This is a genomic window from Exiguobacterium sp. K1, from assembly GCF_033721435.1.
In the GTDB taxonomy this organism is placed as follows: domain Bacteria; phylum Bacillota; class Bacilli; order Exiguobacteriales; family Exiguobacteriaceae; genus Exiguobacterium_A; species Exiguobacterium_A artemiae.
Window position 1 is genome coordinate 114,652 of record NZ_JAOTIT010000007.1, and the last position, 55,955, is coordinate 170,606.

Genomic DNA, 55,955 nt, shown 5'->3' on the forward strand with positions numbered 1-55,955 from the left:
GTTCACGCTCGAGTCGGGACAATAAAGCGCGCTCGGCTTGTTCCGTCAGGACATAATCGTTGACCGTCGCAATCGAACGACCGATTTCAAGCAGTTCCGTATCGGTATAATCCGCGAGCAGATAATGATTCGATTCCGGGAATCGGCTCCGCAGACCGGGGTTCGCTTTCAGGAAATCGCGCATTTCTTCCGGATATCCGGCGAGGACAACGGCAAACCGGCCGGCGTATTCCCCGCTCGTCATCGCGGCAACCAGCGTATCAATGGCTGCCTGTCCGTAATCGTTTCCGCTTTGTCCGGCGCGTTTTAAGGCATAGGCCTCGTCAATGAAGAGAACACCGCCGACCGCTTCCCGGACTTTACTCATGACCTGTTCTTCCGTCTGACCGACAAATGCACCGACGAGCGACGACCGGTCCGTCTCGACGACTTCCGGACGTTCGAGCAGACCGAGTTCATGATAGATTTTTGCCATCAGCCGGGCAAGCGTCGTCTTACCGGTTCCCGGATTTCCCATGAAAATCATGTGGAGTGACGGCTGATCACTCGAGCGGTAGCCGTCTGATGTCCGTTTTTGCTGATATTTCAAGAAGCGGTACATCTGATGCACACGCAGTTTGATATCATCGAGACCAATCATCGCGTCGAGTTCCTCAAGCGCCGACCGTTCAACCTGTTTGATTTCTGCCGGCAACAAGGCGACGACCCGGCGCAGATCCTGCAATGCCGTTGCTTTCAGTTCCGTCATCTCCCGAAAAGCGTCACGGGAATAAAACCGTTCCTGCAGACTGTCGAGAAATTCCGTCGCAATCTGTTCGAGCGACGCGCTCGACAACAGCAATGCTTTACCGGCTTCAAACAGTTCCGACCAACGCGCCGTATCCATCCGGCGCAAGCGTTCCGTCTGTTCGACGACCTGTTCCGTCTCATGCAGGATTTGACCCGCTTGTTGGATCAATTCCTTTGTCGCGGACCGTTTGGCATTGGCATTGTCCGTCTCGCGGATTGTCGGGAAGGTATTCGCGACCAGTAACTGATAACTGCTCTGGAGCTGCTGTTCGATCAACAACTGTTCGAGCCGCTCCGGCAGCCGGTCGTGTTGACGGATTTCCTGCATCCAGCTTTCCGCGAGCGCATCGATTCGTCCGGTCATGATGTAACGGTGTTCGACGAGTAAAGCTAAAATCCGGACTAACGCTTCCGTTTCCTGTAATAGTCGGCTGCTCTGGGCATAACGTAAGGCGAGGACCTCTTCGACTTTCGCCCCCTCTTCCCAAGCTGCAATTTGTTTGAACATCTCCTCTTTTGAGAATGTCTCCATGTCTTGATTCCTCCTGCTTCTCGAAAAAACCGACTGTGGTCGTCACGGTGTGACGCTCCAGTCGGTCTGTCCTCATTTAGCTTTTAACCAGTCTGGATTGAATGTATCCAGTGTCTCGATCTTTTTCATTTTGACAGAGTAAAACAGTTTACCGTTATTGCGGGACTCGGCTCCGAGTACTTTCGACCGGTCCGATGCGACGTAATACGTCGCTTCTTCCGCATTGTCTTCTTTATCGAAGAACGACGGATACTCTTTGATCCATTCTTTCGGAACCGTGCTCGACGGCTCTTTTTTGACGTAAACGTCAGCTGCATTTCCGGCGATATCGGCTTCGCCTTCCACCTGACCAAAATCACCGTTCTCAATGAATTTAATGATTTGTTCGTTAAAGCCGCGTGATAAGAACGGGCGCGGTGCACTGACACTCTTGGATGCTTTCGTTTCGTTCAACAATTTTCCGTCAGCATCGTATTCGCTGAACATCTTCCCGTCCCAAATCGCCATCGTTCCCTTCGACGGTCCGTCGATGACTTCTGTCCGGAAATGGCCTTTATCATCAAAAACGACTTCATACGTCCGTGTCTCGAGTGCATCTTCCGTCGTCGACAGTTTCTTTTCGACGTACTGGATCCGCGACATCGTGTAAAACGGTTTGACCGGAGCAGCTTTATCTTCATTAGCGGTCTGTGTCTTATTCAAAAGGTAAAAATTATAGGCAAGGAGTATCGCCATTGCCACGATTGCGACTGCAATCCATGTGCTCGTTCGTTTCGTCATGCCATGTACACCATCCTAAATTTGTCTCGTTTCATGTTAATGGTATCGGTTTTAGGCTTAGAATACAAAGGGTTTGTCCAAGATTCCTGCATTTCTGAAGAAATACGTCAGACTTTTGAACAATTGATTCTGTTTTTTAGAAAAGCAGCCGGTTCATCAAAAAACCGGACTGCCCGTTCAGAGCAATCCGGCTGCGTTAATCGGTTTTCGGTTCGAGCGAGACGATCATCGATTCATCGACCAGGTAATAGAGATGTTTCGGCAACTCCCGTAAATACCCCTGTTCAAACAACTTTGCACAATCGACCTGGAATGTCTTCGAGTGCGGTTTGAGCGGTAATTTCCGTTCTTTTTCAAAATACCGGTCGACTGCAATCTGGACATGATCCATCTCATAGACCGTCAAATGGTCTTTCGCTTCCATGATCGTAAACGTTTCCCGTGACATATAGAAGACTTGCGTCGAACGGGCACCGAGATAGGGCGCCAGTTGCGTTAAATCGATTCGTTGTTCCTCATCGAGCAGAATCGTCCGGTTCGTTCCTTTCGGCAACGCCGATTCAAAGGCATGTGTCGCCCGTTTGACTTCATCGAGCGTGACGTCGCGAACCGGCAGCTCGGGTTCTTCTTTTGCTTGAAACCATTTCTTAAATCGGTTCACGGTCTCGCCCCTTTCTCCATCAAAAAAGGTGGGGTTGCCCCCACCTCAAACGTTAATGTAAACGGTTTAGTTTTGCAAGCGTTCGCGGAGAACCATCGGTAAGATTCCGCCGTGACGGTAGTAATCGATATCGACTTCTGAATCAAAACGAGCAATCGCTTCGAACTTCGTGACTTTTCCGTCTGCAGCTGTCGCTGTGACTTCAACAATATCACGCGGACGAACCGACTCGTCGATTGCGATGCTGATTGCTTCTTCACCTGTTAAGCCAAGTGATTCAGCCGATGTGCCGGCCGCGTATTGAAGCGGCAGAACACCCATCATGACGAGGTTAGAACGGTGAATCCGCTCAAAGCTCTCGGCGATGACGGCTTTGACGCCAAGAAGGTTTGTCCCTTTCGCTGCCCAGTCACGTGATGAACCCATTCCGTAATCTTTACCGGCAAGGATGACAAGACCTGTGCCATCTTCTTTGTACTTCATCGCAGCATCGTACATTGCCATCGTTTCGCCTGTCGGCCAGTACGTCGTGAAGCCGCCTTCAGTACCCGGAGCAACCTGGTTACGGATCCGGATGTTCGCGAATGTTCCGCGCATCATGATTTCGTGGTTACCACGGCGTGAACCGTATGAGTTGAAGTCTTTTGGTGCGACACCTTTGCTGACGAGGTATTGTCCGGCTGGTGTCGTTTTCGAGAATGAACCGGCTGGTGAGATGTGGTCTGTCGTGACAGAATCCGCAAACTTACCGAAGACACGGAGATCGTTTAATGCTTCGACATGACCGGCTTCTTTCGCCAAGTTCTCGAAGAACGGCGGGTTTTGGATGTATGTCGACTCTTCGTCGAAGTCATACTGATCGCCTGTCGGTACGTCAAGGTTGTTCCAGCGTTCGTTTCCTGTGAAGACCGAATCGTACTCGGCACGGAAGCTTTCTGGTGTGACGACCGTGTTGATGATCGTTTGAATCTCGTCACGTGACGGCCAGATGTCGGCGAAGAAGACTTCTTGTCCGTCTTTGCCTGTTCCGAGTGACGCGTTCATGATGTCGACGTCAACTGTTCCGGCAATCGCATAAGCAACGACGAGTGGCGGTGATGCCAAGTAGTTGGCTTTGACGAGCGGGTGAACCCGTCCTTCGAAGTTCCGGTTTCCTGAGAGGACAGACGAGACGAGCAGGTCTGATCCGAGAATCGCGTTTTCGACGGCAAGGTCAAGCGGACCCGAGTTTCCGATACATGTCGTACAGCCGTAACCGACAGTGTTGAAGCCGAGTTGATCGAGGTACGGTTGCAGACCTGATTTCTCCAGGTAGTCCGTAACAACTTTTGATCCCGGTGCAAGAGATGTCTTGACGTATTTCGGAACCGTCAATCCGAGGTCGATCGCTTTTTTCGCAACGAGTCCGGCACCGATCATAACGTACGGGTTCGACGTATTCGTACAGCTCGTGATCGCAGCGATGGCGAGGTCTCCCGTACGCATCTCAACTGCTTCGTCTTTGAATTGAACGACCGCGACTTTGTTTGCTTCGTCTTCCGCAAGACCAAAGCCGGCGTTTCCTTGTGGTGCCGTCAATGCTTTTTGGAACGACGTGTGGACGTCTGTCAAATCAATCCGGTCTTGTGGACGTTTTGGTCCGGCAAGAGCAGGAACGATTGTCGACAGATCAAGTTCAACCGTCTTCGTGAATGTTGGATCTTCGTTTTGCGGCGTGTAGAACAAGCCGTTTGCTTTTGAGTAGTTCTCAACTTTTTCGATCAAGTCTTCGTCACGGCCTGTCAGACGAAGGTACGTCAACGTTTCCGTATCCACCGGGAAGAATCCGCATGTCGCACCGTATTCAGGCGCCATGTTGGCGATTGTCGCGCGGTCAGACAATGACATCAAGTGAAGGGATGGTCCGAAGAACTCAACGAATTTACCGACGACGTTTTGCTGACGCAACATTTCTGTTACGCGAAGGGCAACGTCTGTCGCTGTTGTTCCAGGATGCATTTCACCTGTGATGCGGACACCGATGACTTCAGGAACCGGGAAGAATGACGGTTGTCCGAGCATTCCTGCTTCTGCTTCGATTCCACCGACACCCCAACCAAGGACACCAAGTCCATTGATCATCGTTGTGTGAGAATCCGTTCCGACGAGTGTATCCGGGTAGACATCAACCGAACCGTCTGCTGTTTCTTTTTCAAGAACGACAGATGCCAAGTACTCAAGGTTAACTTGGTGGACGATTCCTGTTGCAGGCGGTACAGCACGGTAGTTATCGAATGCTGTTGTTGCCCAGCGTAACAATTTGTAACGTTCTTCGTTCCGTTCGAACTCAAGATCCATGTTTTCAGCGAGTGCACCGGCAAATCCGTAAGAATCGACTTGAACCGAGTGGTCAACGACGAGATCAACCGGAACTTCCGGGTTGATGACTGATGGATCTCCACCGAGGTCCTGCATCGCTTTACGGAGTGACGCGAGATCGACGACCGTCGGAACGCCCGTGAAATCCTGTAAGATGACGCGTGACGGCTTGAACGGCACATCGATATCATTCGATACTTGGGCAGTTCCCCATTTCGCCAAGTTTTCGACATGCTCTTGTGTAATCGAACGACCGTCTTGTTGACGAAGGACGGATTCAAGCAGCACACGGATTGAATACGGAAGACGTTTGACTTCCGTCAGACCGAGTTCTTCCAATTTTTCAATGCTGTAATAGTTGTAATTTTTACCGTTTGCTTCAAACGAACGGCGTGCACCAAACACGTCTTGCGATGGTTGCGTTTGCTTCATGCTGATTCCCCCTTTAAGTGTTGACGACATCAAGCCCCTGATACCGCTTACTTGTACAGCTCTATCATAGTATAATATGAGCCCCGTTACAATTTGAAAGAACAAAAGACCTTCAATAAGTTTTACTTATCATCTAATTGAGAAGCTATATCAATCATATGCTTATGACGACACGCGCTTTCTAGTTTTTAATGGTTCTGTTACGGGTACAGATAAATTGTAGAACGACATCAGAACTTTCTGGAGGCGGAAATTATGGCACAATATAAAAATAATGAGGCAACGCACGTCGTCACGACGATTATTTTCAACGATTTGGAAAAAGCCAAAACCGGTTTTGAGATGATCAAGGATCTCGAAGCGATCAAAGAGATTGAAATGGAACAGATGGTGCTTGCTGAACGCAATGAGACGGACGGCTTCTCGTTCATCGATGCAATCGACTTCACGCAACAGGATCAATCGTTTAAAGGTTCGTTGATCGGAATGGCGGTCGGCGTTGTCGGCGGACCATTCGGCATGCTCGTCGGCTCCGTCGCCGGATACCTGATCGGGGCAAACCGGGACGAAAAAAACGAACGCGATTCGTTTGATCTGTTTAACCGGACGCTCAACCAGATCAATCCCGACCACTACGGTGTCATCATCATCAGCGAAGTCAACGAGGACTCGGAAGCAATCAATGCGCTGGCAGCTGAACTCGGGGCGACCGTGCGCCGGACCGGTGAAACGTTTACGGATGAGACGGTTTAATTGAAAAAAGATTGTTGCTTCGTCCCCGTTGTTTCGGGGACTTTTTTAATGTCGATAGTTGCAGATACTTATTCGTGTTGAGACTAGGACATAACTCAGCTTTATTGACGACGTCACCCATGTAAATCGAGTCATTTACACCTGTTCCACTATGTCCGGCTTTAATGACAAACGCTCGTCCTAAAGCGACACCAATCCCCGACGATGTTGACTTCCTTACAGGTTTTAAGGCTGTTGATGATAGCAACCATTTCACTGATATATGCACGGGATAGACGGACTAATATCCTCGGATGTCGTTTTTGTGTTTTAATTAAGTCGGAAGACCCACGTAAATCAATGAACAGTGATGCACATTGGACGTACTTCCCATTTTTAAATTTTAAGTTTTTTAGTTGCATGATATCATCCGCTTCCTCATAGCTGGTTGAAGTATTTAGGATTTCATCGATACGTTCCAAATTACGCTTAAAATTGAAACTCTGGTGTTTTCACATTTTTCATGAATCGATTATTTTTACTCCGGATTCTGTTTTGACCAGATTCTAAATGTTCTACGATTGAAGTTTCCTGTATAAACGATCCTGTATTTAGGATGAGATACCGGCTTCAAAAAGTTTTGAAAGGTCTTTTTATCTTCTTTATTCGCATAAACGTCCCCGATTGCTTCATAAACGTCTGAAGTGACACAAATTGGTTCATTAAAATGCTTATATGCTAGTCCACACATTTTAGATGCTTGATTCACGACATTCCCGATATAAACCAAGTCATAAATACCGCTATTTATGAGACCTACCTTTACAACCAATGCCCGCCCTAGCGCTATGCCAATTCCGACTTCCAACTTCTGAAAATTTCCTCCGAACTTTTTTTCCAACTCACCATTTAAAATCTTCATCAACCCATTACACATTGAGGCGGCTCGAAGTGCTTCGATGACCGGTTCCTCTTCGCCTCGGTTTCCTGCAAACATAGCCGATATACCATCGCCTACAATATTGATTTCTTGACAGCTTTTAAAACTGTTGACGATAGCAACCATCTCACTGATATATGCTTGATAAATACGAGCTAACGCTTTTGGATTGTCCGTATAAGTTTTATTCAATTGAGATGACCCTCTTAAATCAATAAACATAGACGCACATTGAACATAAGTCCCTTTCTCAGAGGTTAAATGATGCCTTTCAGGAATGTCATCAGATTCATAGTAATCTCGATAGGTGCTAAGATGTTCTCGAATACGTTTCATACTATCTTCAAATTGGAATGGCTGATGATTTGTTCGCATTGACGTCGCCTCACTTTTTTATTGATATTATAAAACAAGATAAAACGAAGTCGTGACACAGACTTCGTTTTTGTGATTATTTGTTTTCTTCCGCCCAGTCATGAAAGGCTATTCGATGAAAATTACCTACATACAACGCTCCATGCTTGCTATGGTTTTGGAGTGTCAAGAAATCTTGAAACGTAGAATTGGTGTCGTAATTTGCAATATACTTATCTGCACTATTGTAAACCGATTCCGTTACACAAATCGGATGCAATGGGTATTCTTTGTATGCGAGTCCACACATCTTAGACGCTTTATTGACGACGTCACCCATGTAAATCAAGTCATTTATTCCAGTTCCACTATGTCCTGCTTTAATGACAAGTGCTCGTCCTAAAGCGACACCAATCCCCGCTTTCACGGGTTTGAATTCTGCTCCCCATTTCTTCTTGAAATGGACGTTTAGCACCTCCATCATCCCGTTGCACATAGAAGCGGCTCGAAGTGCTTCGATGACCGGCTTTTCATCTCCCTGGTCACCGGCAAACATAGCGGAGACACAATCGCCAATAATGTTGACTTCCTTACAGGTTTTAAAGCTATTGACAATAGCTACCATTTCGCTGATATATGCTCGATAGAGACGAGCTAAGGTCTTAGGATGTCGCTTCTGTGTTTTAATTAAGTCGGAAGACCCCCGTAAATCAACGAACAGTGATGCACATTGTACATACTTCCCACTTGTAAACGTTAGACTTTCTTTTTTTGGAATATCGTCCGCTTCCTCATAATTCGCCGGATCATAGAGACTTTCTTTAATACGCTTTAAACTCCGTTCGAAATCGAATGCCTGATTGTTTCCTCGCATGTATCATTCCTCCACTTCCATTTTTAAATATAATCACTAAAAAATATTGAACCTTTTCCAATCAAGCTTTCAAATCCAATATTTTTCAAGACATTTCTAATGCGAATCAGCTCACCTATATCCGGGTTCCGATTTTCGACATGGTAAGTAGCGGCTTCAAGATATTCTCGCTCTCCACCCAAACTCTTGATAATCGGAACAGAATTTTCTGGTAAGGGTACAGAGTAGGAAGGTAAGGTTTCTGTCAGTTGTCTCGTTAATATTTTGAAGGCAAATCTGGACTCACCTTTTTTATGCAAATACATGACTAATTTCCAAACCATCAAATCGTATTGGACTGTTTCTTGCTTTTTCCCAATTTTTCTTCCCAAATCTTGAACATATTTTAGTTCCTTTAAAAAAACATCTAATTCAAGGTTATCAATACGTTCTTGTAAAGAACTGACTGATAAATCATACGTCACTTTGTTAATATTATCTTCCAAAATTCTAGTTTGGGTTTGCTTTTGATTTTCCAATTCGACTTCTTTCCTTTTAATATCTTTTTCACGCTCATATAACTCTCGTATTTTATTTCCTAATTGTTGTTCTTTTCTCGAAATAATGTTTTCACGTCGAATAACCTGCTCAAAGTTTCCTAATAAATCACCTAGTTTTGTTTCCACTCCTTGAACAATATCTGTGACGATTTGACCAGCATCCATCGCACCGGCTTCAGGAGACAAAGCGGATGAAGTGACCGACATGCTCTCTTTCACTGGTTCTTCAAGCAATTCATCCAAATAAAAGGCACTCACCCCGTATCCTTCAAAGACACTGTCTCCTTTTAGGCGATATGTTTTTTCCCAAATCGATTTATCATTTGATGTCTTCTTAAAAGACTGGGGTAGTTTGTCGTAAAAACGTTTTGTGACAAAAATTTCGTTAGCTTCCGCTAAATCAGTATGCTTGCTTGCGACATTGGCGGTCTTCCCTGTCCATACCAAGTCTCTCGAATCTTCTCCCTGATGTTTCATTCCGATTGAGGTTGTCAAAATACGCCCGGTATCAAGTCCTATCCCGCAACCAATTTCCTTGCCATTAATATTTGTGCGACAGATAGGATTGAAAAGATGCTCTACAACCGTCAAAATCGATTGTGCTGTATGCATCGCTTTCTTGACTGAGCTTTCGTCTTTATCGTCAACAAATACGCCCATGACCCGATCTCCTGCAATTTGTCGCACTCGACCACCACTTTCGTTAATGCACATCGACATCCCCCGAGCAAACGCCCGATAGATTTTAGCCATGTTCTTCGCTTGTGTCTTATCCGATAGTTTGGTCGAACTCCGTATATCCACGAATAAAATGGTACAATTTGTGATGATAAGTCCTTTATTTTTATCCGGCAAGTCTTGAGAAGTCGGAACCGTATCTCCCGTGAAATCTTCGACTTCCATTTCTGTCGAAAAGATGTGCTCAATTCTTGTTTCGATTTCCTTGTATTTCGCCTTGCTAATCATCGGCATGAATTGCCCCCGCTTTCTCTGAATGAATGTTCTAAGTATAATTCGTATAGGAAAATATCGCCAAGGAAAAATCCTATTCCACCTACATTCTTCCTTGTGTTTCCAAATCAAAAGACTTATAAAAGAAATAGCTACTACCTAAAGAAATGGAGGAGAGACAATGGCTGAAACACCGAACAATCACAATCAGGAGTCAGATGTACCGGTAGATTCGATGATTTCCCAAACGGAGCCGTCCACAACTCAAACTTTAGAACCAAAAACATCCTCACCATTAGACAATGACCAAAAAAAACAGGAAGCAATCAGAACGCTTGAACGTATCAATTTTTGGATAGGCAATTGTGACACAAAAATTTCATTTGCCTTAGCATTTTCCGGCATTCTGATTGGTGCTTTTTTTGCCAGTAGTATTATTAATGGTTCACTATCCAAATTAGTAGATGGATTATTTAATCTCAGCAGTATGGCTCGGTTAGGTGACACACAAATGCCACTCATAATCATTACCGTTGTTGTCTTAGCTTTTTTTGTTTTATTTATGATTCGAAGTATTTACAATCTGTTTTTGGGTATTAAAGGCGACATCAACGCATCGAACTATCGACAACCAGGTCTAATAACCAATTCAAATCTATTTTTCGGAACTATTGATAAACGTTCCTTTAATGAATTTAAGAACTCTTTTGAAGCCCAAACTTCGGAACAAGTATTGGACGATTTTTTGTCCCAAATCTACATCAATTCCAAAAGGTGTCAACAAAAGTTCTCCTTATATAACAAAGGGGTTACTTATCTAATCTATTCGACCGTCATTTTCATCTTACTTAATATCCTGTTCCTATTTATAAAATAAAGTCGAACTCTTTTAGGGTTCTCAAATTGTAGACACCCCCTCATTTCGTGTTTGAAATGAGGGGGTGTCTTGTATATCATCTTGAATTGTCAACACTAAACTAGACAATTTTCTTAATGGGTGATTGCTTGTAGCGAACGTATGAAGGGTATCCTCAATCAGACGATTGTTGAACTCTCTTCCTCGATCCGTGTGAAACATCCGGATACGACGCAAATCGTGAGGAATGGAAACGAACGCACGATGGACCAGTTGCGCATGTTTTCGCTTGTCCATACTATGCCCGATGATTTCTCGGTTAAAGAGATCAACAAATACACATACATAATGCCATTTTGACGGACCTTGATGTATGTCAAGTCACTGACGACAACGGATAGCTTTTCTCCTTGCTCAAACGTGTGATTTAATTCATTGGCTTCCATCGACTCGTTGCATGCTTCTTTTTAGGCTTGAATTGCGCCAGCGTATACGTAGAGACAAGGCCTTGTTCTTTCATGATGCGTCCGATTCGACGATGAGAGAAACATTTCTCTTGTTTTTGGAGTTCAATCTTAATTTTACGCGTGCCATAGTTCTCTCGGCTGCGTCGAAAAATTTCACAGATGGCTTCCGTCACATCGTCGACCGATGGTCATTGTCTAACTTCATAATAAAACGTACTTTTGGATAATTGGAGGACGCTGCACATTGCTGATACCTAGTATTTATGTCGATTATTCTTGATCACATTTACTTTCATCCTATGATCAGCGCGGCTTGCTTTAAAACATCATTCTCCATCTCCAGTTGTTGGACATGCTTCCGAAGCACACGTAGCTTACGCGCTTCATCCGACAAATTATCTTCTTCCTTAAAGGATCCGGTCGTCTTACTTTGGTTGATCCAGCGATTAAATGTCGAAGGCGTCAATTCATATTCCCGAATGATATCGGCGCGTGATTTTCCATTCAAATGAAGCTTAACCATCTGTTGTCTGAGTGAATCGCTAAAAATTCGTCGTTCCTGTTTATTCATGAAGGTGATTCTCCACTGCTGTTCATAATTTTCCTAAGTCTAATTGTCCTTAAGGTTTATGTCCAACTAACTGTAGACCATCCATGTTTGATTAAATAATTTAAATGACCTTATCAGTGCCACGACGTATAGGTAATTGCATGTGATCACCACTTTCAAACCAATTCTGTTCAGGAAAATTCAACATCACCTACGATAACCATTGGTAAATTGATACAATATTATCATATGTACTCAAAGGAGAATGAGCTCAGATATGTCAAATAAAAATTATACCTATTTGATAGAGGAAATCGAAAAGCTGAAATTTCACAATCGTACGTTATTGACTTTACTCGGAAATCTACATCCGAATGCAATGGAAGATACGACGATACATGAAGCGGTCATCCTGTTTGATCTCTCAAAAAATGACTTACGTGAGTTAAAAGACTTGATCATGAATTATGACCAAAACCGCTTTGCTTTTGAACAAAAAGCACTGATGATTAATCCCGTTCTCAGCAAAGACAACTTACTTTTTCTAGTAAACTCTTTTGTTAACTCAGAGATGCTTACTACTGTCGGAAATAAAATCTTATCTGATTACGAAGTGAACACGAAATAACGTAAATCCATAAAAAGAGACAGACTACGAAATGAGGACTTACTTTTCTATGAGACTATTACCTCCAAAACCCTTTTATTATGAAGGTGGAAAAAAAGCTATTCTGCTCTTACATTCCTTCACCAGCAATCCGAATGATATGAAAAAGCTTGGAAGTTATTTGCAGCAAAATCAGTACTCCTGCTACGCCCCGACACTCAGTGGACACGGTTTACCGGCAGAAGAACTTCTGAACTACGGACCAGCCGACTGGTGGCAGGATGCCCTCAACGGTTACCAACTGTTGAAAGACAAAGGGTTCGAACATATAGCAGTCGTCGGTCTTTCTCTTGGCGGTGTACTTGCCTTAAAAATGGGACAGGAGTCAAAGGTAAACGGTGTAGTCACCATGTCCGTACCCATGTATAAGGAAGCAGTCGTTCTAAGAGAACCAATATTTTATTATGGCCGGCGGTATAAACAACTCGAAGGAAAAGAGGAGCAGCAGATTGCCTCTGAAATGGCTGAACTGGATCACCTCCCTTTTGAATCGCTGACCGACTTCGAACAACTCATTAACCGGACAAGGGACAACTTAGCATCCGTAGTCTCTCCTGTTTGCGTCATGTATGGAAAAATGGATGACCCCTCGTACAAGACGAGTGCCGAGAAGATTTTACAAAGCGTAACTTCGGATCAAAAAACGATTAAAGGATTTGCGCATTCGAAACATTTAATGACGTTAGGGAAAGACATGAACGAAATCAACCAAGACATTCTTACTTTTTTAAATGAACTGAAATGGTGAAGTATTCCCCCATCCTAAAGGCAACCCGTACGATACGGGCTGTCTCTTTTTATATTACTGTATGGATTTCGGTTCCTATAATCAGAAACCAATCAAAACAATTGACGCCGTAAAAAACAGATGGTATATTTATCTCGAATTAAAGATATATGAATTGAAGATAAAAAGAGGTGAACGAAATGGAACAGCCGAATCCGAACTTAAAAGCACTGACAGTCATGGTTCGCGCAGTCGACGCGCTTCATGAAGTCATCAAACAGGATGTTGCGAAGTCCGGACTAAATCCGACTGATTTTTCCGTACTCGAGTTGTTGTATCACAAAGGAAGGCAACCGATTCAGCTGATTGGGAAAAAAGTATTGATTACCAGCGGCAGCATCACCTATGTCATCGATAAGCTCGAAAAAAAGAACTACGTCGTCCGCCAAGCCTGTCCGGAGGATCGGCGCGTGACATTTGCGGAACTCACCACAGAAGGTCAAACGTTAATGGATACGATTTTTCCGGAACATGAACAAGCCATTAATCAGGTTTTCCAAGGGATTGACCAGGCGGAAATTGAATTGTTCATTAAGACTGCTAAAAAAATAGGCTACCAAGCCCAAAATCATTAAATTTTTTTACCTATATATCTCGAATTCGAGATAATAACGATTAAGGGAGCGATTTAGATGAATGAATTAAAAGGAATCCACCACGTCACGGCCATCACAAGCAGTGCCGAGAAAAACTATGAGTTCTTCACAAACGTCTTAGGCATGCGTTTGGTCAAGAAAACTGTTAACCAGGACGATATTCAGACCTATCATTTATTCTTTGCTGACGATAAAGGATCAGCCGGTACCGATATGACGTTCTTCGACTTCCCGGGCATTCCAAAAGGAACACACGGAACAAATGAAATCTTTAAAACCGCTTTCCGCGTGCCGACGGACGAAGCACTCCACTACTGGATCAAACGGTTTGATAAATACGGCGTGCAACATCGCGGCATCAAAGAACAGTTCGGTAAGAAGACCCTCTCCTTTGTTGATTTCGATGACCAGCAGTACATGCTGATTTCAGACGAGCATAACGAAGGCATTGCCTCCGGAACGCCGTGGCAAAACGGTCCGGTACCATTAGAATTCGCCATCACCGGCTTGGGTCCAATCCACATCCGGATTGCCGAATTTGACCGGTTAAAAGAAGTCTTAGAAAAAGCGATGCTGATGCGAGAAATTGATCAAGCAGGATCACTGCATTTGTTTGAAATGGGTCAAGGCGGTAACGGAGCACAGGTCATCGTCGAACATAACCTCCTCCTTCCGAGCGGACGTCAAGGGTTCGGTACCGTTCACCACGTGGCTTTCCGGGTCGAAGATACGGCTGCTTTAAATGAATGGATCAGCCGCATGCAAGACTTACAATTCAACACATCCGGCTACGTCGACCGTTTCTTCTTCGAATCATTGTATGCACGTGTGGCGCGAGGCGTCCTGTTCGAATGGGCAACAGATGGTCCCGGTTTCATGGGCGATGAGCCGTACGAAACGGTCGGAGAAAAATTATCATTACCACCGTTCCTCGAATCGCAACGTCAACAAATCGAACAAATGGTCCGCCCGATCGATACCGTCCGCAGCACACGCAAGATCGAAAAAGAATATTTATGATCCGGAGGGATTAAATTGAGTATGTTCAAGAATTTATTTGGTTCGAAGAAAACACCACAACAAGAGGAGGAAACGAACATGACAAAGTTAAACATTGGAATCATTTTGGGATCAACACGTGAAGGCCGTTTAAGCCCACAGGTCGGGAACTGGGTCAAAGAACTGGCGGACAAACGCGGAGACGCCAACTATACGATCATTGACATCGCCGATTACAAATTACCGTTGCTCGGTGAAAAAGACGGCGATGCATCCGGTGCAGCTGCCTGGTCTGAAGCGATTGCCGCTCAGGATGGATTTGTGTTCATCACACAGGAATACAACCATTCGATTGCCGCGTCCTTAAAAAATGCTCTCGATTACCTTCGTGTTGAGTGGAATAAAAAAGCAGCCGGTATCGTCTCGTATGGTTCAGTCGGCGGTGCCCGGGCAGCAGAACATTTACGCGGGATTTTAGGCGAATTGTTGATTGCAGACGTCCGCGTCCACCCTGCCCTCTCGCTGTTCACGGACTTCGAGAATGGAGCGGTGTTAAGAGCAGCACCCGTTCAAGCAGATTCTGTCAACCAAATGCTCGATCAAGTCATCCCTTGGGCCGGCGCTTTAAAAACAATCCGCTGATTATTCCATTCCCCTTTGAAGAATATTTGAATACAGGCAAAAAAACGAGAGAACTCCTTCATTCGGGAGTTCTCTCATTTTTCATTTATTGTCTTCCTTCCACGTATCAACATACGAAACGACGTACTCTTTTTTCGTTCGACTGTACTTCGTCTCGAAGTAATACAGAACATTCTCTTTCTGATTCAAGACAGAATAAGAATACGTCTTGTACGCCTTCGGAAAAACAGGCTGTTTTTTACCGGTTTGTTTTCCGACTTTTGAATAGTCGATATACGCAATGGCCTTGTGTTTTCCGATTCCTGTTCCCGTCAGCACCGCATCCACCTGTTTTTTCGTCATGCCTTTTTTAATTTTTTGATTATTGTAGACACGTTTGGAATTCACAACGGATGAATCAAACCAGTGTTTTTCGACGAGTTTTAACTGCTTACTGTGTTCTTTTGATTTAAATACGAGAAACATGCGGACGGTTTGAAACGTCACTTCATCCGGATTGTCCGATTCGTTTGGTACCTTTGGATTCGGATACAAATAAAACTCATACTTCAAATAGTTTAGCTTCCCATTCTTATCATACGTATTGGAATCGTATACCTCTCCGCTGCATAAAAGATTAACTTTCACCTCATCTTCTGAGCGGTTACACAGATGTTTTTTATAGTTCTTGCCATACATGACTTTCGCAACACTGGTCATCGAGGCATTCATTTTTAACTTTTTAAAGGTGTCATGTTGTGATTCCTTTTTCGTTTTCGCCTCGGCTTCCTTCGGCAGAAAACCTGTCAGCACCAGACCTAACGATACGGATAACACAATCAATACTTTAACTATGTTTCTCAAGTTAAAAACCTCCTTCACTTTGGTATGCACATCTCTCGCTTATTGCTTCACACTGATAAAAAAGTCCATGAACGTAACAAGTAACCCAACAAATGATACTGTCATTCCAATTTTAATACCCAACACGTCATTTAATCCCATTGGACTAAAGCCAATCATCAGCGCGATGCCAAACAAAATAATGCTGATTCCCATCAAAATTAATTTCACGTTACTCCATTCCTCTCAAGCTGATTCATAATGCTTTCTGTTCAAAAGTATTGGTTAATTACGAATTAAATTATTGAATTGAACAATGTGACTGCCCTTTTTCGCGTAGTATTCAATCATTTCCGGCAGTTTCTTTTTGTCATAACTTGTGATGCCGTCTGTGATCACCGTCACGTCATACTCCAGTTTACGTAAATTAAAGCAGGTCGATTTGACACAAGCTGTCGCATCGCCGCCGGTCAGATAAAAGTCGTTTATGTCATGTTGCTCTATAAACGCCGCGAATGCTTCACTCGTTAAGGCGTTCCCCTTATATTTCGTGAAAATGTGATCCGACACGATCTTTAAATCAGGTGCCAACTCGGCACCGCGTGTTCCGGTCTTAAACGTTCTGGTTCCGGCCGATAAATTCTCGTGCCGGATGTAGACTACATGCATGTCCTGTTCAACCGCCCAATCGATTGACTGATTGATCGTCCCGATGACTTCTTTGTAGTTTTTTGTCATGTCATTTTGAATATCAATGACGACTAAGGCTTTCTTTTGCATGTAAACTCCTCCTGAATTAATGAACGGATTTTTAGTTTTGATGATATTTTGCTTCCGATTCGGATCGAATGACGTACACTTGAAGTAAGAAACAAACTAAAGGAGACATGCCGCGTGAAAGAAAAATACTATTTTGACGTCTTTCCTGAACTGACGAGCGAACGGCTCCTGTTAAGGGAAATCCGGTTAAGCGAAGCGAACCAAATGATTGAGATTACGGCCTACGATGGTCAACAGGCAGAAAACAGTCACGACGTCGTCCGGATTTTGAGTCAAATTGCTCTTGATTACTTCAATGGAGACGGCATCACGTGGGGACTCTATTTAAAGTCGACCGGCGAATTCATCGGCAACTGCTGTTTTTGCAGAGGCTACCAAAACAACATCGCCGAGATTGGTTATGTACTCAAAGCCGACTTCCGGGGTCACGGCTACATGACGGAAGCTGTTAGGACGGTTACCCGCTTTGGACTGCAGGACATGAAAGTCAAACAGGTTTGTGCCTATACCGCACCTGATAACCGTGCCTCGCAGTCCGTTCTCTTGACAGCCGGGTTCACGACAGGTAGTTGCAATCAAGACAGCCACCAGTTCATCTGTCAGTGAGCAGGACGCCGGACTTCCACCCATTATTTTGCTTTAAAATTATAGAGCGGCTTAATGACTTGGAGTAACTCGACCGTGTCCTCTGTATTCCGGATGATTTCCTCCATCGGTTTGTAGACGAACGGCGACTCATCGCGTGTCGATTCGACGACCGAACTCGACCAGACCTCCTGCATCGTCTCTTCAAATTCCTTCAAGTCCACTGATTTAAAGGCTTTCGAGCGGGACATGATCCGCCCTGCCCCGTGTGGCGCGGAATAGTTCCAATCCGGATTGCCTTTTCCTTTGACAATCAATGAACCGTCCCGCATGTTCATCGGAATGATGGCGACTTCACCCGCCTGTGCGGAAATCGCCCCTTTCCGGAGAATCATCTGCTCGAGATCGATATAGTTGTGAATCGTATCGAATTGATTGGTCGCTGACCAACCCATTGCTTCCAGGATGACCTCCGTCATCGCTTGACGGTTCAGCGCCGCGTACTTTTGAGCGATTTTTAAGTCATGCAGGTAGTTGTCCATATCGGAACCGGACACGTACGCCAAATCTTTATTTGTTTCATTGAATTGACTCTTCAGCTCGACCAACGTTGTTTGAATGTCCTGTTCCCGTCCCTGATCTTTCAATGAGGCGACGATCGCCTCCGTATCGACGGTGAATTGTGAGTTTTCCGCCAGCTTTTGATAATGTTCGGCAATCGTTTTTCCGAGGTTCCGGCTGCCGGAATGAATGACGAGATACAGATTGTCTTCCTCGTCCGTATTCAGCTCGATGAAGTGGTTTCCTCCGCCTAACGTGCCGATCGATAACCGGGCCCGCGTTTCGTTAAACGGTGCCAATACTTGATCAAACGGAATCTGTTCCGACAAGCGGTGCGGCTGATTGCGGACGGACATGCCGCTCGGAACCAGTTCCTGAATCGCAGCATCCAACTTCTCATACTCAACGCCGGCTGTTCCTTCACGGTTGATTTGTGTACATAACATGCCGCAGCCAATGTCGACACCAACGAGATTCGGAACCACTTTATCGTGAATCCGCATCGTCGTGCCGATGACCGAGCCCTTGCCGGCGTGACAATCGGGCATGATGCGGACATTGCCGCCGACAGCAATGTTTTCGTTCAGCATCCCCGTCACCTGCTCAATCGTCATGTCATCGACATTGTGTGTAAAAATCTTCGCTTCGCCGAATTTTCCGCGAATCGTCTTCATTTCATCGTCCCCCTTACTTCCTGTCTCTTGTTCAAGTATCCTATAAAATCCCTTTTTTAACAATTCGTTCTTACTCGTGGACAATCGAGACCCATTGTTGGGTCAGCGCCGATTGACCGTCTTCCGTCAACCAGACAAGAGCCGTCGTACTCGTCGCGTCCGGTAACCGTTCCCGCACCAGTCCCGTCATGTCGAGCTCGCGGAGCGTACTTTCCGGTAACAGTGTCACCGCCTGTCCACTGCGGACGAGTCCGATCAATGTCAGGACGTCGGAACACGTTTCCTGTGAGACGACCCCAAACTGCTGGCTGAGCGTTTGAAAGACACCAAGTCCTTCCTGACTCGGAATGATAACATCAGCATCCGGGAAATCGGGATGATGGACTCGGTAAAACGGTTCCTCTTCCATCCATTCGATCGTGACACCTTGTGCCTCAATCGGCAGCCGGACGAGTGCCACGTCGATCGCATGATCCTTCAAACGATCAATCAAGGCCGCGGACTCGCCCTGATGAATTTGCAGCGTGATCCGGGGATGGCGTCGTTTCATCTCTTGTACCCATCCCGTCAATCGACCGGCGGACAACGTATTGACCCCGATCCGTAAGATGCCGGTCCGCCCTTCCTTGATGTCACTGACTTCAATCCGCGTTTCCGCTTCGTACCGCAACAAGGAGACGGCCCGTTCATACAACCGCTCACCGCTGGCCGTGATTCGGATGCCGCGTCCCGCCCGTTCAATCAGCCGTACACCAAGCAACTCTTCCATCTTTCGAATTTGCTGGGTCAAAGCAGGCTGTGCCATCCGCAGTCTTTCCGCCGCCCGCGTGACGGATTGTTCTTCGACGACCGCGCAAAAATAACGATATTGGCGTAAATCCATCTTCATCATCTCTTTCATATGTTTTCAGTCATAAATATGTATGAATCATAACATCAATCATATGATATGATGCTGAAATCAGCGATTTTTAAAAGGAGACGATTTTTGTGAAACGTACGACATCCACGGTCCAGTGGATCATTTTCTTATTAGCCAATACGATTGCCTTGCCCATCGTCGTTGCCAGTCTGTTCGACCTCTCAAGTGTTGAGACGGCCGCACTTGTGCAACGGTCCTTCTTCGTCGGCGGGATTGCCTGTTTTCTCCATGGTGTCTTCGGTCACCGCTTACCAATCGTGTCCGGTCCGGCCGGTTCATGGGTCAGTATTTTTGTTGTCATCGCCGCGTTGCCGGTCGATTCAAAGACGGCCTTCACGATTGCGATGGCCGCTGTCGTCATCGCCGGCGTTGTCCTGATTTTCCTCGGATTGACGGGTTGGACGCGCTTCTTATTACCGGTCTTTACGCCGCTCGTCAGCGGAACGTTTTTGCTTTTATTATGTATTCAACTGACCGGCGTCATGCTCGGAGCAGTGCTTGCCGTTGAAGCGACACGACTCGCCGGCATTCTGACATTCCTGCTTGTGCTCGGACTCAGTCAATTCGGTCCGACGCGTTTACGGCCATTCGCTTTGATGATCGGTATTGTCGTCGGCTGGCTGGTCAGCCGTCCGTCGCTGTCGGAAGCGTCCGGTGTCTTCGCCTTTCCGACCGCTTTACCGTTCGGGATGCCGCAATTTGACGGCAGTGCGTTTCTCGTCGCGATTCCGTTTGCGATTCTTTTAATCGTCAACCTGATTGCTGCGTTAAGCGCCGTCGAAGCGACGATTCAGAAAAAAGGGGCTTTGAATCAGGGACTGACGGTCGAAGGAATCATTCACTTGATCGCGGCGACGTTCTCGACGCTCGTCCCGGTTCCGTTGCCGATCACAAGTGGCTTCATCGCCCAGACGGGAAGTAAGGAACGCCGTCCGTTTTTGATTGCTTCACTTGTCATCGCCCTGGTTGGGTTTTTCCCGAGTATCATCGGCATCATCGCGACGTTGCCGCGCAGTGTCGCCAGCGCCGCTTTGCTTGCGACGTTACCGCATATGTTCCTGATTGCCTGGCAGTCGGCTGAAAGCAGCATGACGACGAGCCGCCGTAAACACGCTTTTGCGATTTGCGCCGTTATCGGGATTAGCATCCTCCTGCAATCGACGGTGCTTGCGGAAATCTTGCCGCTGACGTTACGTCCGTTCTTCAGTAACGGCTTACTGATCGGCACCATGCTTGTCCTCGGGTTTGAAGTCATCGAACGTTTGCGTTCACGACGTGATGCTCAATCAGAACGGCTGGCCGGTTAATCTGTATGTCAAAGTAAAATCCCCACTTTCTCGCAACAGGCGACAAAGTGGGGATTTTGTGTTTGACATCATATGAAAGCAGTCCATTAAACTCGCCTTCTTCCCGTGACTCCTTCAGGAAAAAGCGCGTGCTTTTCGCGCTGTCAGAGACAAACGAGCCGCGGCTCGTGTCTCGCCTGAGGAAAGTACGGGAAAAGAAAACGAGTTTCACTTAACTTCACCGTACCTCGCGCCACCATTTACGTGTCTGACTGGCAGTCGTGACACTCTCGCCAATCATTGGTGTTACGACCGGTACGCCGTGTTTTTCCGCTTCCTTCAACACCCGTTCGACCGGTTCGAACCACGGGTGGAATGCCAGCGTAAACGCCGACCAGTGAACGGGAATCATTACATCCCCTTTGACATCAAGATGCGCCGCGAGCGTCTGCTCCGGTAACATATGCGAACTCGACCAACGTGTGTCGTATTGTCCGCATTCCATGATCGTTAAGTCAAACGGACCGTATTGTTCCCCGATTGCCTTGAAATGGGGACCGTAACCACTGTCACCGCTGAAGAAGACCTTCTTCGAGCCCTCAATCACCCATGACGCCCAAAGCGTCGAAAATTGATCGAGTCCGTTTCGCCCCGAGTAGTGACGGGCCGGTGTTGCCGTCAGGTGGAGACCGTTCGTCTCGACCGATTCATGCCAATCGAGTTCGGTAATCCGGGCCGGATCGACACCCCAGCCTTTCAGGCGGCTCGCGACACCGAGCGGAACGATGAATTGACCGACCCGGTCTTTTAACGCCAGAACCGAATGATAATCCAAGTGGTCATAATGGTCATGTGAATAGATGACGAGATCAATCGGCGGTAAGGCATCAAGATCGACCGGTTCCGTCGTCTGGAACCGTCCACCCCCGATTTTCGGGAACGGTGACGGAGCACGTCCGAGCATCGGATCAAAGAAAATCGTCTGATGATCCAGTTCAAGCAGGAACGCCGAGTGACCGAACCAGGTCACGCGCGGTTCCGTTCCGTCCGTCCGTCGTTCAAACGGAACAACCGGTAACGGTTTGACCGGTTTTAACGACGGCAGCTCCCGTCCGTAATCTTTTAAGATACTTTTCATTGTGTCCCATTCCATCTTTAATTGGAAAGGCAGTTCATTTTGAAACTTTCCGTTCGAAAACTGAGCCGAACGGGCATAACGCTGTTGATCCGACTTCGATGGTCGGCGGCCGAATAGCGGATAACGGGTCATGAAGACCGCTCCGAGAACTCCTAGACCGGCGAGTGTTGCGACTATTTTTTTCATTTTTCTTCACCTCTTTAGTACGTTCAGTATAGCACCGGCGATTTTCAAAGCGGTAATGAACAAACTTCACTTCTCAAAAAAAGACGCCAAACTGAAAAACTCAGCTTGGCGTTCCGGTTTATTAATCTACATCATCGGCTTTCCATTTTGAACGGTCGCTCTTGTCGTGATCATCCGAATGCTCTGATTCATAATCGTTGATGCCCGGATTTGCGACTTTTCCACCGTGACGGTCATTCTCATCATTTAAATGATCATGTGTATGGTCGTGATCATGGTCGTGGTGATGGTCATGATCGTGTGCATGATCATGGTCATCGTGCCGGTCTTTTGCGAACAATGCAATTCCTCCCCGCTCGACTTCCTGGTAATGGCGTTCCGCTTCATCATCGGAATGCCCGACACGTTTTAACGTTTCCCGAAGCGGTGGCTCATGGCTGAACTTCGATTTGATTTGGTCAATCCAGGATGCACCCGATGTTTCATCTGCTGCATCGTCACGTCCCACTACTGAGAAATCAGAATCTTTATGTCCTTGCTGTTTTAACGCTTGCATTCTTTGATGTAAACTCGATTCATCATGAAAAATGCCGATAAATTTTTTCGCCATCGTCAACACCATTCCTCTCACAGAGATATGAATTTACAGACTCAAATTTTTACCCTTCTTTCCGGATCTCAAAACGAAAAAAACGTATCTTCCGGTGAATCGGAAGATACGTTCCATCAAATTAATCTTTGAGTAACTGTGGTGAGTCAACGAGCGTGATGACACCTTCGTTTTTCTGAACGAATCGTTCGTAGACGAAATCATTCGCAAACAAGAGAACCGGGTTTTCCCAGCGGTCGTAGACGAGGACAGTCCGTGAATCCGTCAATTTCTTGACTTCACTGATTTCTGTCACTTTGACCCACTTCGCGACCTGGAAGTTCGCTGCATCTTTTAGGATATCAACGCCGTATTCCCCTTTGAGGCGGTGTTCGAAGACTTCGAATTGAAGTTGACCAATCGCTCCGAGGATAATCTCGTTGTATTCCGTCTTGTAGACCTGAATCGCTCCCTCTTGCGCAAGCTGTTCGACGCCTTTTTGGAATTGTTTTGATTTCAGGGCGTTTTTCGTGAAGACTTTCAGGAACAATTCCGGTGCGAACGTCGGCAACGCTTCGTACTGCAGGCTCGGATCACCGTTCGTGATCGTATCGCCGATTTGGTAGTTGCCGGAATCGTACAGACCGATGACATCGCCGGCAAACGCTTCGTTGACCGTTTCCCGCTCATCTGCCATGAACTGAGTCGATTGCGACAGCTTCATCTTTTTACCGGTCCGCGTCAGAACAACTTCCATCCCGCGGTCGAACTTCCCGGTACAAATCCGGACGAACGCGATCCGGTCACGGTGGTTCGGGTTCATGTTTGCTTGGATTTTGAAGACAAAACCGCTGAAGAAATCTTGCGCCGGCTCGATTTGTCCTTTGTTCGACTCACGCGGAGTCGGTGACGGTGACAAGTTGAGGTAATGCTCAAGCAACGGTGTGATCCCAAAGTCGACCAAGGCAGAACCGAAGAAGACCGGTGTCAATTCACCTTTCGCAATCAATTCTTCATTGTATTCATTGCCGGCTCCGTCGAGTAAATCAACTTCGTCGACTAACGTGTCATACATTTCATTGTTGATCGTTGAGGCCAACTGATCGTTTGCGAGTCCTTCTTCGCCGAGATCAATCGTCAGACGATCGTTTTTAAAGCAGTGGAACTTCTCGTTGACACGGTCGTAGACACCTTCGAACTGTTGTCCTGATCCTGCAGGCCATGTAACAGCAACCGACGGAATCCCGAGGACTTCTTCGAGTTCTTCCATCAATTCGAGCGGATCACGTGCTTGACGGTCCATTTTGTTGATGAACGTAAAGATTGGAATACCGCGCATCCGGCAGACCTGGAACAGTTTCTTCGTTTGGGACTCGATCCCTTTCGCGGCATCGATGACCATGATTGCCGAGTCGACGGCTGTCAGGATCCGGTACGTGTCTTCCCCGAAATCGGAGTGACCCGGTGTATCCATGATCGAAACGATTTTTTTGTCATATTCGAACTGCATGACGGAAGAGGTAACGGAGATTCCCCGTTGTTTTTCGATCTCCATCCAGTCGGATTTCGCAAATTTTGAGTTTTTCCGTGCTTTGACGGATCCGGCTTCCCGGATTGCTCCACCGTGGAGCAGGAATTTTTCGGTTAACGTCGTTTTCCCGGCATCCGGGTGGGAGATGATACCGAAGATCCGGCGTTTCTCGACTTCGGTTTGAAGTAATTTTGTCATGTGTGGTAATTCCTTTCACCTATATATTCAACCTCGATACAGATACTTTTTCGCAACTAGTCTATCATACCGAATTTTCGCAGTCTCGTCCATTTCACTTTGTTGACCCAATTTTCAGAATTTATCTTGACAACCCCGTTCCATCTTCTATACGATGACGAGGAAGTCACTATTACAAGAAGGAGGAGACGTACAATGTCACAATCATTTGATCAGCAACAACCGATTCACGTATTGGCTACAACTGTACGTCACCCAATCGTTTAATTTTCAATTAAGCAGGGTGTACGTATGCGTATACGTACATGCTGCCCTCTTATATCAGGACGGGTATGCCCATATTTGTGCGTATCCGTCTTTTCTATGGTCTAAAAACGGAAATATAAGGGGTTTTGTTTATGTTTACTGCATTAAAACAGCTTGACCGTAACATCTGGATCCGGTTCGTCGGGGAAACGATTACCGGAGTCATGATGTTCATGATTGCACCATTTCTTGTTCTCTATTATTCGGAGCAGCTCGATTCGTATTTTTTGGTCGGTCTGATCATGGCGACCGGTCCGATCATGTCACTGTTCGGGTCGTTTCTCGGCGGACACCTGGCCGATCTGTACGGTCGCAAACCGTTGATGGTCATCTCGATCGTCGGGGATGTCATTGCTTTAATCGGCTTTTCATTCGCTGATTCATTCTGGCCGTTACTATTGATGAATGCCTTGCTCGGTCTGACGAATTCCTTGTTCCACCCGGCAGCGAGCGCGATGGTCGCCGATGTCACACCGCCGGAACGGCTTAATGAATCATTCGGATTGCTCCGGATGGGACATAATGTCGGAGCCGCGTTCGGACCGTTGATTGGAAGTGCCGTCCTGTTCATCGACCGGTCGCTGATTTTTTACGCTGCTGCCGCTGTCTTTTTCCTGTATGCTTTGGTTTTGCTACTGTTCATCCAGGAAACCAAACCGGATCAGATCGAACATACGCACGACGAACCAAAGCTGTCGGCTTTCACCGTCCTGCGTAAGGATCACGTCTTCCTGGTGTTCATTGCTGCCGGCGTCTTCATCTCGATGGGCTTCGCCCTTGTTGAAAGCATGTTGCCGGTTTTCCTGAAGGAAGCGTTACCCGGGCTGCCGAACGATAAAAATCCGTTCCCGTACCTGATGGGATTAAACGGCTTTATGGTCGTCTTGTTCCAGTTCCCGGTCGCCGCCCGCTTGTCCGGTAAAGCATTCGGTAAAGTTATGTTGCTCGGCGCGTCAATTTTCGGACTGGGGATGATTTTACTCGCCTTCATCCCGTCGTACCTGTTCTCGCTCGGAACCGGCTACATCGTGCTCGTGACGATTTTACTCGTCATCTACGCGCTGTATACGCTCGGCGAGATGATCATGTCGCCGGTCCAGATGACATTCATTGCCCTGATTGCCCCGGAACATCTGCGCGGAACATATAACGGTGCCGCCAGTATCCAGTGGCTGATTGGCGGAGTCACGGCGCCGTTACTCGGTTCCTTGTTCCTCGACTCCGGAAACGGACAATACGCGCTTGCCGGTGTCGGTGTCGCCTGTTGTTTGTCCGGCCTCGTCTATCTTGGCCTCGACCGCTCGATCCAGCGCGCGAAACGGTTATCGCAGTCGGCTTGATGAACGTCATTTAAATGACCAAAACACCCTGAACCGGACACTGTTTACTCAGTGCCTGGTCCAGGGTGTTTGTATGTAGTCGTTACAATACCGATTCTCGGTCGATGTGCTTCATATCTCCTTCAAGTACGATGGAATATCCCAGTTCCGTCGATTCGATGATCGTCAGGCTCGTTCCGTGAATGAACGAGGAAGACGTCCACAGCTGTTCCAGTCCGTTCCCCTTAAAATGAGCTAACAGCACGTTGATCGCAATACCGTGCGTTACGATTAAAACCGTTTCTTCCTGATGCTTCAGTTGGATGTCGTTCAAACACGCCAGCAGCCGATTTTTCAGCACATCAAAGTTTTCTCCTGTTTTCGAGCTATACAGATGAGGCGTTTTCCAAAACGCGGAATAGCCTTCCAAATCATGCTGTTCAATCGTTTCCCGCGTCTGGCCTTCCCATTCGCCCATATGAATTTCCTTTAACCGATCATCGGTCTCAATCGGTGTTGACCACCCGTCACAAATCAATTGGGCCGTTTGGTAGGCACGTTCGCTCGGACTGGAATAAACGGCTTGAAACGGGATAGCCTGCAAACGCCGCCCCAGTTTTTCGGCATGAGAACGCCCTTTGGAAGTCAACGGAGAGTCTTGCCACCCTTGCAGCCTGTTATCAAGATTCCATTCCGTCTCACCGTGACGTGTCAGATAAATAGTCGGCATCCATAATCCTCATTTCATGTTTTTTCTTTATTTTACCATTTTATAAAAGAAGACACTAAAAATGACTTCAGGATTTCTCTGAAGCCACTTCACTAGCAAACTCAAGTCAGGACGGAAGGACACCGTCCGCGATGAACGGACTGAATATGACCGGCAACGGTTCAAGCGTTCGTTGGACGTCTGCAATAAAACGACTTGATCCGCTCGCAAAGGTGATCGGATCCCCCATCGAAATCAGTTTCAGGAACTGTTCGAGTTGCTCATCCCACTCTTCCGTCTGCATGCTGTGAAAAGTCAGTCCTTGTTTCGTTAAATCATTTAACGTCGTCATCAGTTTTTCGGACGACGGTTTTTGATTTCTGACATGTAAAATCGTTGTTTTACGACCGCTCATCAGAGCATAACGGGCTTCATCGAGGATTGCCCCCAGATGATGTTGCTCGGCCACCAACAAAACATCCAGCCGCGCCCAGTCACCTTGACTTTTGTACTTGTAAAAATGACGGCACGTCTCAACGAGTTGATGATGGACGATTTCCCAGGCGACCATGACCGGCGCGGTTGTTTCGAGTCCGAGTTCCGTCCGAATGGTGTACAGCAATTCTTCGCTGACGATTTCCGGATACGTCATGAGGAAGGATTTCGACTGATTGATTTCGTTTAATAAAATCAATTTGAACAGCTCACTTGACTCTTGTTGCTTCGTCACGTGTTTTAACAGTTGTCCGAGTCGGAGAATCCGTAACTCTAGCGTTTGTGCCGTAGTCGTTTGACTTTCCATTTCTTCTAACAATACGCTATACTTATCTTCCAATTGTTTATAAAAACGACTCGCAATCCGAAAACCCTTCTGTTCCATCTCCCACTCCACCGTTTGCAACAGATATAATGCCTGATCAAAATGCATGACATGACCTACCTTCCCCGCTTATTATGGCAAAATCTCTAGCTAAATTCAATCTCTAAAATGCATCTTTAAATATGCACATTCAAACTTGTACTTCCTACTAAATTTCTCTAACATGTGTAGTTAAGTAGGTGATGAAAATGCGCATGACACGTTATACGGATTATGCAATCAGATCCCTGTTATTTGCTGGGGCACACTCTGATCGATTGGTCCGAATCCAGGAAGTAGCGGACTGTTACGACATTTCAAAAAATCATCTGATGAAAGTCGTCTATCGTTTAGGACAAAATGGATTGATTCATTCTGTTCGAGGTCGAGGTGGCGGATTCCGTTTGGCAAGCCCGCCGGATGAAATTTATATCGGTGACGTAGTGCAACTGTTTGAACCAACAACCCATTTTCTAGATCCACTCGAAGGGACATCTGAACTCCCTTCTTTAGACCCTGCACGCGAAGCTTTTGATGACGCGATCGCTGCGTTTCATCAAGTCTTGAACAGTTACACGATAAATGATTTACTTCATCCAACAAGTTCCACACATCGACAAATCCTTGAAATGATTCCGAGCCGCGACTAATCGCGGGCGGAATCATTTTTTTGTTCGGCGACATCCGGGACGCCTTCTGAATCCGTGCGTGGTATACTTATATAAGAAAGGAGGGGTACAGATGAACCCTCACGAAGAACTCAACAGTTTATATCTCCGCTTAAAAGAGGCAGATCCGTCACTCGAACGTGGTGAATCACTTTGGACCATCTTTGAGGATACGACCGATGCGACACTCCGTCCCCTTGCCTTATGGACATTTTCTCAAAACCAATTTGATTTGGGTCACTTCCGCTCTTTTTTAGTTTCCTTTTCCTTATTAATGGATTGGGTTCGGAAAGATGAATTGACTTTAACGCCTAAACAGGAACTCGATCTGTACTGGAATTATAAATCCTATTTAATTTATGCAGCCGAACAGGAAGATATGCCTGTTGCTTTACTCGAAGAAGATTTCGACCGGTTCGTTGATTTTTGTGACGCCCACGGCTTTGCCCGGACACGCGATTATATCGGCTTCATGATTTACAGCAAGCTCGGTGACGAAGAACAGGCCGATCATTACCTTTCCGAATGGGTCGACGCTCCGTCCGACGAATTAAGTGACTGCCCGTCTTGCGAAGGTTTCAGCCGGATGACGTATGCCATCGAACGTGGTTACGAAGACCGGGCCTTGTTACTGTATGCTGCCATCCGTCACGAACGCGGTTGTTCGCGGATGCCCGATCAGGCCCATCCGTTCATTCTTCCGTTGTTCATCAGCCGAAAAAAAGACCGGTTCGACTGGACGGAACAGTTGATTCAAGAAGTTAAACGTGTCAAACCGCTCTTCACAGGCGGCGATGAACCGTATTACCTCTATGCTGCGATGTACTACGATGACAAGTACGTCTGGTCGATGGAAGAGAAAAAACAGTTGATTCCGTTGTTGACGGACCGTGGTTACCTGCAATTCTTACTGGCTCACTATGCAGCGTCTTACCGGGCTGCCCGGCATGCCGAAGTGGCCTATCTCGGAGTCCTGCGCTCCAATATTTACGAAGTCGCCCAGGAACTCGATCGACGGATCGACGGACACTTTTACTTGAACTTCGTCGAACGCGAACTCAAACGGGTGACGGAATTCATCGTTTAATTTTCTTGAGAGGACGTGTCAGAATGTTAGATCACGTACAGTTAGCTGCCCCAAGAAACTCGGAAGAACAGGCTCGGGCTTTTTATGCCGGGCTTTTACATATGAAAGAAGTGGCAAAACCGTCGGGTGTCAAAGCAAGCGGCGGTGTCTGGTTTGAATCGGATGGCGCTGCCCTCCACCTCGGAATCGAAGAGCCGTTTCAACCGGCGGCAAAAGCACATCCGGGTCTGACATTTGCGCACCTGGACGACTTGGCGAATCGGTTGCAAGCGGCCGGGTATACCGCTCAGTTTGATGATCGTCTCGCACCACGCCGCCGATTTTTCACAAATGATCCGTTTGGCAATCGGATTGAATGCATCGAACAGCAAATCCCCGTCATTGTGCCGAAGCGTCTGGCGAACGGTTCGCATGTTCGTCTGCTTGCACCGGCGTCAAGTCTTGCGACGGTCGAGTCAAGGATTCTCGATCAGGCGATCACGGTTTTGGAATCGTTTGGCTTACGGGTCTCGATCAGTCAGCATGCCCGGGCACTGAATCCGTTCGGTTCGAGTGATCCGGCATGCCGCCTGGACGATCTCCATACCGCATTCGCCGACCCGTCAATTGATGCGATTTTATGTGTCCGCGGCGGATTCAGTTCCAATGAATTGCTCGACGGACTGGATTACGATTTAATCCGGCACAATCCGAAGATTCTCTGCGGTTTTTCCGATATTACAGCGCTCAGTCATGCCCTTTTGACGAAAAGCGGACTCGTCACCTACTCGGGACCGATGTTACGTGCCCTCGCCTCCCGCGATGCCTATACGTTACAGTCATTCGAACAGGTGTTGTTCGACAGCGGGACGATGCAGGTCCAGCCGAGTGTCAATTGGCATGATCAGCACGAAGGAAAAGAGGTAACGCTTCCGAACCCCGGACCCGTCATTCTCTCAAAAGGCTCCGGCAGCGGACGTCTGCTCGGCGGGAATCTTTGTACGTTGAACCTTCTGCAAGGGACAACATACTTCCCGGACTTACGCGACAGTATTCTGTTCCTTGAAGATGATTACGAGGTCCACCCGGCAACTTTTGCCCGTGACTTTGCCTCCTTGATGGCGCAACCTGGAGCCGATCAAATCCGCGGGATTGTGTTCGGTCGTTTTCAGCTTGCGACACAGATGACGGACGAACACCTCCGTTATCTGGTCAGGCTGTACTCTGCCCTCTCGTCGATTCCGGTCATCTCCGGCGCGGACTTCGGCCATACGATGCCGCTGTTCACTTTCCCGATTGGCGGGACCGCCTCGATCGAGGACGACAGAATTTCCATCCAACATTAAAAAGAAGGAGTCGCGGCGATCCGCGTCTCCTTCTTCTTTAATAGTCGAGCAATCTCGAAGCATCAATTTGACGCTTCGATCCATCTGCGAACATCTCGAGTGTCGCGAGGATTTTATGATCGGTCAAAGCGTATCGGACCAACGTGAAGTCTTCGAACGTCGAAACCGTCTTAAACGTTTTTCCGACCGTGAACGCCCGCTTGCGGCTTGCGTCCTGAGCAGGAATCGTCACGAAGACGACCGTGATGTCCGCTCCGTTCGTATCATAATAAAATTCGACGACACGTCCGTCTTCCGTCTCCGGCAACAGCCCTTTTTGAGGTCGTCCGGACTCGTCGAGTTGTACATAAGGTTGTAACATCGTTCCGCCTCACTTTCTCCGTCATTTATCATAGCACGACCAAAAAAATTATGCTAATGTATAAGTGATGTTGAAAGGGGGATGAGTCGCGGATGGCATGGTTCATGAATGGAATTTTGCTCTGGGGCTTTATCATGATCACATTGATGGCGATTGGCGGTTTCTTCATGTTCCGGAAGTTCCTTAAGAAACTCCCGAAAGAAGACGGCAAATCGATGATGGACTGGGAAGATGAATACATCGACCAGACCCGCCATCTATGGACGGATGAAACACTTGATTTATTAAACGCACTTGTCATGCCTGTTCCGGCTGCTTTTCGGGACGTGGCACGTCGAAAAATCGCGGGACGGATCGGTCAGTTTGCACTGGAAGAACGGGCAACCGAGATGACGTCCGAGTTGGTCGTCAAAGGGTACATTTCAGCGACACCGAAACGGGACCATAAATTCTTGAAAAAAGCTTTACGCGAACACGCCATCGATTGGCGGGAATATGAACTGTATTTCCAAAACTAAAAGGAAGGACTCTCAGATGAGAATCCTTCCTTTTAGTTTTGCGGTAAATGTTCAACCGGGACGATGCCCGACTTGACCTGCTTATACTTCAGATACATCGCAATCCGCCAAGGCGCAATCATCCCGAACGCCACGAGATAAAAAATCCCGCCGGTCTCAAAGATATCGATTTGACCGCCGATGACAAACTTTGCCACTGTCCGGACAATTAAAATTCCGAACAGGACGATGAAAAAGGCTTTCGATCGTTGCAGATAAATTTGTCCTTCGGCTTCGTAGAAGTTGGACGTCTTGATTAAAAAAATACTGAAGATCGCACCAACCAATAATGCTTCTGCCACTTCCGTCCATGTCAGGCGAGATGCCGGATATAAAAATTGCAGCATCCCGGTCGACATGGCGAAGGGCGGGATTAAGATTTTTTTAGCGTTCGTCGGTTTAGCTGAAGCTTTGACACGAATGAAGCTGATCAGCAAACCCATGACGAGCGCAACCCCTGTTGATACCCAAATCATCCCATCACTTCCTTGTTAAAATCCAGTGAATCCTACGATATCACTCATCCATGCGGCAAATGCACTGAGTCCGTCAAAATAAAGGACGATTCCGAACAACATCATCAATGCGCCGCCGAATTTTGTTAACTTCAAGCTGTACTGCACGAACAATCTCGAACGACCGACGAAAAAGGCCATCAGTAAAAACGGAATCGAGAATCCGAGTACATAAAACAGCATATACAACATTCCTTGGCTTGGATTCGTCGCCGCAAGCCCGATGACGCCTGCCAAAATCGGACCCGTACACGGCGTCCATCCGGCAGCAAAACCAATTCCGACAAGGATGGTACCGATGTACCCGCCCTTTCGTTCACCTAAGTTCAGTTTTTTCTCACGCATCAGGAATGTCGGTTGCCATAATCCAAGCAACACTACGCCGAAAACAAAAATGACGAGCGCACCGACCATGCGTAACGTATCACGGTAGGTGATGAAGACATCCGCCAACAGCGAAGTCGATAGACCAAGAACGGCAAACACCATCGCAAATCCAACCAAAAAGGCTACGGTATGCAACAACGACCGTTTTTCTCTGACCCCTTTTTCCTTCAAGTCCGTTACAGAAACACCGGTAATATAAGAGAGGAATACCGGATATAACGGAAGCGTACAAGGTGAGACAAATGACAACAACCCTGCACCAAACGCTAACCAAAGCGAGAGCTCCATTTCAGCAGCTCCTTTCTAATAAGAAGAAGTTCCTTCTCTATTTTGCCAAACTAATCGACATTTAGCACCTATTATCTTCCGAAAGATAAAAAAGATTCGTGACAATTGAAATTACAAAAAAATTACATTTCCTCAAAACAGATGAAATGTCGTTGCACTGCCAGAAACCACTTGCTAGAATATGGATATGACATCAATGTAAGGGAGGATTCTATGACAAGCCAACATCTATTGACTTTAGCGATCGAAGCAAAACGAAGTGAATTGTATCATCAAGCGGATCGGTCTAGTTTCACCTCCCCGCATGTTTTAAAACTGAGTCATGAACTGGATTTATTACTCCTTGAATACACTCGCTTCGTCCAAAAATATACCTATCCGTCTTCAAATGAATCTGTTTTAGGATAATTGGATGAAATCTACAGACCATATATACGAATGAGAAAAAGCCGTCGACGGATCAATCCGTCGACGGCTTTTTCGTGTTTCTTCTATATAATGCGGTCAATTCATCTTTTTTAATCAAACTTTACATTCGATTCATTAAAAAAATACTTTACTTCCGTCCAGTTACTCTCTTTTCAGTCTTTCTTTGAGCCTTAAGTTAGGGGAATAGTTAGAATATTTCTTCTATACCATGCCTAAAGTCCTACTTTTTCTTTATTTTACCAAGCATTATGACCTAGACGTGACAAAACATGCATTTTTGCAATCTGTTTGTCATACTGGCTTAGTTTGTAACTTGAATGACTCCGACCTGTAAACGCACAAACCGGAATTGCCGTGTAAAGTAGGAACAGTAAACACAGCATATGTCAGGAGGACATCAATAATGAAAAAAGCAGTTTTCGCTGCAGGTCTTGCAGCAACGGCTCTATCAGTAGGATTCGCCCAAGAGACAGAGGCTGCCTCAGAGACGGTAACAGTAAATACAGCAGTATTAAATGTACGCACAGCACCTACAACGGCATCAGCGGATGTAGGTAACGTATATAAAGGTCAAAAATTAAATGTCGAAGGACGTTCTGGCGCATGGATTCAAACAAACATCAATGGCCAAAAACGTTATGTACACGGCGCATACACTTCAGCCGGTTCTTCATTCGACTTTAAAAAAGCTACAGTCACTACGGCAGTACTAAACGTTCGTACGCAACCTACTACAAACTCTAAAGACGTTGGCAACTTGTATAAAGGCCAGTCCGTTAACGTAGAAAGCAAAGTCGGTGCTTGGATCAAAACAACAATCGACGGAAAAACTCGTTACGTACACAGCGCTTATACAACTTTAGCAGGTTCAGCAGCAAAAGCACCAGCGGTTAAAGCTCCAGCAGCTAAACCGGCAGCACCTGTTGCTAAAGCAGCTCCAAAAGCAGCAGCTAAACCAGCTGTAGCAACAAAGCAAACTACAGCAGCTAAATCAGGTACGAAAGTAACAATGAACGTTACAGCGTACACAACTGATCCATCAAACAATGGTAGCCGACTTTACAATGGTCGTGCATTGACTGCCAGCGGTTACGATGTTACAAATACGATCACGTACAATGGTATGCGTATCGTTGCAGCATCAGCTCAATATCCAATTGGTACACGCATGCACATCTCAGGTATCGGTGAAGCCATCGTACTTGACCGTGGCGGCGCAATCCAAGGTAACAAACTTGACCTCCTCGTTGGTTCACAACAAGAAGCACTCAACTGGGGACGTCAAAACGTCACTGTTACTGTCTACTAATTTTAAACACAAACAACCTGCCGGGCGAGATCGCCTGGCAGGCTTTTTTGTGTCTTATGACACCGACGAAACGTGACCGGATTGCAGTTCATACATCTTTTTATATAATCCGTTCTTTTCAATCAGTGTCTGATGGTTCCCCTGTTCGACGACTTCCCCTTGATGCAGGACCAAAATCAGATCCGCATCCTGGATGGTCGACAACCGGTGGGCAATCGCAATCGTTGTTCGTCCCTGCCGCATCCGTTTTAAGGCGACCTGTACTTTTTCTTCCGTTTCCGTATCGATCGAACTTGTCGCTTCGTCGAGAATCAAGACTTTCGGGTCACGTGCCATCGTCCGGGCAAACGAAACGAGTTGACGTTCTCCGGCAGAGAAGGTAGCTCCCCGCTCCGCAACCGGACTGTCATATCGTTCGTCGAGCTGATTGATGAACCCGTCTGCTTGAACAAAGCGGGCCGCTTCCTCAACTTTTTTGAATGGAATTGACGGATCAAACAACCGGATGTTATCGGCGACACTGCCTGTAAACAGGAATGAATCCTGTAAGACCAGTCCGACATGACGCCGCAATTCGTCTTCCGGCAATTGTTCGAGCGGCTGTCCGTCAATCAGGATCCGGCCTGACTGATAGGAATAAAAACGCATCAGAATATTGATGATCGAACTTTTCCCGCTGCCGGTCTGACCGACTAAAGCGACAGTCTGTCCTTTTTTCGCTTCAAACGAAATCCCTTTCAAAACTTCCTTCTCCCCGTCATAACTAAAACGGACATTGTCAAAGACAATATGTCCTTCTGTGATGTCAGCATCACCTGCAATCGTCTTCGCAGGTTCCGGCTCATCCGTATCGAGCACTTTAAAGACCCGGTCTGCCGAAACGATAGCCTGTTGAAATTCAGACAGGCGTTGCATGATTTGCTGGACCGGTTGAAAAATCCGTTCCATGTAACTGATAAAAGCATAGACGACTCCGACTTGAACCGTTTGTGAAAAGGACAGGACACCGAAGTACGTAATCAAGGACGCAATCGTCAGTGCAAGCATCAGTTCAATGATCGGACGCAACAGCCAGCTGTCGAGTTTCAGGTTCTTGTAACGGCCGTTTTGATGGGCGATGTTCGTTTCTTCGAACTCTGCCATCAGCCGTTTTTCCTGCCGAAACTGTTGGATGATGGCCATTCCGTTGATCGACTCATTTAATTGTCCGTTAATCTTCGATAATAAATCCCGGACTTCCGCATAATATTTCGTCGAGTAACGACGGTAAATCCAGATGATGAAATAAAACAGCGGCAATAAGACTAACGCAATCGTTGCCAGGCGCGGTTCAAGCAGATACAGGAAGATATACGTTCCAATCAGTTGGACCCCGCTTTGGACGAATGTCGACAAAACGCCGATGTACAGCTCTTTGATTGCTTCCGTATCATTCGTAATCCGTGAAACGAGCACTCCGGCCGGTGTCCGGTCGAAGTAACCGAGCCGAAGATGCATGACGTGACGGAACACATCAATCCGGAGCCGTTGAATGACTTTCAGGGCAATTTTTTGGAACTCAAATGCCTGCAAATAATCGACGACGATACCGGTCGTATGCAACAGCAAGTAGACACCAAACAGTAACGCAACTTCCTGGACCGGATAGTTCCCGACGGCCACATAATTATCGATAAAGATTTTGACGAGATAAGGTCCCCCGAGCTTTGCTCCGGTCGTCACCAGCAACAGTAAGAAGGCGACTAACACCTGTTTTTTAAACGGTTTGACGAAGCCAAGCAATCGTCGCAAGACCGCTTTTTCATTAATATCATGATTCAAGCGTTCCACCTCCCTGTTCGACGAGTGATTCCAGTTGCTGGCGGTCGTATGTTTCTTTATACCAACCGTTCCGCGCAAGCAATTCGTCGTGTGTTCCCCGTTCAATGATTCGTCCCGCATCGAGAACGATGATTTCATCCGTATGCGAAACGGCTGACAGACGGTGGGCAACGATGATTTGCGACTGTTCATTATCCGCTGTCCGGAAATGTTCGATGATCGCTTCTTCCGTCTTCGCGTCAACCGCCGACAACGCATCATCGAGTACCAGAATCGGACAATCTGCAAGCAATGCCCGGGCAATCGAAATCCGCTGCTTTTGACCGCCGGATAACGTGACGCCGCGCTCCCCGACCATCGTCGCGTACCCTTCCGTGAAGCCAAGAATATCCTCGTGTACGGCCGCAATCCGGGCGGCTTCCATGATTTCTTCCATCGAAGCATCCGGTTTGGCAAAGGCAATGTTGTCAGCAATCGAAGCAGAGAACAGGAAATGATCCTGCGGTACGATGGCGACCTGTTTGCGGACCGTTTCCCGCGTCAATTGTTTGACGTCTTGTCCACCAATGGCAATTGATCCATATTTGACATCGTATTCGCGTGACAACAGACGGACGAATGTCGATTTTCCGGCACCGGTCCGCCCGACGATTCCAAGTGTCCGTCCCGGTGTCAACGTCACGTGGATATTTTCCAGCACAGGTTGTGTATCATAAACAAACCGATCGACCGCAACCTCTAGATCAGTGGATGTGACGGTCGTCGCCGCTTCTTTGGCATCCTTGATTTCCGGCTCGATTGCAAGCATCCGTTCGATCCGGTCGTACGAAGCCCGTCCCCGTTCCACGATATTAAACAACCAGCCGAACGCGAGCATCGGCCACGTCAATAACCCTAAGTATGTAGTAAAGGACACGATGTCCCCGATCCGAATTTCCCCTTGCTGCAATAAATAGGCACCGTATCCGACGGCAATGATATAAGACAAGCCGACTAAACCGAAAATCGTCGGATCAAATAAGGCATCGATTTTTGCGACCCGGCGGTTTTTTTGTACGACATCGTCTGACAGCGATGTAAACGTACCGACATCCGATTCGACTTCCCCGGTTGCTTTTAAGACCCGGACCCCGCTGACGCTTTCTGCGACTTTATCATTTAAATCGGAGAAGGCTTCCTGCGCATCATGAAAACGCGAGTGCAGCATCTTGCCGTAACGTGATGTCAAATATACCATCAACGGCATCGGTAACAAGGAAACAAGCGTCAGTTTCCAACTGATGGTCGTAATCATCGTGATGATGACAAAACTCCCCATTGTTACGGAATCGACGAGTGTCAAAATACCGGCTCCAGCCGTCATCGAAACTGCTTGCACATCGTTTGTCGCATGAGCCATTAAATCCCCGCTGCGGTACTTTTTATAAAACGATTGATCCAAGTCAGAAAAATGACCGTATAACTGACTTCGTAACAACCGCCCGAGCCGGATGGATGCGCCGAAGATGAAGAACCGCCAAAAATAACGAATCACATAGGTCGATACCCCGATCAACACCAGTGTGCCAACTAGTTTCCACAAATCATTTTTCGTCAAGCTGCCTTCGCTCAGACCGTTGACCGTCGATCCGATCACTTTCGGCGGAATCAGTTCCAGTCCGGCGACAAAAATCAACGCGATGATGCCTAAACTGTATGCTTTCCATTCGAGTCGGAAAAACCAACTCAGTTTCCTGAAGACTCCCATACAAGTCCCCCCTTTTTAAATCGATTGAGTATTTCTAATAGTCTCACATTTTAGATTAGCCATCTTCCTAAAAAATAGCAAACAAAAGGAGACCAAATTGGTCTCCTTTTACAAGTCATTATTTTTTCGGTGATTTCATTGAACCACTCATTGAACGCATCACTTGGTTGACTTTCTTTTGTGATGGCTTTTGACCCATTTGCATCATCAATGTCTTAATCATATCTTCGTTGATTGGTGGGTTTTGCTCCAAATAGTTCATCATGTATCGGCGAGCGATATAGAAACCAAGGGCGACACCAGCTACCAAGCAAAGAAGGGCAATTAAAATCCAAATCCATGTAGCCAAGTTGCTTCCTCCTCTAACTTCAAACGTCGCTTTTTACTATACTATAATTTAAAGCCTTTGCATAGATAATGCAAAAAAAAGGTGCGCGCGTTTGCGCACCTTTCTTCATTAACCGAGTTGCTTGACTGTATTCAAGACATTTTCGACAGACATGCCGTACTCTTTTAACAGAAGATCTCCAGGAGCAGAAGCACCGAAGCGATCGATTCCGATGACTTGACCTTCTGTTCCTACGTATTTGTACCAACCGAGCGAAGCTCCGGCTTCGATTGCAAGACGCTTCGTGATGCGTTTTGGCAAGACCGATTCTTTGTATTCAGCTGATTGCGCTTCAAACAATTCCCATGATGGAAGTGAGACGACAGCTGCCGTTTCGCCGAGTTCTTTTTGTGCTTCAACGAGCAAGTGTACTTCAGAACCTGTTCCCATTAAGATTGTATCCGCTTTTTCAATGTCACCCGCGATGACATATCCGCCTTTTTCAGCGCCTTCGACCGTCGTACCTTCGAGTTCAGGCAATCCTTGACGTGTCATGACGAGAAGTGTCGGTTTGTTTTTCGATTGAACCGCTGTTTTCCATGCGGCAATCGTTTCTTTTCCGTCTGCCGGACGGTAAACTGTCAGGTTCGGCATTGCACGGAAGCTCATCAAGTGTTCAACCGGCTCGTGTGTCGGACCATCTTCACCGACCGCAATCGAGTCATGTGTCAGGACGAAGATCGACTGGATGCCCATCAATGCTGCTAAACGGACTGCCGGACGGAGGTAATCCGAGAAGACGAAGAATGTCGCACCGTAAGGAATGACACCACCGTGTAACGCCATACCGTTGACAGCTGCTGCCATCGCGAACTCACGAACACCAAACCAGATGTTACGGCCGCTCGGATCGATGTCGAAGTCAGCTTCGCCTTTGAGCATCGTGTTGTTTGATCCTGCCAAGTCAGCTGATCCACCGAAGATTGTCGGGACGTTTTTCGCGATGGCATTGAGAACTTCACCACTTGTCTGACGTGTTGCTTTTTTCGATGTCAGATCGTAAGTCGGAAGGTCAGCTTCCCAGTTGCTTGGCAATTCGTTGTTGATTGCTTGAACAAGCTCAGCGTGCAATTCCGGATGTGCCGCTTTGTATTGTTCCATTTTTTCTGTCCATGCTGCTTCTGTATCAGCACCACGTTTTTCGATGCGCTCTTCGAACAAGTCTTTGACTTCTTCCGGCACATAGAACTCTTCGTGATCCCAAACGTAGCTTGCTTTCGTCAACTTGATTTCCGCGTCGCCGAGTGGTGCACCGTGTGAAGCTGATTTCCCTGATTTGTTTGGCGAACCGAATCCGATGACCGTTTTGACTTCGATCAATGTCGGTTTAGTTGTTTCCGCTTTCGCTGCTTCGATTGCTTTTGAAATCGAATCGAGATCCGTTCCGTCTTCGACACGGATGACTTGCCAGTTATACGCTTCAAAACGTTGCTGGACGTTTTCCGAGAACGATTTATCAAGGTCACCGTCAAGCGAGATATCGTTTGAATCATACAGAACGACGAGTTTACCAAGACCTAAATGTCCTGCGAGTGAAGCCGCTTCTGCTGAAACACCTTCCATTAAATCACCGTCTCCGCAAATTCCGTATGTGAAGTGATCGACGACATTTAAGTCGTCACGGTTGTATTTCGCTTCGAGGTGACGCTCTGCCATCGCCATACCGACAGCCATCGCGATGCCTTGTCCGAGTGGACCAGTCGTCGCATCGACACCTGCTGTGTGACGGTATTCCGGGTGACCCGGTGTTTTTGAGTTCCATTGACGGAATGACTTCAAGTCATCCATCGCGAGATCGTATCCTGATAAATGGAGGAGTGAGTAGAGAAGCATTGAACCGTGTCCTGCTGAAAGTACAAAACGGTCACGGTTGAACCATTCTGGATTTTTAGGGTTGTGGTTCATATGATCCGCCCATAATGTAAATGCCATCGGTGCTGCACCCATCGGCATTCCCGGGTGACCCGAGTTCGCTTTTTGTACTGCATCAATTGATAAGGTACGAATCGTATTTACTGCTAATAATTCTACTGTTGTCATGTTCGTCAAACCAATCATCCTCTCTCTTTTTCACAAATTCCTTCTCATTTTAGCATACCCGCAAATGTGATACAACTTTTCTAAATAGTATGTCACATTAAAATGAATGCGCTATCTATTGCCGTTTTCTTGCCACTTTCATGATACACATTACGAACTTTTCATCAAAAAAAGCTACGCCACTCATCCCATTGAGTGACATAGCTTTTGTCCTTATTGTTTGTTCCGTTCTTCTTCTTGTGCCTGCTTCAATTTCTCAGGTGTTACGTCCGTTCCTTCTTCATCGACGATCTTAATGCCCATCATCTGATTTTTAAACGAACCGCGGAATGCTTCCAGGTAGGCCGTCCGTAATTCTTTTTGTTCCGCCGTTTCCGCATCTGTCAGCGGTTCGACTTTTGATTTATTTGCCAGTTCATTAATCCGGTCTAATTGTTCTTGTGATAACATGATATCCCTCTTTCTGTTGACTCAAATATGAGTTTTCAATCGTAACCCTACTGTAAAAGACCCACTAAAAAAAAGCAAGTTTGATGCGCCACTGACGCATCAAACTTACTTCCTTATTCGTACGTACTGATGACTTCTTTATATTCCAGATAACGCCGGTTGACGGTTGCTTTCGAAATGTCGTGTCCCATCCCTCTTAATGTCACCGCGATGTCGGCAAATGTCAGTCCTAACTCACGTAACCGGACGATTTCTTCGATTGGAACTTCTTTTCGGCTCCGTCCGGCGTTCTCGCCTTGCCGATTGAGATTTTGTTCGGGACGGAAGCCGTTTTCAACAGCTCGCCGCATCCCGCGGGCAATCTTCGCATTATGCAGTTTCCGTTGATACTCTTCGACGAGCGATACGATCTCAAGCACCATCGCTTCGGCGTCCGCCAGTTTATACTCGCCATCCGATTCCATCGTCATCAGTTGAACCTGATGTTTTTGGAACGTATGTAAAATGGCGATTTTGGCATTCCCGCGTCCGATCCGCGTATCATCCGTCACAAGAACGGCGTCCACCGCTTGACGTGTGACGTAATCAAGAACGGATAACATCCCTTCCCTGTCAACGTCGTAACCACTTTCTTTTTCCGTGATGATATCCACGACTTCAAATCCTTTTGTTGCAGCGAGTCCCGACAGTTCTGATCTTTGCCGCTCAAGCGAGCTATCCTGTGCTTCTTTTTCCGTCGAGACGCGACAGTAGATTACTACTTTCATCGTACTTCACACCCCTGTTCGTTCATTGACAACTTTTACAGTTTGTCATTGTTGCGCGATTGGTACAACGATTTTGTTTTTCGAAATGACATGTGTCGTCTTTAATTCATTATTCTCAATCAACCATTCGACATATTCTTGGTCCGTCATTGAACCGTCGTTGTATACTTCCGCCACCTGTTCGACGGTCGCGTTCTGGTCTACTGTAACGGAAGTCGTTAACAGCTGTTCGACCTTTTCATCCGGGCGAGGTGTTAAGAGAAAAAGAATGAAGGCAAAGCTGAGCGTATAAAAAACAATGGAAAAGGCATGGGTACGGATTGAATGCATCATGATGAATCCCTCCAAATTAAAATGTTTTAGAATAAACGTTCGCGGAACAATTGTTCGCATAACTCATCTTAAACCAGGAACCAGTGTTCGGTCAATATAAAATGTCGAACAATTGTTTGTACGCTCATTTGTTCTATGTTATAGTGATTTTAGAAACATGTATTCCTATAACCTTCAAAAACCAATCCGGAAAGAGGTGGCAATTCATATGCGGAAAATGTCGAAACGACAACAAGAAATCCTTGACTACATCGTTGCTCAAGTGAAACTGAAAGGGTATCCACCTTCAGTTCGTGAAATCGGTGAAGCTGTTGGTCTTGCTTCAAGCTCAACGGTACACGGTCATTTGGATCGTCTAGAAAAACGCGGACTGATTCGCCGTGACCCAACAAAACCACGTGCGATTGAGATATTGCTTGATAAACCTGAAGAAGATCATGAAGCTATCGTACACATTCCTGTCATTGGGAAAGTAACGGCCGGTTTCCCTATCACAGCCATTGAAAATATCGAAGAACATTTCCCTCTCCCTGCACATTACGTCGGGAACGAAAATGTCTTCATGTTGACGATTGACGGTGAGTCCATGATCAATGCAGGTATTCTAGACGGTGACCGGGTCATCGTTCGTCAGCAGAACACAGCAGAGAATGGTGAAATCGTCGTGGCTATGACCGAAGATAGCGAAGCGACAGTTAAACGGTTCTTCTTAGAAGATCAACAAGTACGTCTCCAACCAGAAAATGATTCGATGGACCCGATGTATTTCGATAACGTCTCGATTCTTGGCAAGGTCATCGGCGTATATCGGACGATCCACTAAGCGAGGGACCAGCGCAGCTGGTCTTTTTTCATGCCTTCTGGAAATGTACATGATACAGTCAATACCGTCGCTCTAACCGGCTACGTTGCGTATTCGGTCGCAACGCAGCAGACGGATTGGCTTCCAACTGCTGTCGGCATCGCCGTCGGCACCCTTTGGCTTTCACCAGATCTCGATTTGAAGTCTGAACCTTACTATCGGCATGGTCCTTTGCGTGTCCTTTGGATGCCCTATGTCAAAATCATGCCCCACCGGTCCATCTGGTCACACGGATTGATCATCGGTGACCTGATCCGCCTGTTGTACAGCGCCGCTTTCGTGATTCCACTTCTGTTTTTGGCGCTGTATCTGAAACTTGTCGAATCAAGCACGGTGGATTCCTGGTTTGCAGCCATGCCCGCTTTTGTCATCGGCGTCATGGTCGCCAGTACGATACATATCGTTCTCGATCATTCCAGCAGCTTCTTCCGCACCAAAAAGAAGCGGAAAAAGCGTCGTTGAAAATCCTTCGTTCATTGAAAAATGAACAAAGGATTTTTTTATTATCCATTTTTCATTTTTTTAAACATAAATTAAGGAAATTTTAATTTGAAGTTTTGAAGTATTTGTATTGAAAACGTTCTCAATTAGATGTAGGTTTAAATGGAAAGGCCATTATTTGCTTTAATCCAAAGGGAGGGTTTTTGCATGAGTAACTTTACAAGTGAGCTGATCGGAACAATGATTCTGATTTTGCTCGGGGACGGAGTCGTTGCAGGGGTTGTCTTGAGAAAGACAAAATCTGAGAACGGCGGTTGGATCGTCATTACATTCGCTTGGGGTCTCGCCGTTATGACGGGAGCATACATTGCTGCCTCGAGTGGTGCGCATCTCAATCCTGCATTGACATTGGCGCTTGCCATGAATTCCGATTTACCGTGGGCAGACGTACCTGTCTATATCGCCGGTCAATTAATCGGAGCATTCATCGGTGCAGTACTCGTTTGGCTTCATTATATGAAACACTTTGAAGCGACTGATGATCAAGCAGCAAAACTGGGTGTATTCGCAACAGGTCCGGCGATTCGCCATACACCGTCAAATCTGATTTCAGAGATCATCGGGACGTTTGTCCTGGTATTCGGAATCCTGTCGTTTGGTCTGACAACATTTGGTGACGGACTGAAACCATTCATCGTCGGTCTTCTTGTCGTCGTCATCGGTCTCTCGCTCGGTGGTACAACAGGGTATGCCATCAACCCGGCCCGTGACCTTGGTCCGCGGATTGCACACGCTATCTTACCGATTAAAGGAAAAGGTTCATCTGACTGGAGTTACTCGTGGATTCCAATCGTTGGTCCAATCATCGGTGGTGGAGTAGCCGTCTTGCTGTATCAACTGCTGCAAAACTGATTTTGTTTGACACCTACATCTCAAGGGGGATTTCAGCATGGAAAACAAGTACATCTTAGCACTCGACCAAGGAACAACAAGCTCGCGTGCCATCATTTTTGACCATGATGGACAAATCGTGAACTCGGCGCAACGCGAATTCAAACAATACTTCCCGCAACCGGGCTGGGTCGAACATGATGCCAATGAAATCTGGGGCTCTATCCTCGCCGTTATGGCGGATGCGCTCGGAACGGCCGATATCAAACCAAGCCAAATCGCAAGTATCGGAATTACGAACCAACGTGAGACAACAGTCGTTTGGAATAAAGAAACCGGCAAACCGGTTTATCATGCTCTCGTCTGGCAATCCCGCCAAACATCCGGCATCTGTGATGAACTGAATGCGCAGGGACTCAATCAAACATTCCGCGATAAAACAGGTCTCCTGATCGATGCCTACTTCTCAGGCACGAAAGTGAAATGGATTTTGGATAACGTCGACGGCGCACGGGAACAAGCGGAAAATGGTGAGCTTCTCTTCGGAACAATCGACACTTGGCTCGTCTGGAAGTTGTCTGGCGGTAAAACACATATCACAGACTATACAAACGCTTCCCGGACGTTGATGTACAACATCTACGAACAAAAGTGGGATGACGAGTTGCTTGAAATCCTGACAGTTCCGAAATCGATGTTGCCGGAAGTCCGTCAATCAAGCGAAGTCTACGATAATACCGTCCCGTATCATTTCTTCGGTTTTGAAGTTCCAATTGCCGGAATCGCCGGTGACCAACAAGCGGCTCTCTTCGGACAAACCTGCTTCGAGCCAGGTGAAGGAAAGAACACGTACGGTACAGGTTGCTTCATGCTCATGAATACTGGTGAAAAAGCTGTTTCTTCAGACCACGGTCTGTTAACGACCATCGCATGGGGCGTCGACGGCAAAGTCGAATACGCGCTCGAAGGATCGATTTTCGTTGCCGGTTCTGCCATCCAGTGGTTACGTGACGGCTTACGGATGCTGAAAAATGCGAAGGACTCGGAAGGCTATGCCTTAAAAGTTGATTCGACAGAAGGCGTTTACGTCGTTCCTGCATTCGTCGGGCTCGGTGCTCCTTACTGGGACAGCGACGTCCGCGGCGCAATCTTCGGCTTGACACGCGGAACGGACAAAGAACATTTCGTTCGCGCGACACTTGAGTCACTCGCTTATCAGACACGCGACGTCTTGACAGCAATGGAAAAAGATTCAGGAATTGAACTCAAAACGCTGCGTGTTGACGGCGGTGCGGTTTCAAATGACTTCCTGATGCAGTTCCAGTCAGATATCTTAGGTGTACCGGTCGACCGTCCGGAAATCAACGAGACAACAGCTCTCGGAGCTGCATATCTCGCAGGTCTCGCTGTCGGTTACTGGAAAGACAAAGCAGAAATCAAACAACAATGGAAACTGAACCATCAATTTAAACCAGAGATGAAAGAAGACGATCGCGAACAACGTTATGCCGGATGGCAAAAAGCGGTGGAAGCGACAATGGCGTTTAAACCGAACAAAAAAGAAGTAAATGCTTAATTTTTTTAACTGGTGTTCCCTCGCGGAACACCAGTTTTTTTGTTTAACGAAAAACGGAACTGACTTAAAAGTCAGCCCCGTTATCTTAATCTGTACGCTTACGAAAATTCTGCTTTGACGCCGTTTACGATATCATCGAGTGATTTGGATTGACCACTTAAGACGGCCGCTAAAAACGCCCCCTCTACCAGTGGTGCGTCAACGAACTGAACACTTCGGTCCCCGCTGTATAACTCTAAAGCAAGCTCTGCGTTCATTGTCGCGGATCCGATGTCCGTCAAAATCAAGCCGTCATCCGTCAATTCGTTCATCGTCTCTTCGATCCGAGAGGCGTCGGTCCCGATACTGCCGTCTGCAAGTCCTGCCGCAAGCAACACCGGTGTATCCGGAGCCATTTCCGCCAATAGTTCCTTTAATCCTGATGCCAACTTTTCACTATGGGAGACTAATATTAAATTAATCATGACAAGACCTCCACAATCGACCGTAATAGCAGTGAACTGGATAAAGCGCCGGGATCTTGAACACCAACCGTTGCATCTCCGAAGTAAGAGGCCCGCCCTTTTGTTGCGACCCGTTCTTTCGTATCTGTCAACGCTTGATCCAGTGCTTGATTTAAATCGTTTTGTTGCTCAAGTGCTTCATAAAACGGCGTCCAGATATCGACCATCGTTTTTTGTCCGAACTCTGACTTTCCGCGCATTTTGATGCCTTCTGCCGCTTCTTTGAAAGCTGCTGCGAGTTCCTGCCCTTCGACTTCTGTTTTTCCTTTGAATGCTCCGGCAAATTTAACGAATGCTGTCCCGTAAAGCGGACCGGACGCACCACCTACCGTTTTAATTAAGGTCATTCCGACTTGTTTCGATAAGACTCCCAGATCTTCGTACTCCTCTTGCGCTTCAAGTTCTTTTTGAACGGCTTGGAAGCCGCGGGACATATTAATACCGTGATCCCCGTCACCGATCTCCCGGTCAAGGTCCGTCAACTCATCCTTATGTTGTTCAAGTTCGGTTGCTGCTTTCAGCAGTGCTTCACGCAATTTTTCGGTTGTTAACTTCATCTGCCTGCACCCTCTTTTAGTTAGAATCCAATCGCGTTTGTTTTGGCATCCAGATAACCGACGAGTTCATCGTCCACTGGAAGCAGGGTAATTGAAAACCCATGCATTTCAAGCGATGTCATATAGTTGCCGACGAACGGACGAACAATCTCGTATCCTTTAGCCTGCAATTGTTCTGCCACATATTTATACGTGATGTAGAGTTCTGATTCCGGTGTTCCACCCATCCCGTTGACCATGACTGCCACTTTTTTATCCGTCACTTCAGCTGTCAGTCGGCCGAGTAATTCCGTTACAATCGCATCAACGGATGCAATCGGTTTCCGCTCCAGACCCTTTTCCCCGTGAATCCCGATCCCGATTTCCATCTCATCCTCATGCAGATCAAATCCCGGTTTTCCGCTTTCCGGCATATAACACGGTGACAACGCCATCCCGATGGAACGGACACCGGCAATGACTTTCTCAGCGACGGCTTTGACTTCAGCGAGTGATTTGCCTTCCGCCGCTGCCGCACCTGCAATTTTATGAACAAAAATCGTTCCCGCGACACCGCGGCGGTCTTCTTCTTTTTTTATGGCGATATCATCCCGGACGATGACCGTCTCGACTTCAATGTCTTCGAGTTCTGCCAGTTCTTTTGCCATATCAAAGTTCATGACGTCACCGGAATAGTTTTTAACGACGAGCAGTACCCCTTTTCCACCGTCAGCCGCTTTGATTCCTTCGAGCACCATGTCCGGTGTCGGAGAAGTAAAGACTTCACCACAGACAGCCGCGGCAAGCATGCCGTTCCCGATAAATCCGGCATGCGCCGGTTCGTGCCCGCTTCCCCCTCCGGATACGAGAGCCACTTTTCCATTCAGCGGTTCTTTCCGTTTAATGACATTGACTCCGTCGACTTTTGCATAAAGATCGGGATGTGCTAAAACGAGACCTTCTACCATATCTGAGACAAACCGGTTCGCATCTTGCATTAATTTATCCATCTTGAACGCTCCTTCGTCTAACGAAATTTTGCCGTACCACTTAGTCTTTACCACAAATCAGGGTGACTTATGTCAAGGAAACATATGAAAATATTGACCAGTTCGTTTCCAATCTGTTTGGAGGATGCTATGCTGAGAACACATCACTACGAGAGGAGTCATCGTCTATGAACGCTTCGTTTCAAGCAGGAATCAAAGCCTGCCTTCCGACCGTCCTCGGTTATCTCGGCATCGGCTTTTCTGCCGGCATCGTCGGTCGGGCAGCTGGTCTCAGCCCGCTCGAGATCGGCTTGATGTCGCTTTTGATTTATGCCGGTGCGGCCCAGTTCATCATTACCAGTCTGTTGCTGTTAAACAGTCCGTTCTCAGCCATCATCTTGACGACGTTCATCGTCAATTCCCGCCATCTGCTGATGAGTATGACGCTTGCACCGCGTGTCGAGAGCCGGCATCAGTTGGACCGGTTCGGCATCGGCGCTCTCCTGACGGATGAATCATTCGCCGTCGCGATGAATACCTCGCTAAAACAGCAGATTGATGCGAACTTCATGCACGGTCTAAACCTGACCGCTTACTTGAGCTGGATTGGCTCGACTGTACTCGGAGCACTCATCGGCAGCTGGTTCCCGGATCCGGAACGGTTCGGTCTCAACTTTGCTTTAACGGCCATGTTCATCGGTTTGTTGTATCTGCAGTTTGAAAGCGAACGGTCCCGCATCGCTTTGAACGGTCTGTTACTCGTCTTTGTCTTGCTGTTGTTGTACATATCAATGCGCTATCTGTCCCCGGAACTCGCCGTTTTATTTGCGACGATGATAGCCGCCAGTATAGGAGTAGTGATCTCACGATGGAAATCCGTCTAGAACTGTTTGTCTTGTTTGCCGCTTGTGGGCTTGTCACGTTGATTCCGCGGATTTTACCTTTTCTGCTCATGCACCGACTGACTCTTCCGCGTGTATTGACCGATTGGTTATCGTTTATTCCGATCTGTTTGCTGAGCGCACTTTTCTTTCAAAATTTATTGATCGCACGAAGCGGGGAGTTCCCGACACTTTCCATAATTCATCTCGCAGCAGCCATACCGACAGTCCTCGTCGCCGTCACTAGTAAAAGTCTTTCTTTCACCGTCATCACCGGTGTCGTGTCGATGGCACTGCTTCGGTTTTTCCAATGAGGGTTGCTCCTTCTTCCTAAAAAAGACGAGAAAAAACGGATGTCGTTCCGTTTTTTCTCGTCTTTTTTTCATTACATTATTTCTCAGTTACGCCGATACATCTGCATAGTCCGGCGTCTGCTCAAACTCTTTTTTCGCAAACGGACAGAGCGGCAACAGTTTAACCTGTTCTTCCCGTGCCCACTCGACCACTGCTTTGACCAGTTGTTCGCCGATCTGTTGGTTCCGATGATTCGGATCGACATACGTATGATCAATGATCCACTTGCCGCCCTTTGTATCGCTGTACGTGATTTCCCCGACAGCTTGCCCCTCCTGATAAGCTTCAATCTTTTGATCCGCTCGTTTCAATTCCATCAGGCTTCCCTCCGTTCATATGATAAGGCACCGCTCGGACAGCCGTCGACGACCCGCATGACATCTTCGACCGGTGCACCGTCCGCTTCGATCCATGGACGTTTTTTAACATCAAAGACGGTCGGCAGACTCTTGACACAATGACCGGAATGCACACACACTTCTGCATCAAAATAAACAATGATGTCTTTCCCTTCATACGCCTTTTTCATTTGAAACGCCTCCTTGCTACAGAGTTCGCTGTTTCTGCTTCCGATTCCTCTACAAAAAAACGCCCGAACCAAGTTCGGACGTTTCAAGAGATTAGAACAAGACCATGTACTGATCGCGTTCCCATTCCGTGACTTGCGTCCGGAACATATCCCATTCGATTTCTTTCAGTTCAACGAAGTGCTCTGCGATGTGCTCGCCGAGTGCGTGCATGACGACGTCATCCGCTTTCAGAACTTCGAGTGCGTGGCTGAGTGTTGACGGAAGATCGTCAATGCCGTTTGCCACACGTTCCGGTTTGTCCATCACGTAGATGTTACGGTCGATCGGAGCCGGTGCTTGGAGATTGTTTTTAATACCGTCAAGACCTGAAGCGAGCAATGTCGCAAGTGCCAAGTACGGGTTAGCTGCCGGATCGACTGAGCGGACTTCGATCCGTGTCGAAAGACCACGAGCTGCCGGTACACGAACGAGTGGTGAACGGTTACGAGCTGACCATGCAACGTAGCAAGGTGCTTCATAACCAGGTACAAGACGTTTGTACGAGTTGACTGTCGGGTTACAGACAGCTGTAAACGCACGTGCATGTTTCAGGATACCTGCCGTGAAGGCGCGGGCATCGTCTGAAAGCTGCATGTTGCTATTCTCTTCGTCAAAGAAGACGTTTTCGTTGCCTTTAAAGAGCGACATGTTAGCGTGCATTCCTGAACCGTTGACACCGTAAAGTGGTTTTGGCATGAATGTCGCGTGTAAGTTATGTTTTGCTGCGATCGTCTTAACAACGAGCTTAAACGTTTGGATGTTATCCGCTGTTGTGATGGCGTCCGCATATTTGAAGTCGATTTCGTGTTGACCCGGTGCGACTTCGTGGTGAGATGCTTCGATTTCAAAGCCCATGTTTTCAAGCTCGATGACGATCTCTTTACGGCAGTTTTCGCCGAGATCGACCGGTGCGAGGTCGAAGTAACCGCCTTGGTCATTGAGTTCGAGTGTCGGACGGCCGTTTGCATCCTTCTTGAACAAGAAGAATTCCGGCTCTGGACCGACGTTGAACGATGTGAATCCAAGCTCTTCCATTTCACTAAGTACACGTTTGAGTTGACCACGCGGATCTCCAGCAAACGGTGTGCCATCCGGATTATAGATGTCACAGATGAGACGTGCGACTTTACCCGTTCCGTCTTCTGTCCATGGGAAGACGACCCATGTGTTGAGGTCTGGGAAGAGATACATATCTGATTCTTCAATGCGGACGAATCCTTCGATTGACGAACCATCGAACATCATTTTGTTATCAAGTGCTTTTTCCAATTGGCTGACTGGAATTTCAACGTTCTTGATTGTACCGAGGATATCTGTGAACTGTAAACGAATAAAACGTACATCCTCAGCTTTAGCGATTTTCATAATGTCTTCTCGTGTAATGTTGCGACGTGTCATGTGACAAATCCCCTCTCCGGCTCTTTTTTATATGGTAACAGGTGCTTACTTGAAAAATCGTCCGAGCTCACCTTGAATGAGTGACGTTTTTCCATGTCGCCCTGCTTCCTGCAATTCGTTTTTCAGGAGTTTATACAATTCGCCATCCGATAATTCCGGACGGGCCGTAACGACCTTCTCCGCAACTCGTTCCCGTTTGACAAGATCATTATCAAAAATCATTTTGATCCCTGCGATATTTAATCCCTGATCCAGATATTCCTTGATCGACAACAAGCGATCGACATCGTTGAACGAATAGAGGCGACGTTTCGTCTCTGTCCGCTCCGGCTTGATCAATCCTTGTTCTTCGTAATATCGGATTTGTCGGGCAGATAACGCGGTCAACTCTTGAACGACTCCGATGGGGAATAGTGGCTTGGACTGTCGTGATAAGTCTGCCATTTCGTTCCTCCTTTTTCCTTACTTCATGAGAATAAACCTCTGTAAGGCAAGTTGTCAAGAGATGTAAGGAAAGTTAACATGACTTTCTTACAAGTCAGACGTCCTGCGTAACAGAGGTCTTTTCACATTAAGCTATTTCTTTAAACCTGTTGTGGTTGAATCAATTGTTGTTCCATCAGTTGATTGACAGCCGAAACAATCGCGATTTTGACGTGACTGTAGGTCAATCCCCCTTGGACATATGCCGTATACGGCGCTCGGATCGGACCATCTGCCGATAACTCAATCGACGATCCTTGAATGAACGTCCCGGCAGCCATGATGACATCATCCGCATATCCCGGCATATAATCCGGAATCGGCAAGGCTTGCGCATTGACGGGAGACGCTGCTTGAATCGCCTGACAAAAGGCAATCATCGGTTCCGGAGCATGGAAAGAGACCGACTGGATCAAATCCGTCCGTTCTGCCGCATAATGCGGCGCCGTATCGAACCCGAACTGCTCCATCATGCTTGAAGTAAACATCGCTCCCATCAAGGCCTGACTGACCGTATGCGGGGCCATAAAGAACCCCTGGTACATGTCCTGCAACGAATAAAGTGACGGCCCGGCCTCGGCACCGATGCCCGGTGTCGTCATTCGGAACGACGCCCGTTCAATCAAATCCTGGCGTCCGACGAGATAACCGCCCGTCTTCGCGAGACCGCCACCCGGATTCTTGATCAGTGAGCCGGCCATCAAATCCGCTCCGACATGGGTCGGTTCGATCGTTTCGACGAATTCGCCGTAACAGTTGTCGACGAACACAATCACGTGCGGATGTTGTTCTTTGATCGCGGCAATCGCTTCTCCAATCTCAGTAACCGGTAAGCTCCGACGGGTCGCATAGCCTTTCGAACGCTGAATACCGACGACTTTTGTCTTGTCCGTGATCCGGGCGAGGACAGCATCCAGGTCAATCGTCTCCGCCCGTTTCATCTCGACGACGTCATAGGTGACACCAAGTTCTTTTAACGAACCGCGGCCGTCGCCGCGGATGCCGACGATTTCCTCCAACGTATCGTACGGTTTACCGGTGATATACAGCAGTTCATCCCCCGGTAACAGCAAACCGAACAAAGCGATTCCGATGGCATGGGTTCCGCTGATGATCTGCGCCCGGCACAATCCGGCTTCTGCGCCGAAGACCGCTGCGTAAATCCGTTCGAGATTATCGCGGCCTTCGTCGTTGTAGCCGTAACCGGTCGACGGCATGAAGTGAAAATCACTCACTTTATGTTCCCGGAAAGCGTTCAGGACACGAAACTGGTTCTGTTCCGCGACTTGTTGCGCTTTGCGAATGCCGGGGGCAATTTTTTCTTCCGCCTGCTCGACGAACGGACGGATTGTTTCATAGTGCGTTAACTCTGTAAACATGCTTACACCTCGTATTGTTTCAATGTCGAGTACAGCCGGGTATCCTTACGCAAGTAGCCTTTTAAGGTCACGGATCCGTCCTCTTCATATTGTTCTGTTAAATTCATCATGACTTCTTTCGCCGGATTGTAATGCGCAAACGCATGAACCGGAATCCGGATCTCGAGATACTCGAGAATGTCACTGATTGCTTTTTCGATTTCGACGGTCAAACGATCGATGTCTGCCGGATCAAGGGCAGAAATCAACAGTTTTCCACCGCTGAATAAATGCGTCAACTGGTCTTTTTTATTGAAGACCTCGAGTTGCGGGATGTCTCCGGCACCGAGTTCATCGAGGACATCATTCGTCGTCTGCATCTGATTCAGATAGTGTTCGCTTGAGGCATCGATGACGTGAAGAATCAGATCCGCTTCGAGCACTTCTTCGAGTGTCGACCGGAACGCCGCAATCAATTTCGTCGGCAGATCCTGAATGAATCCGACGGTATCCGTCAACAGAATCTGTCCGCCTTCCGGCAGGTCGAGCTGACGCGTCAACGGATCGAGCGTCGCAAATAATTCGTTTTTTTCATACGTGTCGGCATTGGTCAACCGGTTAAAAATCGTTGATTTCCCGGCATTCGTGTATCCGACGAGCGCAATTTGAAACGTCTGGTTTTCTTTCCGGCGTTCCCGGTAGCGGGCACGGTGGGCAACGGACGTTTCGAGCTGTTTCTTGATTTCGTCGACACGGCGGCGGATGTGCCGGCGGTCGGTCTCAAGTTTCGATTCCCCGGGACCACGTGTCCCGATTCCGCCTCCAAGACGTGACAATTGGGTTCCCTGCCCGCTCAGGCGCGGCAACAGGTAACTCATCTGGGCAAGTTCAACTTGCAACTTCCCTTCCCGGGACTGGGCACGGCCGGCAAAGATGTCGAGAATCAATTGTGTCCGGTCAATCAGTTTAATCGATTCCGGATCTTCGAGGGCAATCCGGATATTCTTCATCTGACCCGGCGTGACTTCGGCATTAAAAATAATCAAATCCGGTTCGAGTTCCTGTGCTAATGCGACCAGTTCCTCGACCTTTCCTTTTCCGATAAACGTACGGCGGTCGATCGATTGACGCTTTTGATCGAGTCGTCCCACGACGACGGCGTGCGCGGTCGTAACGAGTGCTTCGAGCTCCGCGACCGATTCTTCATAAATATGATCCGGTACACCGGGGAGCTGACAACCGACGACGATGACGCGTTCTGACATATAATCATTCCTTTCAAAATAACAAACCTTCTGCGCCCCTAATCATACCACATGGACCTCTTGTCTGAACATTTTTGGACAGGAAACATCCGTTCGGTTTATGATAAAGAAAAGTATCTCAAACAGGAGGTCTGTTATGGCACGCGAACGGCTTGACTACACTTTGCCGGAATTCATCGAACGGTATCTGTTTTTCCTCAGCGCAAGTGGCAGACAGGACTCGACGATCCGGCGTTACCGGTACGATCTGATTGAAATTCACCGTTATATGACCGAAGTGGATCAGCCGCTCGAGACGATCGACGATTTCAAGGCGATTCCCCTCGAGACCTGGAAAACGTTCATTAATGAATATTTGATCGAAGAAAAATTGTATCAACAGGCAACGGTCGCCCGGATCGTCACTGTCCTCAATCAAATCAATTACCAGATCCGGCAGACGAAATCGAAGCTGATCGAATATGCCCAACCGACCCACGAACTGACGCCGCAGCATATTGCGTCACTGGCCGAATACGAGCAGCTGATCCGGACGAACCGGTCCGACCGGGGCTTGACCGACCACCAACTCGTCGCCCGTCCCTACTTGATCGACCGCAACGAATTGATTTTACGGCTCTTTTACCGTTACGGTCTCCGTGTTCACCACATCATCGGTCTGAAGATGCAGGATTTGAATTTTGCGCAACGCGAGATGACGGTTCACGATCGGCTCGGTAATGCTTACCTGCTCCACCTCGAACGGGACGACCAGGATTTGATGCTTGCCTATTTAAAGACAATCCCGGAACCGGTCCGTCCGCGGTACCACTCGACCGACCCGTTTTTCGTCGCTTTTGATTTCTCAAGGATGACCTTCCGCTGGGTATACAGTAAAAACGCCCCGAAACAATTGTCGATCGTCATGATCACGAAGATGATGCGGCAGTTAAACGAACGGTCCGACAATAAACGGATCATTACGCCGTCGATGCTCCGGAACAGCTTCATTCTCAGTACGTATCTTGAAGAGTTGACGAAAGAGGAACGGCTGACGAAGACGTGTCTTTATAAAGAGGTTTCACTCCGGCGTTATGCGGAAGCGTTCGACGAACTGAAGGGTTTGTTGTAACAAAAAAGGAGCAACGCCATAGCGTTGCTCCAACAAGTAGGCGGCCCCCCGGCCGTCTTTTTTTAACGTGTGACTTCTTCCGTTTCCGTCTCCTGTTCATACAACGTCACATTACGTGCCGGTGCAAACGTCGAGATGGCGTGTTTGTAAATCAATTGCTGTTTGCCTTCCGATTCTAAAATGACGGTGAAGTTGTCAAACGACTTGATCAATCCCCGTAACTGATACCCGCTGATTAAAAACACTGTCGTCGGAACCGAATCTTTTCGTAATTGATTTAAGAAATAGTCTTGAA

At 47.3% G+C, this 55,955-nt stretch carries 62 protein-coding genes (2 of these 62 only partly in view); 23 read left to right on the forward strand and 39 right to left on the reverse strand.

The genetic code is table 11. The features are described 5' to 3' along the window. The 4 genes from N7U64_RS13690 to acnA all read right to left on the reverse strand — a co-directional run. Positions 1-1,321, reverse strand: partial view of an AAA family ATPase gene (locus N7U64_RS13690; RefSeq protein ID WP_318930197.1) — the 5' portion only. It extends 923 nt beyond the left edge of the window; only the first 1,321 of its 2,244 coding nucleotides appear in the window; its start codon is at positions 1,319-1,321; the stop codon falls past the left edge of the window. Between the two features lie 72 nt (positions 1,322-1,393). After that, entirely contained in the window at positions 1,394-2,101 is a 708-nt protein-coding gene (locus N7U64_RS13695) for a hypothetical protein (RefSeq protein ID WP_318930198.1), read from the reverse strand. 196 nt (positions 2,102-2,297) lie between these two features. Continuing rightward, positions 2,298-2,762: a DUF3939 domain-containing protein gene (locus N7U64_RS13700; protein WP_318930199.1), complete on the reverse strand. Its 465-nt coding sequence runs from the start codon at positions 2,760-2,762 to the stop codon at positions 2,298-2,300. Positions 2,763-2,828: 66 nt separating this feature from the next. Further along, positions 2,829-5,552, reverse strand: coding sequence for an aconitate hydratase AcnA (gene acnA, locus N7U64_RS13705; RefSeq protein ID WP_318930200.1), 2,724 nt, complete (start codon positions 5,550-5,552; stop codon positions 2,829-2,831). Positions 5,553-5,807: 255 nt separating this feature from the next. Here acnA and N7U64_RS13710 point away from each other — a divergent pair, with 255 nt between their 5' ends. After that, positions 5,808-6,305 (forward strand): hypothetical protein, encoded by a 498-nt coding sequence (locus N7U64_RS13710; RefSeq protein ID WP_318930202.1) that lies wholly within the window; start codon positions 5,808-5,810, stop codon positions 6,303-6,305. Between the two features lie 517 nt (positions 6,306-6,822). Here the strand turns inward: N7U64_RS13710 and N7U64_RS13715 are convergent. The 3 genes from N7U64_RS13715 to N7U64_RS13725 all read right to left on the reverse strand — a co-directional run bounded on the left by N7U64_RS13715 (position 6,823) and on the right by N7U64_RS13725 (position 9,963). Further along, positions 6,823-7,599 (reverse strand): adenylate/guanylate cyclase domain-containing protein, encoded by a 777-nt coding sequence (locus N7U64_RS13715; RefSeq protein ID WP_318930203.1) that lies wholly within the window; start codon positions 7,597-7,599, stop codon positions 6,823-6,825. A gap of 76 nt (positions 7,600-7,675) precedes the next feature. Then, on the reverse strand, positions 7,676-8,452 hold the full coding sequence (locus tag N7U64_RS13720; RefSeq protein ID WP_318930205.1) for an adenylate/guanylate cyclase domain-containing protein: 777 nt from the start codon (positions 8,450-8,452) through the stop codon (positions 7,676-7,678). Positions 8,453-8,475: 23 nt separating this feature from the next. Next, positions 8,476-9,963, reverse strand: coding sequence for an adenylate/guanylate cyclase domain-containing protein (locus N7U64_RS13725; RefSeq protein WP_318930207.1), 1,488 nt, complete (start codon positions 9,961-9,963; stop codon positions 8,476-8,478). A gap of 160 nt (positions 9,964-10,123) precedes the next feature. Between N7U64_RS13725 and N7U64_RS13730 the strand changes: the two genes are divergently transcribed. Further along, positions 10,124-10,819 (forward strand): hypothetical protein, encoded by a 696-nt coding sequence (locus N7U64_RS13730; protein ID WP_318930209.1) that lies wholly within the window; start codon positions 10,124-10,126, stop codon positions 10,817-10,819. Positions 10,820-10,840: 21 nt separating this feature from the next. On the opposite strand, the gene N7U64_RS15420 is transcribed toward N7U64_RS13730, so the two are convergent. The 3 genes from N7U64_RS15420 to N7U64_RS13735 form a co-directional block, all read right to left on the reverse strand. After that, positions 10,841-11,173: a DDE-type integrase/transposase/recombinase gene (locus N7U64_RS15420; RefSeq protein WP_413230441.1), complete on the reverse strand. Its 333-nt coding sequence runs from the start codon at positions 11,171-11,173 to the stop codon at positions 10,841-10,843. 52 nt (positions 11,174-11,225) lie between these two features. Then, a complete protein-coding gene (locus tag N7U64_RS15425; protein WP_413230439.1) occupies positions 11,226-11,438 on the reverse strand; it encodes an IS3 family transposase in 213 nt (70 codons plus the stop codon). A gap of 119 nt (positions 11,439-11,557) precedes the next feature. Beyond that, complete coding sequence (locus N7U64_RS13735; RefSeq protein ID WP_318930211.1) at positions 11,558-11,836, reverse strand: transposase; 279 nt, start codon at positions 11,834-11,836, stop codon at positions 11,558-11,560. Between the two features lie 256 nt (positions 11,837-12,092). Here N7U64_RS13735 and N7U64_RS13740 point away from each other — a divergent pair, with 256 nt between their 5' ends. The 5 genes from N7U64_RS13740 (at position 12,093) to N7U64_RS13760 (ending at position 15,506) form a co-directional block, all read left to right on the forward strand. After that, positions 12,093-12,443, forward strand: coding sequence for a hypothetical protein (locus tag N7U64_RS13740; RefSeq protein ID WP_318930212.1), 351 nt, complete (start codon positions 12,093-12,095; stop codon positions 12,441-12,443). 31 nt (positions 12,444-12,474) lie between these two features. Further along, positions 12,475-13,230, forward strand: coding sequence for an alpha/beta hydrolase (locus tag N7U64_RS13745; RefSeq protein ID WP_318930214.1), 756 nt, complete (start codon positions 12,475-12,477; stop codon positions 13,228-13,230). Positions 13,231-13,409: 179 nt separating this feature from the next. Further along, on the forward strand, positions 13,410-13,844 hold the full coding sequence (locus tag N7U64_RS13750) for a MarR family transcriptional regulator (RefSeq protein WP_318930215.1): 435 nt from the start codon (positions 13,410-13,412) through the stop codon (positions 13,842-13,844). Positions 13,845-13,901: 57 nt separating this feature from the next. Beyond that, a complete protein-coding gene (locus N7U64_RS13755) occupies positions 13,902-14,885 on the forward strand; it encodes a ring-cleaving dioxygenase (RefSeq protein WP_318930217.1) in 984 nt (327 codons plus the stop codon). A 78-nt stretch (positions 14,886-14,963) separates the two neighbouring features. Next, positions 14,964-15,506 carry an NADPH-dependent FMN reductase gene (locus tag N7U64_RS13760; protein WP_318930219.1) on the forward strand — a complete coding sequence of 181 codons (543 nt, stop codon included), beginning with the start codon at positions 14,964-14,966 and terminating at the stop codon, positions 15,504-15,506. Between the two features lie 81 nt (positions 15,507-15,587). Here N7U64_RS13760 and N7U64_RS13765 read toward each other — a convergent pair whose 3' ends face one another. Together N7U64_RS13765 and N7U64_RS13770 are read right to left on the reverse strand one after the other, a co-directional pair. Next, complete coding sequence (locus N7U64_RS13765) at positions 15,588-16,349, reverse strand: hypothetical protein (RefSeq protein WP_318930220.1); 762 nt, start codon at positions 16,347-16,349, stop codon at positions 15,588-15,590. Between the two features lie 264 nt (positions 16,350-16,613). After that, positions 16,614-17,108 (reverse strand): isochorismatase family cysteine hydrolase, encoded by a 495-nt coding sequence (locus N7U64_RS13770; protein ID WP_318930221.1) that lies wholly within the window; start codon positions 17,106-17,108, stop codon positions 16,614-16,616. A 114-nt stretch (positions 17,109-17,222) separates the two neighbouring features. Between N7U64_RS13770 and N7U64_RS13775 the strand changes: the two genes are divergently transcribed. Next, complete coding sequence (locus N7U64_RS13775) at positions 17,223-17,714, forward strand: GNAT family N-acetyltransferase (protein ID WP_318930222.1); 492 nt, start codon at positions 17,223-17,225, stop codon at positions 17,712-17,714. A gap of 23 nt (positions 17,715-17,737) precedes the next feature. Here N7U64_RS13775 and N7U64_RS13780 read toward each other — a convergent pair whose 3' ends face one another. Both N7U64_RS13780 and N7U64_RS13785 read right to left on the reverse strand, forming a co-directional pair. After that, positions 17,738-18,928, reverse strand: coding sequence for an RtcB family protein (locus N7U64_RS13780; protein WP_318930223.1), 1,191 nt, complete (start codon positions 18,926-18,928; stop codon positions 17,738-17,740). A gap of 70 nt (positions 18,929-18,998) precedes the next feature. After that, positions 18,999-19,811, reverse strand: a complete 813-nt coding sequence (locus N7U64_RS13785) for a LysR family transcriptional regulator (protein ID WP_026833362.1) — start codon at positions 19,809-19,811, stop codon at positions 18,999-19,001. Positions 19,812-19,918: 107 nt separating this feature from the next. Between N7U64_RS13785 and N7U64_RS13790 the strand changes: the two genes are divergently transcribed. Continuing rightward, positions 19,919-21,157, forward strand: a complete 1,239-nt coding sequence (locus N7U64_RS13790; protein WP_318930224.1) for a purine/pyrimidine permease — start codon at positions 19,919-19,921, stop codon at positions 21,155-21,157. Between the two features lie 217 nt (positions 21,158-21,374). Here the strand turns inward: N7U64_RS13790 and N7U64_RS13795 are convergent, their stop codons facing one another. From N7U64_RS13795 to N7U64_RS13805, 3 genes are all read right to left on the reverse strand, one after another. After that, positions 21,375-22,460: an MBL fold metallo-hydrolase gene (locus N7U64_RS13795; RefSeq protein ID WP_318930226.1), complete on the reverse strand. Its 1,086-nt coding sequence runs from the start codon at positions 22,458-22,460 to the stop codon at positions 21,375-21,377. Positions 22,461-22,581: 121 nt separating this feature from the next. After that, entirely contained in the window at positions 22,582-23,070 is a 489-nt protein-coding gene (locus N7U64_RS13800; protein ID WP_318930227.1) for a hypothetical protein, read from the reverse strand. A gap of 121 nt (positions 23,071-23,191) precedes the next feature. After that, positions 23,192-24,778 (reverse strand): peptide chain release factor 3, encoded by a 1,587-nt coding sequence (locus N7U64_RS13805; protein WP_318930228.1) that lies wholly within the window; start codon positions 24,776-24,778, stop codon positions 23,192-23,194. Between the two features lie 398 nt (positions 24,779-25,176). Between N7U64_RS13805 and N7U64_RS13810 the strand changes: the two genes are divergently transcribed. Next, positions 25,177-26,424 carry an MFS transporter gene (locus N7U64_RS13810; protein ID WP_318930230.1) on the forward strand — a complete coding sequence of 416 codons (1,248 nt, stop codon included), beginning with the start codon at positions 25,177-25,179 and terminating at the stop codon, positions 26,422-26,424. A gap of 82 nt (positions 26,425-26,506) precedes the next feature. Here the strand turns inward: N7U64_RS13810 and N7U64_RS13815 are convergent, their stop codons facing one another. Both N7U64_RS13815 and N7U64_RS13820 read right to left on the reverse strand, forming a co-directional pair. After that, on the reverse strand, positions 26,507-27,133 hold the full coding sequence (locus tag N7U64_RS13815; protein ID WP_318930231.1) for a histidine phosphatase family protein: 627 nt from the start codon (positions 27,131-27,133) through the stop codon (positions 26,507-26,509). Positions 27,134-27,239: 106 nt separating this feature from the next. After that, positions 27,240-28,040 carry a hypothetical protein gene (locus N7U64_RS13820; RefSeq protein ID WP_318930233.1) on the reverse strand — a complete coding sequence of 267 codons (801 nt, stop codon included), beginning with the start codon at positions 28,038-28,040 and terminating at the stop codon, positions 27,240-27,242. A gap of 140 nt (positions 28,041-28,180) precedes the next feature. Between N7U64_RS13820 and N7U64_RS13825 the strand changes: the two genes are divergently transcribed. The 3 genes from N7U64_RS13825 (at position 28,181) to N7U64_RS13835 (ending at position 31,051) form a co-directional block, all read left to right on the forward strand. Beyond that, positions 28,181-28,621, forward strand: coding sequence for an RrF2 family transcriptional regulator (locus N7U64_RS13825; RefSeq protein ID WP_214765200.1), 441 nt, complete (start codon positions 28,181-28,183; stop codon positions 28,619-28,621). Positions 28,622-28,712: 91 nt separating this feature from the next. After that, a complete protein-coding gene (locus N7U64_RS13830; protein ID WP_318930235.1) occupies positions 28,713-29,726 on the forward strand; it encodes a hypothetical protein in 1,014 nt (337 codons plus the stop codon). 23 nt (positions 29,727-29,749) lie between these two features. Beyond that, positions 29,750-31,051, forward strand: a complete 1,302-nt coding sequence (locus N7U64_RS13835; RefSeq protein ID WP_318930236.1) for an LD-carboxypeptidase — start codon at positions 29,750-29,752, stop codon at positions 31,049-31,051. A gap of 37 nt (positions 31,052-31,088) precedes the next feature. Here N7U64_RS13835 and N7U64_RS13840 read toward each other — a convergent pair whose 3' ends face one another. Next, complete coding sequence (locus N7U64_RS13840; RefSeq protein ID WP_318930238.1) at positions 31,089-31,412, reverse strand: hypothetical protein; 324 nt, start codon at positions 31,410-31,412, stop codon at positions 31,089-31,091. Positions 31,413-31,504: 92 nt separating this feature from the next. On the opposite strand from N7U64_RS13840, the gene N7U64_RS13845 reads away from it, so the two are divergent. Continuing rightward, positions 31,505-31,930, forward strand: a complete 426-nt coding sequence (locus tag N7U64_RS13845; protein ID WP_012370008.1) for a DUF2621 family protein — start codon at positions 31,505-31,507, stop codon at positions 31,928-31,930. Positions 31,931-31,962: 32 nt separating this feature from the next. Here N7U64_RS13845 and N7U64_RS13850 read toward each other — a convergent pair whose 3' ends face one another. After that, positions 31,963-32,445: a cytochrome c biogenesis protein CcdC gene (locus N7U64_RS13850; RefSeq protein ID WP_318930240.1), complete on the reverse strand. Its 483-nt coding sequence runs from the start codon at positions 32,443-32,445 to the stop codon at positions 31,963-31,965. Positions 32,446-32,460: 15 nt separating this feature from the next. Next, positions 32,461-33,159 (reverse strand): cytochrome c biogenesis CcdA family protein, encoded by a 699-nt coding sequence (locus tag N7U64_RS13855; RefSeq protein ID WP_318930241.1) that lies wholly within the window; start codon positions 33,157-33,159, stop codon positions 32,461-32,463. Positions 33,160-33,372: 213 nt separating this feature from the next. Between N7U64_RS13855 and N7U64_RS13860 the strand changes: the two genes are divergently transcribed. Together N7U64_RS13860 and N7U64_RS13865 are read left to right on the forward strand one after the other, a co-directional pair. Beyond that, positions 33,373-33,567, forward strand: a complete 195-nt coding sequence (locus tag N7U64_RS13860) for an aspartyl-phosphate phosphatase Spo0E family protein (protein ID WP_026828728.1) — start codon at positions 33,373-33,375, stop codon at positions 33,565-33,567. A gap of 424 nt (positions 33,568-33,991) precedes the next feature. Then, the gene (locus N7U64_RS13865) at positions 33,992-34,897 is read left to right on the forward strand and encodes an SH3 domain-containing protein (RefSeq protein WP_318930242.1); all 906 of its coding nucleotides are present in this window, start codon (positions 33,992-33,994) and stop codon (positions 34,895-34,897) included. Between the two features lie 54 nt (positions 34,898-34,951). On the opposite strand, the gene N7U64_RS13870 is transcribed toward N7U64_RS13865, so the two are convergent. From N7U64_RS13870 to N7U64_RS13900, 7 genes are all read right to left on the reverse strand, one after another. Further along, entirely contained in the window at positions 34,952-36,718 is a 1,767-nt protein-coding gene (locus N7U64_RS13870; protein WP_318930244.1) for an ABC transporter ATP-binding protein, read from the reverse strand. Further along, on the reverse strand, positions 36,708-38,465 hold the full coding sequence (locus N7U64_RS13875) for an ABC transporter transmembrane domain-containing protein (RefSeq protein ID WP_318930245.1): 1,758 nt from the start codon (positions 38,463-38,465) through the stop codon (positions 36,708-36,710). The genes N7U64_RS13870 and N7U64_RS13875 overlap by 11 nt, the downstream gene beginning before the upstream one ends. 118 nt (positions 38,466-38,583) lie before the next feature. Then, the gene (locus tag N7U64_RS13880; protein ID WP_012370001.1) at positions 38,584-38,814 is read right to left on the reverse strand and encodes a YneF family protein; all 231 of its coding nucleotides are present in this window, start codon (positions 38,812-38,814) and stop codon (positions 38,584-38,586) included. Positions 38,815-38,922: 108 nt separating this feature from the next. After that, positions 38,923-40,911, reverse strand: a complete 1,989-nt coding sequence (tkt, locus tag N7U64_RS13885; protein WP_413230440.1) for a transketolase — start codon at positions 40,909-40,911, stop codon at positions 38,923-38,925. A 195-nt stretch (positions 40,912-41,106) separates the two neighbouring features. Continuing rightward, positions 41,107-41,343, reverse strand: coding sequence for a DUF896 domain-containing protein (locus N7U64_RS13890; RefSeq protein ID WP_012369999.1), 237 nt, complete (start codon positions 41,341-41,343; stop codon positions 41,107-41,109). A gap of 113 nt (positions 41,344-41,456) precedes the next feature. After that, positions 41,457-42,110 carry a recombinase family protein gene (locus tag N7U64_RS13895; RefSeq protein WP_214765219.1) on the reverse strand — a complete coding sequence of 218 codons (654 nt, stop codon included), beginning with the start codon at positions 42,108-42,110 and terminating at the stop codon, positions 41,457-41,459. A 45-nt stretch (positions 42,111-42,155) separates the two neighbouring features. After that, positions 42,156-42,443 carry a hypothetical protein gene (locus N7U64_RS13900; RefSeq protein ID WP_318930255.1) on the reverse strand — a complete coding sequence of 96 codons (288 nt, stop codon included), beginning with the start codon at positions 42,441-42,443 and terminating at the stop codon, positions 42,156-42,158. Between the two features lie 208 nt (positions 42,444-42,651). Between N7U64_RS13900 and lexA the strand changes: the two genes are divergently transcribed. The 4 genes from lexA (at position 42,652) to glpK (ending at position 46,213) form a co-directional block, all read left to right on the forward strand. Next, a complete protein-coding gene (gene lexA / locus N7U64_RS13905) occupies positions 42,652-43,266 on the forward strand; it encodes a transcriptional repressor LexA (protein WP_012369996.1) in 615 nt (204 codons plus the stop codon). Between the two features lie 30 nt (positions 43,267-43,296). Continuing rightward, complete coding sequence (locus tag N7U64_RS13910; RefSeq protein ID WP_318930257.1) at positions 43,297-43,767, forward strand: metal-binding protein; 471 nt, start codon at positions 43,297-43,299, stop codon at positions 43,765-43,767. Between the two features lie 186 nt (positions 43,768-43,953). After that, on the forward strand, positions 43,954-44,658 hold the full coding sequence (locus N7U64_RS13915; protein ID WP_012369994.1) for an MIP/aquaporin family protein: 705 nt from the start codon (positions 43,954-43,956) through the stop codon (positions 44,656-44,658). A 37-nt stretch (positions 44,659-44,695) separates the two neighbouring features. Continuing rightward, positions 44,696-46,213: a glycerol kinase GlpK gene (glpK, locus tag N7U64_RS13920; protein ID WP_318930259.1), complete on the forward strand. Its 1,518-nt coding sequence runs from the start codon at positions 44,696-44,698 to the stop codon at positions 46,211-46,213. A 98-nt stretch (positions 46,214-46,311) separates the two neighbouring features. Here the strand turns inward: glpK and dhaM are convergent, their stop codons facing one another. Genes dhaM through dhaK form a run of 3 tightly spaced genes read right to left on the reverse strand, consistent with a single transcriptional unit; the run spans position 46,312 to position 48,262 of the window. Then, positions 46,312-46,677 carry a dihydroxyacetone kinase phosphoryl donor subunit DhaM gene (gene dhaM / locus N7U64_RS13925; protein ID WP_290830494.1) on the reverse strand — a complete coding sequence of 122 codons (366 nt, stop codon included), beginning with the start codon at positions 46,675-46,677 and terminating at the stop codon, positions 46,312-46,314. Next, complete coding sequence (gene dhaL, locus N7U64_RS13930; protein WP_318930261.1) at positions 46,674-47,273, reverse strand: dihydroxyacetone kinase subunit DhaL; 600 nt, start codon at positions 47,271-47,273, stop codon at positions 46,674-46,676. Before dhaL ends, dhaM begins: the two co-directional genes overlap by 4 nt. Positions 47,274-47,293: 20 nt before the next feature. Continuing rightward, positions 47,294-48,262 (reverse strand): dihydroxyacetone kinase subunit DhaK, encoded by a 969-nt coding sequence (gene dhaK, locus N7U64_RS13935; RefSeq protein ID WP_318930263.1) that lies wholly within the window; start codon positions 48,260-48,262, stop codon positions 47,294-47,296. A gap of 167 nt (positions 48,263-48,429) precedes the next feature. On the opposite strand from dhaK, the gene N7U64_RS13940 reads away from it, so the two are divergent. Together N7U64_RS13940 and N7U64_RS13945 are read left to right on the forward strand one after the other, a co-directional pair. Next, entirely contained in the window at positions 48,430-49,125 is a 696-nt protein-coding gene (locus N7U64_RS13940) for an AzlC family ABC transporter permease (RefSeq protein ID WP_318930265.1), read from the forward strand. After that, complete coding sequence (locus tag N7U64_RS13945) at positions 49,110-49,436, forward strand: AzlD domain-containing protein (protein ID WP_318930267.1); 327 nt, start codon at positions 49,110-49,112, stop codon at positions 49,434-49,436. Before N7U64_RS13940 ends, N7U64_RS13945 begins: the two co-directional genes overlap by 16 nt. An 87-nt stretch (positions 49,437-49,523) precedes the next feature. Here the strand turns inward: N7U64_RS13945 and N7U64_RS13950 are convergent, their stop codons facing one another. The 6 genes from N7U64_RS13950 to hflX form a co-directional block, all read right to left on the reverse strand. Next, positions 49,524-49,793, reverse strand: a complete 270-nt coding sequence (locus N7U64_RS13950; RefSeq protein WP_318930269.1) for a GNAT family N-acetyltransferase — start codon at positions 49,791-49,793, stop codon at positions 49,524-49,526. Next, positions 49,793-50,005, reverse strand: a complete 213-nt coding sequence (locus N7U64_RS13955; protein WP_318930271.1) for a (4Fe-4S)-binding protein — start codon at positions 50,003-50,005, stop codon at positions 49,793-49,795. Before N7U64_RS13955 ends, N7U64_RS13950 begins: the two co-directional genes overlap by 1 nt. A gap of 91 nt (positions 50,006-50,096) precedes the next feature. Then, positions 50,097-51,443: a type I glutamate--ammonia ligase gene (glnA, locus tag N7U64_RS13960; protein WP_318092548.1), complete on the reverse strand. Its 1,347-nt coding sequence runs from the start codon at positions 51,441-51,443 to the stop codon at positions 50,097-50,099. A 45-nt stretch (positions 51,444-51,488) separates the two neighbouring features. Then, a complete protein-coding gene (locus N7U64_RS13965) occupies positions 51,489-51,887 on the reverse strand; it encodes a MerR family transcriptional regulator (protein ID WP_012369985.1) in 399 nt (132 codons plus the stop codon). Positions 51,888-52,027: 140 nt separating this feature from the next. Beyond that, positions 52,028-53,305, reverse strand: coding sequence for an aminotransferase class I/II-fold pyridoxal phosphate-dependent enzyme (locus N7U64_RS13970; protein ID WP_318930273.1), 1,278 nt, complete (start codon positions 53,303-53,305; stop codon positions 52,028-52,030). Between the two features lie 2 nt (positions 53,306-53,307). After that, entirely contained in the window at positions 53,308-54,549 is a 1,242-nt protein-coding gene (gene hflX / locus N7U64_RS13975) for a GTPase HflX (protein ID WP_012369983.1), read from the reverse strand. Between the two features lie 136 nt (positions 54,550-54,685). On the opposite strand from hflX, the gene N7U64_RS13980 reads away from it, so the two are divergent. Next, a complete protein-coding gene (locus tag N7U64_RS13980; protein WP_318930274.1) occupies positions 54,686-55,660 on the forward strand; it encodes a tyrosine-type recombinase/integrase in 975 nt (324 codons plus the stop codon). 62 nt (positions 55,661-55,722) lie between these two features. Here N7U64_RS13980 and hfq read toward each other — a convergent pair whose 3' ends face one another. Further along, on the reverse strand, positions 55,723-55,955 hold the 3' portion of the coding sequence (gene hfq, locus N7U64_RS13985) for an RNA chaperone Hfq (RefSeq protein WP_012369981.1). It continues 19 nt past the right edge of the window; the window shows 233 of its 252 coding nt (coding positions 20-252); its start codon lies beyond the right edge, outside the window; the stop codon is at positions 55,723-55,725.

What these genes read in the sequence shown, in the direction of transcription:
- N7U64_RS13800 (WP_318930227.1), bottom strand. Translation starts at nt 23,070, where the DNA reads ATGGCGAAAAAATTTATCGGCATTTTTCATGATGAATCGAGTTTACAT.
- N7U64_RS13815 (WP_318930231.1), bottom strand. Translation starts at nt 27,133, where the DNA reads ATGCCGACTATTTATCTGACACGTCACGGTGAGACGGAATGGAATCTT.
- N7U64_RS13945 (WP_318930267.1), top strand. Translation starts at nt 49,110, where the DNA reads ATGGAAATCCGTCTAGAACTGTTTGTCTTGTTTGCCGCTTGTGGGCTT.
- N7U64_RS13770 (WP_318930221.1), bottom strand. Translation starts at nt 17,108, where the DNA reads ATGCAAAAGAAAGCCTTAGTCGTCATTGATATTCAAAATGACATGACA.
- N7U64_RS13850 (WP_318930240.1), bottom strand. Translation starts at nt 32,445, where the DNA reads ATGATTTGGGTATCAACAGGGGTTGCGCTCGTCATGGGTTTGCTGATC.
- N7U64_RS13820 (WP_318930233.1), bottom strand. Translation starts at nt 28,040, where the DNA reads ATGCATTTTGATCAGGCATTATATCTGTTGCAAACGGTGGAGTGGGAG.
- N7U64_RS13810 (WP_318930230.1), top strand. Translation starts at nt 25,177, where the DNA reads ATGTTTACTGCATTAAAACAGCTTGACCGTAACATCTGGATCCGGTTC.
- N7U64_RS13835 (WP_318930236.1), top strand. Translation starts at nt 29,750, where the DNA reads ATGTTAGATCACGTACAGTTAGCTGCCCCAAGAAACTCGGAAGAACAG.
- N7U64_RS13900 (WP_318930255.1), bottom strand. Translation starts at nt 42,443, where the DNA reads ATGATGCATTCAATCCGTACCCATGCCTTTTCCATTGTTTTTTATACG.
- N7U64_RS13910 (WP_318930257.1), top strand. Translation starts at nt 43,297, where the DNA reads ATGCCTTCTGGAAATGTACATGATACAGTCAATACCGTCGCTCTAACC.
- lexA (WP_012369996.1), top strand. Translation starts at nt 42,652, where the DNA reads ATGCGGAAAATGTCGAAACGACAACAAGAAATCCTTGACTACATCGTT.
- N7U64_RS13715 (WP_318930203.1), bottom strand. Translation starts at nt 7,599, where the DNA reads ATGCGAACAAATCATCAGCCATTCCAATTTGAAGATAGTATGAAACGT.
- N7U64_RS13730 (WP_318930209.1), top strand. Translation starts at nt 10,124, where the DNA reads ATGGCTGAAACACCGAACAATCACAATCAGGAGTCAGATGTACCGGTA.
- glnA (WP_318092548.1), bottom strand. Translation starts at nt 51,443, where the DNA reads ATGACACGTCGCAACATTACACGAGAAGACATTATGAAAATCGCTAAA.
- N7U64_RS13750 (WP_318930215.1), top strand. Translation starts at nt 13,410, where the DNA reads ATGGAACAGCCGAATCCGAACTTAAAAGCACTGACAGTCATGGTTCGC.
- N7U64_RS13840 (WP_318930238.1), bottom strand. Translation starts at nt 31,412, where the DNA reads ATGTTACAACCTTATGTACAACTCGACGAGTCCGGACGACCTCAAAAA.
- N7U64_RS13725 (WP_318930207.1), bottom strand. Translation starts at nt 9,963, where the DNA reads ATGCCGATGATTAGCAAGGCGAAATACAAGGAAATCGAAACAAGAATT.
- acnA (WP_318930200.1), bottom strand. Translation starts at nt 5,552, where the DNA reads ATGAAGCAAACGCAACCATCGCAAGACGTGTTTGGTGCACGCCGTTCG.
- N7U64_RS13860 (WP_026828728.1), top strand. Translation starts at nt 33,373, where the DNA reads ATGACAAGCCAACATCTATTGACTTTAGCGATCGAAGCAAAACGAAGT.
- N7U64_RS13780 (WP_318930223.1), bottom strand. Translation starts at nt 18,928, where the DNA reads ATGAAGACGATTCGCGGAAAATTCGGCGAAGCGAAGATTTTTACACAC.
- glpK (WP_318930259.1), top strand. Translation starts at nt 44,696, where the DNA reads ATGGAAAACAAGTACATCTTAGCACTCGACCAAGGAACAACAAGCTCG.
- N7U64_RS13710 (WP_318930202.1), top strand. Translation starts at nt 5,808, where the DNA reads ATGGCACAATATAAAAATAATGAGGCAACGCACGTCGTCACGACGATT.
- N7U64_RS13760 (WP_318930219.1), top strand. Translation starts at nt 14,964, where the DNA reads ATGACAAAGTTAAACATTGGAATCATTTTGGGATCAACACGTGAAGGC.
- N7U64_RS13950 (WP_318930269.1), bottom strand. Translation starts at nt 49,793, where the DNA reads ATGGAATTGAAACGAGCGGATCAAAAGATTGAAGCTTATCAGGAGGGG.
- N7U64_RS13940 (WP_318930265.1), top strand. Translation starts at nt 48,430, where the DNA reads ATGAACGCTTCGTTTCAAGCAGGAATCAAAGCCTGCCTTCCGACCGTC.
- N7U64_RS13825 (WP_214765200.1), top strand. Translation starts at nt 28,181, where the DNA reads ATGCGCATGACACGTTATACGGATTATGCAATCAGATCCCTGTTATTT.
- hflX (WP_012369983.1), bottom strand. Translation starts at nt 54,549, where the DNA reads ATGTCAGAACGCGTCATCGTCGTCGGTTGTCAGCTCCCCGGTGTACCG.
- N7U64_RS13980 (WP_318930274.1), top strand. Translation starts at nt 54,686, where the DNA reads ATGGCACGCGAACGGCTTGACTACACTTTGCCGGAATTCATCGAACGG.
- N7U64_RS13890 (WP_012369999.1), bottom strand. Translation starts at nt 41,343, where the DNA reads ATGTTATCACAAGAACAATTAGACCGGATTAATGAACTGGCAAATAAA.
- N7U64_RS13740 (WP_318930212.1), top strand. Translation starts at nt 12,093, where the DNA reads ATGTCAAATAAAAATTATACCTATTTGATAGAGGAAATCGAAAAGCTG.
- N7U64_RS13695 (WP_318930198.1), bottom strand. Translation starts at nt 2,101, where the DNA reads ATGACGAAACGAACGAGCACATGGATTGCAGTCGCAATCGTGGCAATG.
- N7U64_RS13745 (WP_318930214.1), top strand. Translation starts at nt 12,475, where the DNA reads ATGAGGACTTACTTTTCTATGAGACTATTACCTCCAAAACCCTTTTAT.
- N7U64_RS13830 (WP_318930235.1), top strand. Translation starts at nt 28,713, where the DNA reads ATGAACCCTCACGAAGAACTCAACAGTTTATATCTCCGCTTAAAAGAG.
- N7U64_RS13875 (WP_318930245.1), bottom strand. Translation starts at nt 38,465, where the DNA reads ATGGGAGTCTTCAGGAAACTGAGTTGGTTTTTCCGACTCGAATGGAAA.
- dhaM (WP_290830494.1), bottom strand. Translation starts at nt 46,677, where the DNA reads ATGATTAATTTAATATTAGTCTCCCATAGTGAAAAGTTGGCATCAGGA.
- tkt (WP_413230440.1), bottom strand. Translation starts at nt 40,911, where the DNA reads ATGATTGGTTTGACGAACATGACAACAGTAGAATTATTAGCAGTAAAT.
- N7U64_RS13965 (WP_012369985.1), bottom strand. Translation starts at nt 51,887, where the DNA reads ATGGCAGACTTATCACGACAGTCCAAGCCACTATTCCCCATCGGAGTC.
- N7U64_RS13795 (WP_318930226.1), bottom strand. Translation starts at nt 22,460, where the DNA reads ATGAAAAAAATAGTCGCAACACTCGCCGGTCTAGGAGTTCTCGGAGCG.
- N7U64_RS13865 (WP_318930242.1), top strand. Translation starts at nt 33,992, where the DNA reads ATGAAAAAAGCAGTTTTCGCTGCAGGTCTTGCAGCAACGGCTCTATCA.
- N7U64_RS13895 (WP_214765219.1), bottom strand. Translation starts at nt 42,110, where the DNA reads ATGAAAGTAGTAATCTACTGTCGCGTCTCGACGGAAAAAGAAGCACAG.
- N7U64_RS13735 (WP_318930211.1), bottom strand. Translation starts at nt 11,836, where the DNA reads ATGAATAAACAGGAACGACGAATTTTTAGCGATTCACTCAGACAACAG.
- N7U64_RS13915 (WP_012369994.1), top strand. Translation starts at nt 43,954, where the DNA reads ATGAGTAACTTTACAAGTGAGCTGATCGGAACAATGATTCTGATTTTG.
- dhaK (WP_318930263.1), bottom strand. Translation starts at nt 48,262, where the DNA reads ATGGATAAATTAATGCAAGATGCGAACCGGTTTGTCTCAGATATGGTA.
- dhaL (WP_318930261.1), bottom strand. Translation starts at nt 47,273, where the DNA reads ATGAAGTTAACAACCGAAAAATTGCGTGAAGCACTGCTGAAAGCAGCA.
- N7U64_RS13955 (WP_318930271.1), bottom strand. Translation starts at nt 50,005, where the DNA reads ATGAAAAAGGCGTATGAAGGGAAAGACATCATTGTTTATTTTGATGCA.
- N7U64_RS13805 (WP_318930228.1), bottom strand. Translation starts at nt 24,778, where the DNA reads ATGACAAAATTACTTCAAACCGAAGTCGAGAAACGCCGGATCTTCGGT.
- N7U64_RS13755 (WP_318930217.1), top strand. Translation starts at nt 13,902, where the DNA reads ATGAATGAATTAAAAGGAATCCACCACGTCACGGCCATCACAAGCAGT.
- N7U64_RS13855 (WP_318930241.1), bottom strand. Translation starts at nt 33,159, where the DNA reads ATGGAGCTCTCGCTTTGGTTAGCGTTTGGTGCAGGGTTGTTGTCATTT.
- N7U64_RS13845 (WP_012370008.1), top strand. Translation starts at nt 31,505, where the DNA reads ATGGCATGGTTCATGAATGGAATTTTGCTCTGGGGCTTTATCATGATC.
- N7U64_RS13970 (WP_318930273.1), bottom strand. Translation starts at nt 53,305, where the DNA reads ATGTTTACAGAGTTAACGCACTATGAAACAATCCGTCCGTTCGTCGAG.
- N7U64_RS13785 (WP_026833362.1), bottom strand. Translation starts at nt 19,811, where the DNA reads ATGGATTTACGCCAATATCGTTATTTTTGCGCGGTCGTCGAAGAACAA.
- N7U64_RS13720 (WP_318930205.1), bottom strand. Translation starts at nt 8,452, where the DNA reads ATGCGAGGAAACAATCAGGCATTCGATTTCGAACGGAGTTTAAAGCGT.